Genomic DNA, 54467 nt, shown 5'->3' on the forward strand with positions numbered 1-54467 from the left:
ATATCTGCCCCAGCGCTGGATCCGCCTCGGCACCGCAGCGCTCACCGGCTGGGTAGGCGCGCGTCTGCTGCTGAATTTGTGAGAATAGTGGTCATCTGAATTAGCCGTCGCGTCAATTGGCGAGCGGCAATCGCACTTCAAAGGTGCTGCCTTCGCCAGGCAGGCTCTTCTGAAGCACGATCTCGCCGCCATGCAGCTCGACGAGCTGTTTCACCAGTGCGAGACCGATGCCCAGTCCTTCGCCCACGACGCCCAGCCCGTTGTCGGACTGTTCGAACATGTTGAATATCTGGGCCTGCTGTCCGGGCGGTATGCCGATGCCGTTGTCGGATATTTCGATGATCGCGAAGCCATCGGCTTTCGAAACCTTGACTCCGATGTCACCGCCTTCGGGCGTATAGCGCGCCGCATTACCGACTATGTTGCTGATGATCTGAATAAAACGCGCCGGATCCACCTCGAGAGTGATGGCATCGTCCGGTGTCTCGACGGTCAGGCGGTGATTGGCAGCGACGATGGCCGGCTCCGCAAGCTCCAGAGCGGCCGGCAGCACCTCGTCGAGGCCGACCTTTTGTTTTCTCAGCAATATCTTGCCGCGTTCGATCCGGTTTATGTCGAGCAGATCGTCCACGAGGCGGGTGACATGGTTGAGGTTCTGCCGCATCGAGAGGCGCACCTGGCTCAGGTCTCGCCCGCTATTCCCGCGATCCAGTATGTTGAGGCCGGATGAAAATACCGCCAGCGGATTGCGCAGTTCGTGGGCAAGCACGGCCAGAAACCGGTTCTTCTGCTGATTGGCGGCTTGCAGTGCGGCGCTCAGTTTCGCCAGTTCGTCACGCTGGGCGGTGATCTGGCGGCGCTGGTTGTACAGATCGAGAAAAACGTTCGCCTTGGAACGCAGGACGTCTGCTTCGATCGGCTTCTGGATGAAATCGACAGCGCCGGCTTCATATCCGCGGAAACGACGCGCCTCATCGCCCGATCCCGCTGTCACGAAGATAATGGGGATGTGCCGCGAACGCTCGTTGGCGCGCATGAATTCGGCCAGTTCGAAGCCGTCCATGCCCGGCATCTGGACGTCGAGCAACGCGAGCGCGTATTCGTTGGCGAGCATCAACTCGAGCGCTTCTTCGCCGCTTTGCGCCTTGTCCAGATCCAGGCCTTCGCTTGCGAGGAGCGCCTCGAGCGCCAGCAGGTTCTCTTCGAGATCGTCGACGAGCAGGAATTTGACGGGATCGGTCATTCTTCGAGCATCGCTTGCAGAGCATTGGGGATGTCGTCCAGCCTTATCGTAAGTGCTGCGGGGCATGCGGCGAGGGCCGCTTCGGGCATGGTGGCGACTTCCGCGGTCGCCGGGTTCTGTACGAACCCGCGGCCGCCGGCCTCACACACGGCCTTCAACCCTTTGGCGCCATCCTGGTTCGCGCCGGTTAGGACGATCGCCGCAAGCGCCGATCCAAATGCATCGGCCGCAGTCTCGAACAGGACGTCGATGGCGGGGCGCGAGTGATTGACGGCTTCGTCGGACGACAGCGCGAGTGTTTCCGCGGTTTCCACCAGAAGGTGATAGTCGGGTGGGGCGAAATAGATCATGCCGGGCGCAAGCGGCTCCTTGTCCTCTGCTTCCTTGACCTCGAGGCGGCATTTGCGCGCGAAGAGATCGACAAGGGCATTGTCCTTGCGCGGCGGAATGTGAACGACCACCAAGACCGGCGCTGGGAAATCCGCAGGCAGGTCCGGCAGCACATGCGAGAGCGCCTGAACGCCTCCGGCGGACGCCCCGATGACTACTGCTCGCAGGCTCATCGCGACGCCTTCCGGTAAATCTTCTCTTCGCGAACGAATTCGGAGAAGAGATGTGCATGTGCCGAAAAGCGCAGGCTTTCCTTCGAGCCGACGCCGAGAAACCCGCCACGGACCAGCGCGTCGCCAAACAGTCCGACGACGCGATCCTGCAGTTCGCGATCGAAATAGATCAGCACGTTGCGGCACGAGATCAGATGCATTTCGCCGAACGCGGCATCGGTCACGAGGCTATGGTCGGAAAAGACGGTGCGTTCGCGCAGGGACTTGTCGAACACGGCCCGGTCGTAATTCGCGGTATAGTAATCGGACAAAGACGTGTGTCCGCCCGACAGCCGGTGGTTTTCCGTGAAGAGCCTGATACTTTTGAGGGGGTATACGCCCGCTTGCGCTGCCTTGAGCGCGGTGGGGTTGATGTCGGTCGCGTAAAAGATCGTCCGTTCGGCCAGACCTTCCTCGGCGAAGAGGATCGCAAGCGAATAAAGTTCTTCACCATGGCTGCACCCTGCGACCCACACCTTGAGCGAGGGATAGGTGCGCAGGTGCGGCACCACCTTTTCTCGAAGGGCCCGGAAGTAGGACGGGTCGCGAAACATTTCGCTGACCTGGACAGTCAGAAAATTCAGCAATCGGGGCAGGATCGTCTCGTCATGAAGAACGGCGGACTGCATCTCCGATATGCTGTCATAGCCCCATTGCGTGCGCGCTTGCAGCAGGCGCCGCTTGATCGATGCGCGGGCGTAATGCCTGAAATCGTAATGATAATGGCGATATACAGCATCCAGCAAAAGCTGGATCTCGATATCTTCGATACTGTCCGCCATCAGCGAGGCATCCAGACGCGCACCAGCGAGAGCAGTTTGTCGACGTCGATCGGCTTGGCCATGTAGTCGTTTGCGCCGGCATCGATGCATTTCTGCTGGTCGTCCGGCATGGCCTTGGCCGTGAGCATCACGATCGGCAGTTTGGTCCATTGCGAATTGTCCCGGATCGCACGAGCGGCGGTCAGCCCGTCCATGACCGGCATCATTACGTCCATCAGGACAAGGTCGATCTGCTTGTCGGGATCGCCTTCACCCTCGGCAAGGGCGTCGAGAGCTTCCTGGCCGTTGCGCGCGATCCGCGTGAGGGCCCCGCGAGGTTCCAGAACACTTGTCAGCGAATAGACATTACGCACATCGTCTTCGACGATCAGAATTCGCTTTCCTTCCAGTGCGGCGTCGCGGTGACGGGCTTTCTCGATCATCTGGCGCTGTTCGGGCGGAAGTTCGGAGACGACCCGGTGGAGAAACAGCGAGACTTCATCGAGGAGACGTTCGGGAGATTTCGCTCCCTTGATGATGATCGAGCTTGAATAGCGGCGAAGGCGTTGCTCTTCCTCTGTCGACAGGTCGCGCCCGGTGTAGACGATCACTGGCGGTAGCGGCGCTTCGCCTTCTTCGCTCAGGGTTTCCAGCAAGGTAAAACCCGAGGCGTCGGGCAGCGAGAGATCGAGGACCATGCAGTCGTACTGACCATCCCGCAGTTCCTCCAGGCACTCGGCCGCCGTGCCGACCCCGACTGTCTCCACGTCCTGCGATCCAAGTAGCTCCCCGACCGCATCACGCTGAACCTCGTCGTCCTCCACGATCAGCACGCGCCGCATCCGGGACGCGAGCTTTTCCTGAAGACCGGCGAGCACTTCGGCGAGCTGTTCGCGCGGCGCAGGTTTCTCGAGAAAGCCGATCGCGCCTAATGCCAGCGCCGTCTGGCTCTGATCCGAACCGGAAATCACGTGAATGGGAATATGCCGCGTTTCTTCCTGATGCTTCAGGCGATCGAGCACGGTAAGACCGGACTGATCGGGCAGGCCGATATCCAACACGATCGCACTTGGACGGTAATCCCGGGCGAGATCGATCGCTTCCTGTGCCGTCCCGGCAACAATGCACTGGAACCCCAGTTCGCGCGACAGTTCGCAAACGATGCCGGCGAAGGTCGTGTCGTCCTCGATGACGAGCAGCAGCCGCTTGCCTTCCGCAAGGGCATCGCGATCGTCGTCGAGCATGGCGGGCTTGGCTGGCGCGGTTCGCGGCTTCGTTGGAGGTAACGCGGCCGGGGTGGGCGCGTCGTCACGGGTGACCGGCATCGGCTGACGCGACGCAACCTTGGCAGGATCGTAGGTTACCGGCACACTCACTACGAAAGTGCTGCCTTTGCCTTCTTCGCTTTCGAGCCTGATGGTGCCGCCCAGAAGGCGCACGAGTTCGCGCGAGATCGACAGGCCGAGCCCAGTGCCGCCGAATTTGCGGCTGATCGTACCGTCGGCCTGCTGGAATGCTTCGAAGATCGCCTCGCGCTGACCTTCGGCGATGCCGATGCCGGTGTCGGTGACGGCAAGCTCGACCATGTCTTCCGATCCGGAGGCGATCGACAGTCGGACGCTTCCCTTCTCGGTGAATTTGAGCGCGTTCGACAACAGGTTCTTGAGCACCTGCTCGAGCCGCAACCGGTCGGTCTCGATCGATCTTGGGGCGTCGGGCGCCACGGTAATATCGAGTTCCAGCCCGCGCTGCTGCGCAACCGGTTCAAACACCTTGCGCAGGTCCCCAGCAAGCCGTTCGATTGCAACCGGCGCTGCTTCGATCTCCACGTGGCCGGCCTCGATCTTGGAAAGGTCCAGGATGTCATTGATCAGCGTCAGGAGATCGTTGCCCGAAGACTCAATCGTGCGGGCGAATTTCACTTGTTCGTCCGACAGATTGCCGTTCGAATTGTCGGCCAGAAGCTTGGACAGGATCAGCAGCGAGTTGAGCGGGGTGCGCAATTCGTGGCTCATATTGGCCAGAAAATCGGATTTGTACTGGCTCGCCTGTTCCAGTTCACGCGCCTTCAGCTCAAGCGAGGCGGCAGCGCGACCCAATTCGTCGCGCTGGCCCTCAAGCGTCTGGGCCTGTTCTTCGAGCTGGCTGTTGGTCTGTTCAAGCTCGACCTGCTGCAGTTCGAGGCGCGCCTGCGATTCCTTGAGCGCATTGCCCTGTTCCTCGAGCTCCTCGTTGGAGACCCGCAATTCCTCGCTCTGGGCCTGAAGCTCGCCCGCCTGCCGCTGCGTTTCCTCCAATGCGTCCTGCAAACGCTCACGGAACCGCGCCGATCGCAAGGCGATGCCCACCGCGCCCGACACCGTTTCGAGCAATTCGAGCACGCGCTCGTCGACCTCTTCGAAGAAGCCGAGCTCCATGACGGCATTCACGCGCCCATCGGAAAAGGCAGGCGCTACGACCAGATGCCGCGGTGTTTCGCTGCCGAGCGCCGATCCGATCTTCAGGTACCCTTCGGGCAGGTTGGTCAGCGTCGTCGCTCGTGCATCCGCCGCGACCTTTCCAAGCAGCCCTTCGCCAGGCTCAAACGCTTCGGGCACTCCGGCCTCATCCGGCACGCCAAGCATGGCAACTCTATTGAAGGCGCCGCCTTCGCTCTTGAAGAGTGCACCAGCGACCGCGTCCGTGCGATCGGCGAGGAATGTCAGAATGGCTGCCGCTAGCTGAGGGACGGTCTTCTCACCCCGCATGGCCTCGCCAAGTTCGACCTGTGCGGTCTGCATCCAGCGCTGACGCTCGCGGTTACGATTGGTGCGGACCATCAGGACGAAGATCGCAATTGTCAGGGCGATGCCGATCAGGCTGGTGACAATGGCGCTGACGACAGCGGTGCGCGATGCTGCGGCAAGTTCCTCGACCCGTTGCTGGCGCTCGCGCACTTCCTCGCGTTTCATCTGCGCCAGTTGGTCGCGGATTGCGTCCATGGCGATCTTGCCGCGCTCACTAACGGTCAGATCGATGGCTTGCGCGATACCTTCATTGCGCCGCGTCTGGATGGCGCGTGCGGAAAAGCGGAACTTGTTCTCGATCGCAGAACGGAGCCGTTCGACATTGGCACTCTGAACACTGCTTGCCCGGGTCAACGATTCAAGCGTCGTCAGATTGTCGCGCGCGGTGCTGACCCCATCGTAATATGGCTCGAGAAAATTGCCCTCGCCGGTAAGGAGATAGCCGCGCTGCCCAGTCTCGGCGTCCAGACTTGCCGCCAGCAGTTCGTCGAGAGTGCTCAACACTTCGTGCGTATTGCGGATTCGCGCTTCGTTGGCGCGCATGTCGTTCACGTTGGAATAGGCGGCGAAAGCGCTGATCAGGAAAAACCCGACACCGATCAGCAGCCCGCCGATCGTCCATCCATTCGCGGAATTACGAAACAACCGCGCATATGCTGTATTTTTCAAAGAAACGGCGCCTTAAGGAAATTCGCGCCCGCCTTAGCGAGGCCCGTTGACGGTTATCAAACAAATTTCGCGATTTATCTGATGGCGACCCGGAGAAAAGGTGGCGCGGATCCCATGTGTATTTCGAATTTTGTTTAGCAAGCAGTGATCGAGAAAGTGTCGGCGAAGCAACCGCGCTGTGGCTTGGAAACGCCGACCATCCAGGAAGACAAATACGGAATCTTTGCGGTGGGCGATCGTTACCTCAGAGAATGAGCACCTTCGCAAGGAATCCGCTTCATCGCTGCAGCTCTATTTTTCTTTTTCAGACGATTGAGCGGCGCCTCGTGTCCAACCGGTCTTGTAGCGATCGAACCAGGCGAGGATCGCCGAGGCTTTTGCTGCGGATTGCGAGGGGCGGGCGGCGATGCCACCATGGCTGGCTCCGGGGACTTTGACCAGTGCCGTCGGAACGCCACGCAGGCTTAGCGCAGTGTAATACTGTTCGGATTCGCTGACGGGGGTGCGATAGTCCTCGCTTCCGACGACCACCAATGTGGGTGTCTCGACATCGCCAACGAGCGACAGCGGCGACAGGCGCCAGTAGGTTTGCGGATCTTCCCACGGCTGTGCGCCGATCCAGTATTTGCCAAAGAAGGAAGGGCCATCGGCAGTAAGCGCCTGGGTGGTCCAGTTGATGACCGGCTTTTGCGTTGCCGCTGCCTTGAATCGCCGCGTTTTGCCGACGATCCAGCTTGTCAGAACGCCCCCACCCGAACCGCCGGTGACGAACAGTTGGTCGGGATCGGCGATCCCGAGCGAGATTGCGCGATCGACGATAGACATGAGGTCGAAATAATCGTTGCCCGGATAGGCCTTGTCGATCTGATTGGCGAAATCTTCGCCATAACTGGTAGAGCCCCGCGGATTGGCGGACAGCACAGCGTAGCCTGCTGCCGCGTAGAGCTGATTGTCGGTCGAGAAATGCGGGCCGTAGGCCGCGAACGGACCGCCATGTATTTCGAGGATGAGTGGGACGCGCTGGCCTTCGACGTAATTCGGCGGCAAGGTCAACCAGCCTTCGATCTCGAGCCCGTCATGGCTTGATTGTGTCGCTATACGTCGAACTTCACCGAGAGATTTGACTGCTCTCAACGACCGGTTGAGATCCGTCAGAATGCGCGCTTCGCCGCGGGTACGAGCAAGCTGAACTTCGGCGGGGCGAATTGCGGTGCCCCCTGTGAAAGCGATCATATCATCGTCGGAAACCGAGAAGCTGCCGCCAGTATAGGGGCGGTCGAGGCCGCCGCCGGAAAGACCATCGACTACATCGCGCACCGAACCATCCAAGGCGATGCGAGCGACCCTCGTCTCACCGGAAATATCGTATTGCGCATAGATCCCGCGTCCATCGGCATCCCAGACGATACCCGCCGGGCTGAAATTCCAATCGGCTGTGAGGTTGCGGACATTCGATCCGTCGCGGTTCATGACATAGAGGTCGTTGTCCTCGTAGGCTCGCAATGCATCATCGAATCCGAGATAGGCAATCAGCTGCCCGTCAGGCGATACGACAGGATTGCCGTCCGGACCATCGCGATCGGTCAGCTGGCGAATTCCGCCGGACGCCACATCGAGCGCATAGACCTCACCTTCGACTGAATCGATTTCCCAATCGGCACGGCGGTTGGCACCGAAATATATCTTGGAGCCATCTGGCGACCAGCTAAGTGGGCCGCCATCATGGAAGCGGCCGAAGGTAAGCTGGCGCGGCGCGCCTCCCGTGCTCGGCACAACGAAGATCTTGTCGAAACCAGGTTCGAGATAGCCTTGGCCGTCAGCCCGGTAAGTCAGCAGATCGCGAATTTCGAGTGGCTCGGCCCAGTCTGCACCTTCCGGTTTGTCTGATGGCGCAGAGCCCAGCTTTGGGCCGTCATCCTTGACCAGCATCGTATAAGCAATCGACCGACCATCGGGCGACCAGGCCATACTCGAAGGGCTGGTAGGTAGTCCCGTCAACCGAACGGCATTGCCGCCCTCGATCCAGTGCACCCAAAGTTGCGGCCCGCCGCCTTCCGTGGACACATAGGCGATTCGGTCGCCGCTGGGCGACCACCGAGGGTTGAAAGCATCGCCATTGCGTCCGGCGAGCGGAGTTTCGCGACCGGTGCGCGTGTCGATCAACCAGATCGATCCAATCGCGCGATCGGACATGATGTCGTTCGACTGGCGCACATACGCAATGTAGCGCCCGTCGGGGCTGATTTGCGGATCGCTGGCGATGGCAAGATCGAACAGGTCGGCGCCGGTGAAGCGGCGCTCGGGCCCGCTGCGGGTGCTCCCCGTGGCAGCACGGGACATAGGAGTGGCCTGCTGGGACTGTGCATCGGGAGCAGCCGTTTGCTCAGGTTCGGGTTGCTGTGCGACGGCCATCTGCATCGGGAATGCGAGCAATGCCATGCTCATCACCAACTTGCCTGTGGCCATGCAGTATTCCTTTCCTTTGTTCGCCGATCTCGGGCGCTGGGTGTTTTGGAGCTTAGGCGAGTTTTCTTATCTGGTGCAATGATCAGCGTGCCCAACTCAGCATCGTGATGCGGAGCCGTTTCGCTCGTCCGGTATGAGAGCTCGTCGGAACATTCGGTGAGCCAGAGGTTAGAATTGGAGCCTTGTCCAAAACCAAGGCCATTCATCTGGGCGAAAATGCTTCGCCTCACTGTTTGAAGCAGTAGCTCACAAATGAGGTGGAAATTGATACGCTCAGTCTATGGTGCTTTAGCGGCTCTTACTTTGACATCCACAGGTTGCGGTGCGGCCCAGGATGCTAACAAAACGTCATCGCATGACACGGGTGAGACGGCGCCCGCAACGATGGGCCTGGACGCTTCCACCATGGAGCAGGTCCTCAACCGAGCCGAGAACCTTCCCAACATCCGCTCGCTCATCGTGATGCGGGGCGGTGAGGAACTTGTTGCGCGTCGGTTCCATGGCGGAGCCGCGCTAGACGATACTATTAACATCAAGTCTGCCTCGAAGTCGGTCATTGCGGCACTGGTAGGGATTGCGATCTACCGGGGCATTTTTGATGGCGTCGATCAGCCAATCCTAACCGAATTGTCGAGCCATGCCCCGCGAGAGGCCGATCCACGTCTCAGCCGTCTGACCATAGGCAATCTGCTTTCAATGCAGGCCGGATTGGAACGCACGTCGGGAGATAATTATGGCCGTTGGGTGTCGAGTCCGAACTGGGTTCGATATGCGCTCTCGCGGCCCTTCGTTGAAGAACCAGGCGGTGCGATGCTCTATTCGACCGGCAGCACCCATCTTCTGTCCGCCATGCTGACGGAGGCATCGGGTCGATCGACCTGGGCGCTGGCGCAGGCATGGCTGGCCGATCCGTTGAGTGTCGCCATCCCGCAGTGGGAACGCGATCCACAGGGAATTTACCTTGGCGGCAATCAAATGGCCATGAGCCCGCGCGGCATGGCGAAGTTCGGAGAACTCTACCGGCTCGGTGGGGCGATCGATGGGAAGCGCCTGCTGCCAGAGGAATGGGTCGAACTGAGTTGGAAGCCCCAGACGACTTCCCCCTGGAGCGGAGAGCAATATGGTTACGGATGGTTCATATCCGACGTCGGCGGACATGAGTTGTATTATGCGTGGGGATATGGAGGCCAAATGATCTATGTCGTGCCTGACCTCGAATTGACGGTGGTCATGACGTCCACAACGGATGTCGAGCGCGGAGGGCAACATATTGCCGCTCTGAGAAGCCTGCTTGCGGAGGGCATCGTCCCGGCCGCGAAAACCGGCGGAAGCTTTTAGTCCGTTACTATGTGCAGATGGCTTTAAAGCCCGCAGCCATGAAATCGGCCATACGTTGCTTCACCGCTTCGAAATCTTCGGATTGGCAAAGGCCATCGGACAATTTGTCGATGCGCCCCGTTCGCGCGAGCGTGAGTAGCAAGGCGCCGGACACGAAATGATAGCCCCAGAAAATATCGACCTTGTTGGCATCGGGCAGGGCGCGATTGATGATATCGACCAGCTTCAGGACAACCGGGTCGAAATTCTTGTCCATGAGTTTCGCGCCCCATTCGGGCGTATTGGCCACTTGCGATGCGAGCGCCCCATAATTGCGCCAGCCTTCGCCTCCTGTGCCATACAGGTTGAGGTCGGTGTCGAGAAAGGTGTGTAGCGCCCCTTCTACGGTAAGGTTGTCTTCGTTTGCCTTCTCGTATTCTTCCAGCGCTTTCATCCGCAATTCACGCGTCACTTCGGCGCGGCGCTCGAAAACGGCTTCGAAAAGGGTATCCTTGTCGTCAAAATAGTAATTCACCAGCGTATGGTGAACGCCTGCACGTTGGGCGACATCCTTCAGCGTCACCCCGTAAAGTCCATGTTTCGAGAAGAGATATTCGGCTTCGTCCAGGATCTGTTCGGTCGTCTCGGCACGCCGTTCCGCTTTGCTCAGCGGCTTTTTTCCGGGCTTCCTGGCTGCTGGCACGCTGTTACTCTTCCGCATGGACGCCGCATCTGCGGCCGCAAGGGTGATGGAACGCTCATGCATTGCAATATTCGTTGCGTAAGCGCAACTTGTCGATCTTCCCGGTTGGCGCCAAAGGCATCTGCGGCAATCGCACGACGTGATCGGGGATCCACCAACTAGCCACCCGACCGTCCAGCGCTGCCAGGAGTTCAGCGTCGGTAGGGGAATACCCATCGCGCAGTTCGACCAGCAACAGCGGACGCTCTCCCCACTTAGGGTCGCTGCGTCCGATGACCGCAGATTGCGATACGCAGGGAAGGGCGGAGATGACCGTTTCGATCTCGGTGGGATTGATCCATTCGCCACCTGACTTGATCAGGTCCTTAGAGCGCCCGGTGATGAGCACGGTGCCGTCCCGCTCGATCCTTGCGAGATCCCCGGTGTTGAACCAGCCGTCTGCGGTGGCCTGCCGTTCCTGCCCAAAATAACGATCGACCACCGCGGCGCCCCGGACCCAGAGGTGCCCTTCGACCTCCCGCTGCACGTCCAAAGGGTTGCCTTCGCTATCGGTAAGCCGCAAGTCGACACCGACGGCCGGGCGGCCGGAGGTGCGCGGATCGCGCGCCTCTGCACCTGGGGGCGTCGCCGTCCCTAGCGGCGATAATTCGGTCATGCCCCAAGTCGTCTGGACCTCGATCCCGCGCTGCTCGATCCGGTCCATCAACGCCTGCGACATGGGCGCGCCGCCGACCATGATGCGTTTAAGGCTCGGCAACTCAATTCCATTAGCATCGAGATGGTCCATCAGCCCGAGCCAGACCGTGGGCACGCCAACAGCGAATGTGACGCTTTCGTTCGCGATGAATCGCGCCAAGCTGGCACCATCTGCGTAGCGTCCTGGCAAAACCAGCTTTGCGCCAACGGCTGGGCAGGCAAAGGGCAACCCCCAGGCATTGGCGTGGAACATCGGCACGACCGGCATGACCACTTCGCGCGCGGTGATCGAGGTTACATCGGCTTGGAGCAGCTTCAGTGTATGGAGGTAATTGCCGCGGTGGGTGTAGGTGACGCCCTTCGGTGCGCCCGTCGTGCCGGAGGTGAAGCAGAGGCCGCTGGGCAAAGTTTCGTCGAAGCCGCCCCAGGCGATCTCTTGGGAGGGTTGTCCTAAAAGGTCATCCAGGCTGTCGTTGCCATCCTTCACTGGGCCCAGCGCAATGAGGCGGCAGGCGCCGTTGGTTGAAGAACCAATCACCTCGCGCGCAAGATCGAGCAGATCGGAGCTGGCCAACAGGATGGACGCTTCCGATTGCCCGATCATCCAACCGAGCTGTTCTGCGGTCAGGCGTGGGTTAAGCGTGTGGCAGACCGCGCCCATGCCCATGATGCCGTACCACGCTTCGACATGTTCCTGTGTGTTCCACGCGAGCGTGGCCACTCGGTCGCCAGTCTTAATGTTAAGCGTGTCCAGCGCGGCCGAGACGAGGCGAGCGCGGCAATGCAGTTCCGCGTAATTGATCCGTCCGACTGTTCCGTCATCCCGGGCGCTCACCACTTCGGCGTCGGGATGCCATTTTGCAGCGTGGTCCAGAAACCGGTCCAGCGTTAGCGGGAAATCCTGCATCGCCCCATCGATCATCGGCACTGGTCCACGGGGGGCGGAAGCACAGGTGAAGCGAGACCCGCATTCCAGTTCCATTGCTGATCGCCTGCGGCGCGGCGGCGGCAGACGACATGCTCGACCAGATCATAGCGATAGCTCATGACGTCCTCGATGACGTGTGGCCTCTCGTCGAACACCATCCAGTTTTCGCTTTGTCCGAACGCCGGCCATTCTGGATTGCCATCGGCCGACGGCTCGCCCGAGCGGGCAAACGATGCCCAGTACTCGACCATTGCATCGGACAGTGCCCGTTCCTTGCGATCGCGTGGAATGCGTGGCCAATTGGCGGCGGTCCTTCCGATTGTTCCGAACATGTAGGGCAGCTCGGCACCGTGAAATGCGTGAAGGCCTGCCTTGTCGGCGGCAGGATATCCATGATCGAAGAGATAGACGAAAGCCGGGGAACCAACCGCTTCCTGCTTTTCTGCAATACGCTGGGTAGTCCACCCATAGAGCGCATCACGCGTCGTCTCGAGCATGCTCTGCTCGATCCTGTCGGAGGGGTAGATCCGCAGAAAGATATCGGCCACATCGCCATAGGCATTGCGGATTTTGGCTTCGTATTCTTCTTTACCGGATGGGGCGGGGGGCAGCAGCATCCGCAGCGAGCGAATTTCCCCGCTATTAAAGCCGGCGAGGACTGGCACGCGAGCTTGCGCTCCCTGGTCGAACACATCGGTGATTTGCGCAGGGACGATTTTGCCGTCCACCGTGAAATAGGTCTGGAAGCCTGCGGCGGTCGACTTTCTCGTGATCTCGCCAGCGCTCATCTCGCGCAGTCGGGCGAGATTGCCTGCGCCAATCGCTTCGGCGATGCGCACTCCCTCGCTTTCGGCGGGAGGGTGGCCATTGAGCACTTGTCGAAGGCCCGGCTCGGAAACCATATATGCGCTCTGCATGACGGCACGGTGAAAGAGGCCCGTGGCAAGCGGAGATGCGAGGAGGTGCATGACGCTAAGGCCGCCCGCCGATTCCCCCGCTACAGTCACATTGCCGGGATCACCGCCGAATGCCGCGATGTTGCGTTCGACCCAGCGCAGCGCCTCTATCTGGTCGAGGAGGCCGTAATTACCGGACGCATTGTCCGGCGATTCCGCAGACAGTTCGGGATGGGCCATGAAGCCGAGTGCACCAAGCCTGTAGTTGATCGAGACAACCACGACCCCACGCTTTGCCAGTTCCGTCCCGTCATAGAGCGAGAAACGGCCTGCACCCGTCAAGAGCGATCCGCCATGAATCCAAACGAAGACCGGCGCATGATCCGCATTCTCGGGCTGCCAGACATTGAGCGAGAGGCAGTCCTCGCTCATCGGTGGGAGGTCCTCGTAATAAATGTTTGCAGGTACGTTCGGGAATTCGGGCTGGTTGCAGATTGGGCCGAACTCGCTCGCATCGACCGGTGCGGTCGCACGTGCTTTCGGTACGGGCGGGCGCCAGCGACGCTCGCCGGTTGGCGCTTCTGCATAGCTTATCCCGCGAAAGACATTCGCCGAGCCTTCGGTGACACCCTCGAATGTCCCGGCGGGTGCGGTGACGGACGGCCTCTCGGCAGACGATGCGGCTGCAGAAAGGCCGAGGGCCGTCATGCCAAATGCGATGTGGCGAAGCGCCCGATAATGCGACCGGATCATGGTCAGATCCCGTAACTGAAGCGGATGCCAAACGTCCGCGGACGCAGGGTGCCGAAACGGCTGATCAGGAAGGCTTCTGGATGGATGTAGGTAATGGAATGATCGTCGAAGACGTTCTCGACATAAAGCTGCGCGCCGAGCTTGCCCTTGGTTACCCCAAAGCTAGCGTTGACGTTGGTATAGGCGTCGGTCTGCCCAAAGGTCGCGAGGCGCACGTTCGGGTTGCCCGGCTGGTTGGGGAAACTGCTGTTATATTCGCCGATATACTGAGCGTTCGTGGCTAGGGTCGCCTCCATATCGTCGGCAAGATTGAAGGTGTAACTGACGAAAGCGGCCCCCTGAATACGTGGGGCGGAAAGCCGGTGACCAATTTCTGCGCCCGAGATCGCCGCTTCGGCGGCTGTCAGTTCTGTGATCTTTGCATCATTATAGGCACCATTGGCGCCGAGGAACCAACCAGTTGCCGGAACTACGCCAAGCTCGAATTCGATACCCTTGCTGGTCGCAGCACCGATGTTGGTGGCAAACTGAACTGAATCGCTGACCCGGTTGGCCTGAACCTGAATGTTGCTCCAATCGATGTAATAGGCTGCCAGATTTGCAGTTACTCGTCCGTCAAGCCAGACTGCCTTGGCGCCGATCTCATAGCTTTTTAGATCGTCCGAAGTGGCGCCGAACGGAACGATGATGTCGTTTTCGCCGCCAGGAGCCACGCTGGGCCGACCTGCGGCGGCATTGACGATCGGTGCGCGAAAGCCAGTGGCGAATGTGGCGTAGGTGGTAATATTCTGCGTGGGTTTGAACGAAGCAGCAAGCTTGTAGGATGGCTTGGATCCTTTCGCTTTGACACCTTCCACCGCTTCATAGGGCGTAAACGTATCGAAGTTCAGCGGAATGCCAAACAGGGCGGCGGTATAATAATTCGTCTGAGCGCCGGGAATGAAAGGCGTGGTGCCTGTAGCGAGGAAGCCCCCCGCTTCGGTAAAGCCCTGAGCACTGATCTCTCCGTACCGGAGGCCTCCTGTCAGCCAGAAGCGGTCGGAGAAGCGATAGGTAAGCTCGCCAAACGCCGCGATTTCTTCGCTTATGGAGTAGGTATACTGTTCCTGGAAATACTTGTCAGGAAGACCGGTAAGTCCACGTGCCTCGAGAAAAGCGGGGTTGGAACGATAGAGAAAGTCAACGTCCCGGCGACGGTTGAGGTAGAAGCCGCCTACGACGAATTCGAACGCACCACCCAGCGAGGAGGCGAGCCTGGTTTCCTGTACGAAAACGTTATCGAACGCATCGGCGTCGAGACCGAAGGCGATCGGGGCGCCAGGAAAGGATCCGGGGGCGAAGGTTCCAGCCAGATCGACATAGAAACGCTGCTTGAAGTCCGAATAGGTTGAGGAACTGGTGAGTGTCGCCCAGTCGAAATCGTATTCCAGTGTCGCATTGGCGATAAGCTGCTTGCCAGTGAAGCGATCAGGTTCATCGGAAATGCGCTTCTCCTCGCCAAGCGAGGGACTGGTTAGCGAGCTGTCTTTCGGGTCACTGTTCTCGTAGCTGCCGAGCAGCTTGATCGACAGACGGTCTGTCGGCTGGAACAGCAGGACGAGCCGACCGCCGTAGTCGATCAGCGTGTTGGAATTGTTCACTCCGGTGCCGAGGTTGTCGAGATAACCTTCCTCGTCACGGTAGAAGCCGACCGCGCGAACGGCGACCTTGTCGCCAATCGGGACGTTGACCATCGCATTGTAACGCTGGCGGAAGGAATCATCGTTTGTCAGGCCGAAATCCACCAAGGCGGCCGTGTCGAAATAGCCGAGTTCGGGGCTCTTGGTGATGATCCGCATGGCGCCCGACAACGAGCCCGATCCGAACAAGGTACCCTGCGGCCCTCGTAGAAATTCTACCCGCTCGACATCGAACAGATTTGGATCGACGACTGTGGTGTTGCCGATCGTCGAGACGGGCAGTTCGTCGATATAGACCGACACAGTACTAGATAGGTTGGCATTGTAGCCGTTGGTCGCGATGCCGCGGGCCGTGAAATTGTTGAAATTCTGGGTCGGGCGGTTGAGGATTACGCCCGGCGTTTCGCGACCGATGCCTTCGAAACCGACGATCCCTTTCTTGGTCAGTTCTTCCTGCCCGAAGGCGGTGATGGAGAGGGGAACATCCTGGATGCTTTCCTCGCGGCGGGTTGCGGTGACGATGATCGTGTTGCTGGAGCGCGCGGCCTCGGCGCTGGGCGAAACATCCTCGATGACCTCTTCGCCGGCGACGTCAGGTCCGGTGGGCGGTTGCGCGATGTCGTTCGCATCCTGCGCGTATGTCGGTATGGCATGTGCTGTGAAGGCGAGCGCCGAAGCTGTGGCAAAGTAACGTGCCGTCATCTGTTTTCTCCCAATCCCTACGACGAGTCGCGCCCGCCGCTTGCCATACAACTCGTTCACACGAACGATAATGTCAACATTCACTATCGCGCGCGTTAATAAAAGAGGGCGAGGGTGTATCGAGGTTTCCACATTGACCAACGGGCTGACAGATCCTACTCACTCACTCACTCACTCACTAACTAGTGAATGAAATCGCGCAGCACGACGCGAAGGGGAGAGTCGGGATGAACAACGGTAAACGGGCGGATTCCATCAAGCCTTGGTGCAACTCGTGATCGCGGCTGCCGCGGCGCCGGAGCGAGCCGTCCGCAAGCCGGACCGCAAAGCTTGGACGATGCTTTCCCTGCTGAGCTTCGTCTATGTGCTCAATTTTCTCGACCGCCAATTACTCGCAATTCTGGCGCTTCCGATCCAGGAATCGCTTGATATCACCGACGGTCAGCTCGGCCTGATCGGTGGGCTCTATTTCGCGATGTTCTATACTTTCATCGCGATACCGGTCGGTTGGCTTGCCGACCGCACCAACCGGGTGACCATTCTGGCGGTGGCCTGCGGTATCTGGAGCGCAGCCACTGTCGCCTGCGGGCTCGCGCGTACTTACCCCGAACTGGTGGTGGCCCGCATGGCAGTCGGTTTCGGCGAGGCGGGCGGGGTGCCGCCATCCTACGCTCTTATCACAGATACTTTCTCGCCCGGTTACAGGGCAACCGCGCTTGGCATCTTCAACCTGGGTCCGCCCATTGGAGCGGCAGTTGGTATCGCTTTTGGTGCTTCGATCGCAGCCGCGTTCGATTGGCGTGACGCCTTCATTGTTGTCGGCATCGTTGGAATCGTGACCGCAATCCTGCTCAAACTGGTCATGCGCGACCCCGAACGTGGGGCGACCGACATCACGCTGGACGAAACCGCTTCCATGCCGGCCCCATTCGTGGGCACGGTGAAGGATTTTTTCCGTAACCCGCTGCTCGTGCGCGCCTCGCTCGGGAGTGGAGCGACGCAGTTCGTGACCTACGGCCTCGGCAATTTTGCGGTGCTCTTCCTCATGCGTGAAAAGGGTATGACATTGGAGGAGGTTGCGCTCTGGTATGCCCTGGTGGTCGGCCTGGGTATGGGATCGGGAATGCTGGTTTCGGGACGCCTGCTCGACCGGTTTACACGGGGTACGCGGACGGCGTTCGCTCTCGCTCCTGCGGTGTCGCTGACGCTCGCTCTGCCATTCTATCTAGGCTTCGTATGGGCACCAACTTGGGAGTTAGCGCTCATTCTGCTGACGCCCGTGATGTTCTTGAACTACTTCTACCTCTCAGCTTCAATAGCACTGGTACAGGACGAGGTGCGCCCAAACCAGCGCGTGCTCGCAGGCGCTTTGCTACTGCTTGTGATGAATTTCATCGGGCTGGGTCTGGGACCGACCTATGTCGGCATCGCCAGCGACTATTTCGCCGCGCAAGGCATGACCAATTCGCTCCAAGTCGCGCTCTATACACTCACGCCCTTCTTCGTCATCGCCATCCTAATCTTTCTGTCGCTGGCTAGGCGATTGGGGAACGAAGTACGCAGCCTGGGTTGATGACCAGCCATCGATCAGCACAGTCCCACTAGGTCACGTCGTCCAGCACTTCGCGGATCGTATCGTATATACAGTCTAGTTGCTCACTGCTGATGCAGTAAGGCGGCATCACGTAGATCGTGTTGCCTAGCGGCCGAAGCAGGACGTTTCGTTCTCGAAAAAGTGCCAGCATTCGCGGCGCGAGGTCGGAGAGATATCCGCTCCCTTCGCCCACCTCGAACGCAGTAATGGTACCGTTTCGCCGAGGATTGTGAACCGCCCGATGCGTTGCCAGTGCGTTCAATTGCGCTGCCTGCCCTTCGCCCAAATTCGCGATCCGCTGCATGACCGGCTCGTTACGCCAGATTGCAAGGTTGGCGTTGGCGGCTGCGCAAGCGAGCGGATTGGCGGTATAGCTCGATGAATGGAAAAACATTTGCGCCCGATCTTCGCTGCGATGTGCGTCGAAGACAGGCTCGCTCGCCATTGTGACTGCCAATGGAATGGCACCGCCGGTCAGCCCTTTGGATAAGCACAGTATGTCTGGCTCGATTTCGGCCTGTTCGCAAGCGAGCAACGTGCCGGTCCTGCCCCAACCAGTCATGACCTCATCGGCGATGAAAAGGGTACCATATCGAGCGCAAATCCGGCGCATGTCCGCGAGCGTTTGCGAAGAATACATCAGCATCCCGCCTGCGCCGAGAATGAGCGGCTCCACAATGAACGCTGCCGCGCCTTTGCGACACGCTACTTCCAGGGCATCAAGCGCATGCTGTTCCGCACCATGCGAGGGAAAGGGGATGGACGTGACGTCGAACAACAGGGGTTCGTAAGCGCGGTTGAATGCGCCGCGCGCGCCGACCGACATGGCCCCGATGGTGTCGCCATGGTAGCCATTGTCCATCACGACCACGCTATGCCGCGTTTCGCCACGATGAAGCCAGTAACCCAAGGCCATTTTCAGGGCGACTTCAACGCTTGTCGATCCGGAATCGGAAAAGAACACGCGCGTCAGGCTTTCCGGCATCAGGGCGCGGAGACCATTCGCCAGCTCTTCGGCCGGACCATGGGTCCAGCCCGCGAAGATGATCTGGTCTAGCACCGCAGCTTGCGCGGCAATGGCTGCGGCTATTCGGGGGTGAGCATGACCATGCGTCGTCACCCACCAGGATGAAATCGCATCGATTATCTGTTGGCCATCACTCGTATGAAGGACTGCGCCTTTGGCCCACGCCACGGTCGGAATGGGTTCGCCCAAGCCGTGCTGGGTGAATGGATGCCAGATGGGCGATTCCCTCATTGAAAGTCGTCCATTGCGAAACAGCGCGCGAATGTGGCGGCAAGACTTTCACTATCAAGCGGATCAAGAAGAGGCAGGCGCCCCAGACTCCTGACCTTACCGATCGCGCAAATGGTCTCTTCGGTGTCCTCTTGCGGATTGCCGATAAAGGTGATCCCGAGAATTGGGACGTCACGAGTGCGCAATGCCTCGATAGTCAGCAGCGAATGGTTGATGGTGCCAAGCGCGGTGCTTGCCACGATTACAACCGGCGCCGCCCAGCGCGCGAACAGGTCCGCATAGAGTAATTCACGGGTGACCGGAACGAGCGCGCCGCCAGCGCCCTCTACCACTAACAGTCCCGTCACCTGCGGCAAAGCTAGAGAAGCCGGATCGATGATGACATTGTCCAATTCGGCCGAGCGATGCGGAGAGCACGGCGTCCTCAAACGGTAGGCTTCTTGGATCACCGATGATGCAGGGACGCCCAACTGCGCGACGCGTGTGCTGTCAGTGCCATCGTCGAGACCAGCCTGGACCGGCTTCCAGTACGAAGCGCCGAGCGCCTTCGTGAGACCGGCAGCAAACACCGTCTTCCCGATGTCCGTGTCCGTGCCAGTGACGACAATCGTCTTTCTCATAACAGGTCTTCCAATGCGGTGGCGAATTCGGAAATTTCCGCCTCTTCGATGTTAAGCGTGAGAGATATCCGCAGCCGTGCGGTGCCTGCTGGCACAGTCGGCGGGCGAATGCCGCGAATGTCGAAACCGCGAGCCTGAAGTGCCTCAGCGATGCGCATCGTGCGTGAATCTTCACCAATCGGCACGGGCTGGATATGCGTCCCGCTCGGAATTATGCCTAGTGGCGCCAGACGCTTGCCGGCATGTTCGATGATCAGGCGCAAACGTTGGCGTCGTTCATCTGCATTCGCGACAATCGAAAGGCTTTCGCGAACAATCGCGGCAATCAGCGGCGAAGGTGCAGTCGAGAAAATGAAGCTGCGCCCCCTGTTCACGAGAAAATCGCGAAAGACTGTTGGCGCCAGGATGAGCGCTCCTTCGCATCCCAGGGCCTTCCCGCACGTTATGAGAGTGACGACATTTTCGCATCCATGCAGATGTGCAGCGAGCCCGCGCCCCTCTGGTCCGCAAACCCCGACCGCATGCGCCTCATCGATGAGCAGCATGGCCCCGGTACGTTTCGCCAAGGAGGCAAAGTCGTCCAAGGGCGCTACATTGCCGTCCATGCTGTAAAGCGTTTCTAAGGCGATCCACGGTGTGCCGCATCCGCCCTTCGCCCGCCATCGTGCGATCGCGTCGGCTGCTGAATCCACGTCGTTATGCGCAAAGTTCTGGCAAGGTGCCCGTGCCATCCGCATGCCCTCGTGCACACTGGCATGGATCAGTTCATCGTGCAGGATGAGGTCGCTCGCTTGTGGCAAGGTGGCGACAACCAGGCTATTCGCGGCGAAACCCGAGCCGACGAACAACGCACTTTCACTGCCGAAGAAACGGGCAGCATCGGTTTCCAGACCCAAATGTTCAGCACAATTGCCGCGCAGCAAACGCGACCCACCGGACCCCGGAGAGACGCCTCTTGCCAAAGCGTCCATGGCTGCAGAGCGTAAGGCAGCTGACCCCGAAAGCGCGAGATAGTCGTTGGAAGAAAAATCGCAGCCGGAAGCCAGGGTCATCGCGCGTCGACGACCCACTTTCTCCAGTCGCATCAAATCGTCGTTATAGAAGCTCGTTACCGTCACGCGCGGCGGCGCATAGGCGAGGCCTGCCGCGTTGGAAAGACATCACCCATTTCCTGACGGACTGAGCGCCGAAAGCTGGTAATTTGGGCACCGGTCAAAAGCTCAAGCCTAGCAAGGCCTTCCCAAACGTCAGTCGTCGGGTCGTTTCATCTTGAAGAGGCGGTCCTGCGTAATCTCAAAATAATCTGCCGGGCCTCCGCCGCGCGTGATGGGGCGGGGACGAGCAGTCATGTATATGCCGTTCTCAAGCATTGAAGTGTCAATATGGATGCCAATGGCCTCGCCAATTACGAGCCATTGATCCAGCTCGCCACCCTCCTTGTTTTCGAGTTGAATGAGCTGCGTGAGGCGGCACTCGAACTGGACGGGGCTGCCCGCCACGCGGTCGGGCTTGACGCGTAGTGAAGGCAGCGCATCAAGCCCCGCAAGGTCGAACTCGTCGATATCGGCCGCCACACTTGCTGAGCTCATGTTCATCTGATCGGCCTGAGCCATGGTGGCGAGGTTCCAGACAAACTCGCCCGTCGCCTTCACATTAGCGACGGAATCCTTCCAACCGGAAGATGAGAAAGCAATGAGCGGCGGTCGATAATTTATGAGATTGAAAAAGCTGTAAGGCGCCAGATTGCGCGCGCCATTGGGCGCTACGGTTGAAATCCAGCCTATTGGCCGTGGTGCAATGATCGCGTTCAGCGGGTCATGCGGCAGGCGATGGCCGTCTGCCGGCTCGTAAAAGTGATACTCTGTCATGCTACACGTAATGAACTAGGGGCGATCTGGTTCAAAAGCGCACTTCGTAAGAGGCGGGCATGGCAAAAGCATCGGTCGCGGTTCGCTAGATCGGACATAGGCCGGACCAGGCGCAGTCTAACCGCTCGCCTGAATTCAACAATCGCGCGCCTTCAAGCCTCTATCCGGCCGGACAGAGCATAAGTTTCGCGATTTGAAAGGCTGATGCTCTCACTTCCTAAGAAGTGAATGGCTCCCCGAGTTGAATAGTCGTTCCATGGCTTCCCTCACTGTTTTCTGCGATTTTTAGGGGTAGGGGATAAGGTAAAGGCCCCCACGGTGGTCCCCGTGGAGGCCTGATTTTGATGCTATTCGACGGTTAGTGGCCGTTCGCTTTTCCACCGTTCGATGCTGGAGGCGCGCCAAGCGACCGCGCGCTTGCCTATGCGAATCGGGCGCGGAAACTCACCTTCGTCCATCATCCGGTATATGCTGGATCGGCTAAGGCCGGTTTCTGTTTCGACAGCCTTCCGGCGTAGCAGGGCGTCGCTCATGCATACTCCTTCTCGCACGGGGCGTAGTGTTTGCAGCCAAGGTCGCCTCGGGTAGCGCAACGGGGGCAGGGCTCGCGGCTTGGTGCAGGCGGGCGGTGATCGGCGGAGGTTGGCGGGGCAACAGTTAGGACTGGCGTCGGTCGCGCGATCGGTAGCGGCTTAAGCGCAGTGCATAGTGCGGCGCGCTTGCGACAATCGTCTATTTCAGTTCGCTGAGATTTGCCTGGCAGATCAGTTGTGCTTTCGCATCGATCGTTCTCGGCCATCGCCCGGCGAAGTAGCGCGTCGCTTATCTTCCGACCCCGCTCCGCATAACGCGCTGGATCTAGGGCCACGAACTGATTGGAAACGGTCGTTTGTGCCCCGGTAGCGATGATTGTGATGCGCCGCTCCCGGTTCGAGGTCTCGACCTTGAGCGCGCCACGCTTTTCCAAGCGCTTTAGAATGTTGGGCGGTTGGCTGACCGAATTCAGACCTGCTATGTCGGCTAAATCTCGATTGGTCGGGCACGAGATGCATTCCGTAGCGGCTCGTCGAACGGCGCGATAAATGATCCCGTCCGATGATGGGTCTCCCATCAGAGTATTGGCTACAGCCTTCGCATTGCTCATGCCGACACCTTTGCGATCTGCATCGCTTCGGCCGGGACGTCTTCGTCGTCCGGCCCTGGATCGGTGCGGCGCTGCTCATCTTCCTTTTCGCCATAATCGGCTGGATCAACGCCGAAGGTCAGTAGTGGGTGGATCCAGTCGGGCTGCTCTTCCAGAGCGGTGGAGGCCAAAGAGGCGATCGTCTTGTCGTCGCGCTTGTGCCAGGACTTGAAGGCTGTCCGGTCGGCATACGGCTGCGCCAGTTCAAGACGTTTCAGTTTCGGCAGCAGCCCCATGAATGTCGGCGTCGGCTTCCAGAACCTGCGAAGCTGCGCGTCGTCTGCGCCAGCCATCTCCGCCAGACGATCATGAACCGCGATCTCGAATCCGGGCGTCGCGGCCGAGCGAAGGAGCGAAAGTCCGGCGAGCAGTGCTGCGCATTGCCGCTTCTCGCTTTCGAGCTGGTCAACGAAAGCTGTGAACGCATCGGCAGCGTCTTCCAGCTTGAATGCTGGTAGGCCGCTGCAGGCGGCGATCAGTGCCTTCCACTGCCGTTCCCCTTCCTGCTCCTCGAGATAATTCCGGGTGACTTCGCGCGGCTCATCTTCGCGCACCTCCCATTCGCTTTTCATGCCGCGCGCGCCGACTTCGGCCAGAGCGGTCGTCTGCAGTTCCTGGCGCAGCTGCGACCAAACGAGATAGTCACGACCGAGCGTTCCGCCTGCCGCTGCATCGGTCATGAGTACGGAACGCAGGAGCATGCGGCGCGTCGAGCGGACCACCTGCAGCCCATCCGCGGTAAAGCCATATTCGTCCCGCACGGTTGCGCGTGCCTGCTGGGCAAGCGCCGAATCTTTCATCTGGATTGCGCCACCACCGCTCGGAACGGAACTGCAGCTATCGGTTAGCCGATTCTCGCCCTTAGCCTTCCGGTTTGCCCACCAGAAGCGCGGCTTCCATCGGCCCTCTCGATCGATATCAAGGGTGGCAACAATATCATCGCGCGATGCCTTGCGCGGGATGCGAAAGGCTTCCCAATCCTGTCCGCGCACCTCGAGCTCGAGCGCGGTATCGTCGCGACCGCCGAATTGCGGGGGGCTCGGTTGAAAGCGGAGTTCGCTTTCGCCAACCGCGGAGCGGATGCGTTGAATGACGCCCGAGCGCTTCTCGTTATAGAGCTCTCGCAGAAGTGTCTGATCGACCACGCGGCCGCGATCGCTGTCAGGTCCATCGGCGAAGAGATCCAGTTCGAACGTTCCGCCATGGCCGCGATAGATAGCTTCGCCGACAAAAAGGAGGAGCCGCTTCAATTCGGCGTCGCCCACTTTCATGTAGGCGCGGATGGCCCGGGGACTTTCTTCGCAACTTGCCAGCGGCCGGAAGTGCCTGAAGGCTTCGAGCTGGAGATCGTGATCGTCGGTGGCCGCATAAGCCTTCGCCTGGTCGACCGAGATCGTCTCTTCGATGTAGGCAGCGAACACTTCGGGATGAAGTTCGCCCAAACGCAGCTGCTGAGCAATCCATGCGGGACGCTGACCCGTCTGCGCGGCGATCTGTTCGACCTCTAGCCCTTCGGCATGTGCAGCGGCGATTGCGCGGTGGATCTCGTAGGCGCGCAGATCGCGGCGCTGCAGGTTCTCGTCCAGGGAGGCGAGAATGATCTCTCCGCGCGAGAGATTGCGTACCCGGGCGGCAATCGGGAAGTCGCGCGGCAGCTGCTCCCGCTCGATCGCGAGACGGATTGCGCGGTAACGCCGGCCGCCGGCGTAGATGCCATATTTCGCCGGCATGGTTTGGCCGAGCGCACGTTCCCGCTCACTTGGCTCTGCCCACTCCGCTCCTTCCGGAACAGGATGCAGCGACAGCGACTGGATGAGGCCCTGCTCTACGATCGACGCCGAAAGCGCTTCGACCGCCTGGCAATCCTCTTCATTGAATCGGACATTGAGCGGGCTCACCGCCAGTTCGTCGAAGGTAAAGGTCATCTGTTCCGGGGTGGACATGATCAAAACTCCAGCTGGAAAGGACGAAAGGCGCGATCGATGTTTGTCGGTTGGCCCGCGCAATGCGGCATGGGCGACATGGGCAGCCGAAGCTGACGCTCGCGATTGCGCGCTTGGTTCTCTTCCAAGAGCCGCTGCGCGTGCAGTTCCTCCTGCTCTTCGCGCCAGCGGTTCTCGATACAGGTCGAGCAACCGCAGGCGGGATCACGGGAATCGTGGGGGGCGACAGTCATCAGTCACGCTCCTTTTTCGGGTGGATGCGTTCGCTGCGACGGCGTTCGAGGTAGCGCTCCTCGTTCCGATCCATCGGCAAGATGCCTGTCCGGCGCCCGGCCGGGCGGAAGAATGGGAGGAAGCGTAGGAATCGCATCAGACGCGCGCTGCCTTCCAGCGCTCGAAGGGTGGCGCATGGTCGCGGCAGAGATCTTTGTGCTTCGCAGGCTCCGTCGAACAGTTGGCGCACAGAGGCCTGTCGCAAGTGCCCGAGCGCTTGTTCGTCACCTTCCAATCGCACAGTCGCGTGGCAGGTTGACCGCAAACGCTACGCTTTGGCTTAGTACGATCGCAGATGATGGCCCTATCGCCACCGGGAAGGGTGAGGTGATGGCAAGCCATCAGGCCATGCCCAAGGCGGCGCGGTAAGTGTCGAGGATCGTGTCCTGCTCGGAACGTTCGTCCGGCTTCATTTTGCGCAGTCTGACGATCTGCCGCATGATCTTGGTGTCGTAGCCAACAGCCTTCGCCTCGGCGTAGACGTTGCGAATATCGTCGCCGAGGCCTTTCTTTTCTTCCTCGAGACGCTCGATGCGTTCGATCAGCAGGCGCAGACGATCGTCGGTGGCTTCAGCCATGGGCCTGACCTCCCACCACCGCGTCGACTGTCTGGAGGCCACAGGCTTTGGTGGCGAACTTCATCGCCTCTTCCAGAATATCTAATTCTTTCTTGGCGAGCGCGACTGCAATGCTGAGCGCGTTCATCCGTCCGGCTGGTGTCGAGGACATTTCGCAAGTGGCTACGATCGTATCCAAAGCCTTACATGCGGCATGAGAAGCAATATCCGCGACCTCGGTAGCAATCTGGTCTGGAATGCCGTTCCGGCGCATTTCAGCAGCTATTTCCGCGCGGGGCATGCGTACATCGCGACTTTTCGAGATGTGGATTTGGGCCATCAGTTCTTTCCTTCCGGATCGAGGGGCAGGGCGCGGATGCTTTCCGCGAGGTCGAAGAGTTCCTGAGCCATGGCTTCCTCGCCATCGCGATCGCGGAGGATCGCGCGCTCTTCGACAAGCTGCGCGGCGCGCGCTCGGGTCGATCTGGCGAGGGCTTGGGACACGGAGCGCTCCTGAAAATTGGTAAAAGGGGAGCGCTGCCGGAAACGGGTCGCATTGATCCCGGCTGCGCTCCTAGTCTTCGGGTCGTTAGGACGGCGGGCCTGTGCAATCCGCCGCCCCGTGCAAACCCACCGCGCCACTTGGGACAGAGCGGTGGGAACTGGTTGCCTCAGGGAGGCTGTGCCTCGGCCGCGAGGCAGCGGACGGCCTCCATCAAAGGCTCACCGGCGAACGCATCGTCGGTCAGCAAGGGGAGGGTCTGGCGAAGGATCTCGAAAGCCTCGGTGCACTCCTTGAGTGCGCGAGCGCGATCATTCGGTGACGCCCCGGGCTGCGACGCAGTGACCAGTGCGCTACCGGCCTCTCCGCATTCGCGGATTACCTCGGCCGCGTGCTTGCCAAGCTGGATGCGTGCGGAATGATAGGCGAGTTCGGCCTGTTCGCGCTGATGCACGAAGGATTCGAGGAAGGGCGAGCCGTCGCCGCCGGCTTCCGCAAACATCATGTCGAAGTGAAGGGCCACATCGATCGGAATTGCTTCCGGGGTGTCGGGATCGCCCCAGTTACGAACCGTGCGCTCAGCGTAGGAGCGCGGTGCGCTTTTTGCGAGGGCAGCAAAGCCACCCGGCACCTGGCCGGCGACACGCGCGAGGGCAGCGTCGAATGTGAGCGGGGCGCGGTGTTTCGTCATGAGCGCACCTTGCTGGAGGGCTGGCCGGTGCCGGTCTGCCCGGCTTCGCCCGCGGCGGCGCGGCCACGCCGTGCGGCAGGCGCGCCCGCCGGCCGGGCGCCGTCCGAAGGGATTGTTAGGCGTGCGATCGCGACCGATTGCAAAACCATGTGGGTCGGCAAGATACGCAGCTTCACGCCTTCGTTATGATCGCAGACGATGATGGAACCGATCATGCCTGAAGCCCCTCGATGGCAGAGTTCGAGGAGGAAGAACCGCCGGGGGCGGGGGAAGGGTTGCCCACCGGCGGCTGCGCGGGCCCATCCTCGCGCGGATACAAATCGGGGCGAAGGTCGTGACGAGAGATGCCGGTTTCAGCTTCGACTTTCAGCACATGCTGTGCCGGGAGCACCTTTCCCTTCGACACCCACTTCCAAACAGATGGCTGGCTGATGCCGAGGAAGCGCGCGAGCGCACCTTGCGAGCCGATCTTGGCAATGGCTGCTTTGAGCGCAGCAACAGGTGACTCGGATGTCATAACCGCGATTAATAGCCGCAGGTATTGCCGAGTCAATACCCTAAAGTTCAATGCACCCTAATAGCTACGGTTATAGTATCGTGCGATGATCGATGGCAGCCGAGTTCTGAAGCGAATGACCGCTCTTGGCTTCACGCAGGCCGAGCTGGCACGTCGTGTCGGTGTGAAACAGCCTACGATCTTCAAGCTCATTCACGAAAACAAATCGGGGTCTCGTAACCTTCATTTGATCGCGCGTGAGCTGGAAACTACGCCTGCCTATCTCACGGGCGAGACGGACGATCCGGCGGGAGAGTGGGAGCCACAAAAGCTTACGGCCGAGGAGCGTGATTGGCTCGACTGGCTGCGCGCAGCGGCGCCTGCCGACCGCAAGGCGCTGGCGCAGCTGGCCAAGACGATCGCCGGCAGCGCATCGTCGTCTGCGGTGCATGATAAGCAGCACACATGCAGGGCGACTGGATAACGCCTGAAGGGGGGGCAGAATGAGTTTAAAAAATCTGGTAACGCGTGTGGTGGGATTGTCTTTCGCTTTCGCGCCTGTGTTGGCGCTAACCGCGCCAGATGCGGCCAGCGCCAAGCAGAAAAAATTGCCGAAGCAGGTTCGTGCTGTGCTTGCCATGACGCCTGAAGACCATCAGGCGAAGGTTACTCTAGAAGATGACGATATGGAGATGACCGCGAAGCTCCATACGCTCCAGTCGTATCAGGAGAAGCACGGCCTCTTAGGCATTGTTTGGAGTGACATTTTCCTGCGGGCGTTCGTCGATAAGAAGACGGGACACACCGATTATCAGGTCTATTTCACTTTTAGAGGGACATCGGAAACGTGGCCGCGGCTCAATCAGGTAAACTATGACAGTCCGTCTGGCCTTCAGAATTCCAACTTGGATCGCATCGCCAGCGACGTGGATTGCACGGCGTCTCGTTATACCGGTTGCACCTTCACAGAGGTTGTAGCGTTTGACGCGCCCGAGGACCTTCTGTGGGAGGTCGCCAAGAGATATCGTGCGGATCAGTCTCCTCCTGCAGCTTGGCGATTTCGCTTCAAGGGCCAGAGTGGCAAGAATGTCGATGAAGGATTGCTTGCCGCAGAAATCTCCGGGCTGTTGATGGCGGTAGCTCAATACAAAGCACAGCGAGGCATTGGCCCGGTCGCCAGCGATGAAAGCGAGCCAACATCGGAAGTGGGTGAGCCTGCTGAGAATACGACCGAAGGCGAAACCACGGAAGCAGAACTCTAGTGACCGGCATCCCAATGAAGGGCGAGGAGCGATGGGATCCCGTCGAGGGAGCCAAGACCCTGGACGCCCATCTGCCGCAGATGCTGCGCGATTCCTTACGACACCGTCACGAGAACGCCGAGACAAGCAAAATTGTAGCCGAATGGGATCGGCAGATCGCCAAGATCGAGAAGATGTGCCGGCAGAGGGGCATCGATCCTGCGCCAATCTTTGCTGAGTTTGAACAGAAGGGGGAATAATGATGACCGATGATACGAAGATCAGTTTTGGCGTACGGAGCGACTTAGGCGAATGCTTCAGCGCTCAACCACGAGCGATGCCAATAACGGCTGATCGAGACCACGAACGGCGATCCGATCGACCAATGCCCGCTCGGTCACCTCGCGATGGTGATGGCGCCAATACGCAACCGCGACCAGCACCCACACCGACATCCACACCCAAGCCGAACCAAGATGGCGGCTAGATTATTCGGATAGAAAGTTTTCGAATGCTGCTCGAAGGCACGTAAGTGAGCAGATTTCCCCATTCGCCCGCGAATGCCGCGGCAGTGTGGTCTAATTCTTTGCCGTCGGCATTTTTCGAGCTGTCGACGTACAACAGGACGTCCCCACTAGTCCCGAGGATAAACGGTCCGAAAGGATGTTTGCCAGCTCGCTCCGCATCGCTGCAGTACAAGTACCGGCCATCTTCAAGTTCCACGGTGAGCTGGGTGGCGCCCTTGTATCCTCCCTCTAGCAGACGGTCCCATGCGCTGGGCGTATTGTCAGCCGTTGAATAACCCGAGTTGCGAAACAGGTCCCGTAAACGCTGACGGATCATCCAGCGCCAAAGCACCGCGGCGATTACGGACGCTCCAAACGCAATTGCTCCAGTCAACAACCAGTGCACGGTGGCTGGGATCAGGCCGAGTAAAGCTAACGCAACCAAACCGAATGCAAGAGTTCCAAAAATCGTGTCAGCTGCTTTATGTGTGTGTTTCAGACCAACAAAGGCGACCAGGTACGCGCAATAACCTGACGCTAACACCAGCTGCAGTTGCCACGGTAGGGCAGCAATATCGGAAAGACTGGACGCATCGAGCATGAAAGCTCCTCCTGTACACATAGGGTAGGCGCGCGGATTGTGCCGGTCCACTATCGAAAGTGAGAGTGCGGTTTTAAATGCCAAGGGCTATGCGTACGTGATGGCCACCCGAAAATACTCTGTCGCCGTTAATGGCGAACGCAATTACCAGGACGCGATCGCGGCAATCGGCGAGGGCGAAGCTGTCGTGCTCTTCCACGAGGCCGACAATCCCTATGACGAGCGCGCTATAGCAGTCAGCTGCCACGGCGATACGATCGGGTATATCCCGCGGGACTGCTGGCTGACCGAAGTCTTGCTGGACGAGGGGAAGGGATGCAGCGCCCGCGTAAGCCGCCTGACCCGAGGCCCGAAGAACCTGACTGGTGTCACGCTGGAGGTGCAGCTGGGCGGTACGCCGATCAAGGAGCGCGCATTTGATCCAGACTAGACGGGAAGCTGCCGGGGGTACCGAACCGTGCATTCGGGGGTATCGGTCAAAAAAGGCCCACTGTGCGGCAGGATATGCGCGGCTTTGCCCCACCGGGGCGGAGGGTGTCTCCGCCTTGGTCGCGCGCTGATCGATACGTAAATGCTTCAGTTGCGATAAAGGTGATTCCCGGTATGTTCTGAACATTCCGCGGGGGGCCGGGGATCGCGATGACCGACATGCCGCTGAGATTGAGTGCTGAGATGGGAAGCTTTCGCCTTCTCGTGCTCAAGTTCATTCGTGACTACATCGAAAAATACAGCGTATCGCCGAGCCAAGGCGAGATCCGCAACGGGCTCGACACTACCCGGAGCCGGGTTCGAGACGCTTTGCGTAGTCTCGAACAGGACCGATTGATCCATCGCCGCGCCGGTGCTCGAGGAATATCGCTGCCATCGATGCGCGAGGAAGCCATCCGGCTGCTTCGTGACCTTGGTTATCGAGTAGACGAGGATCTCGGCACGGTATCCATGCCAGGCAGCCCGCAATCCACCCTGCTGCCAACAGCGGAGCTCGATTATCCCTGATCCCGGGGCTTCCGTTGTCGCAGAACGGAGTTTGGAATGGGATCGAAGGCGAAGCGTCAATTACTCGAGGAACGTGCCAAGCGGCACCAGAAGATCCACGACGGCTATTGCGCTCGGCACCCGGTGCGTGCCCGCGAAGAGCGCGGCTTCCGCAAGGAGCAGCGCCAGAGGCAGCGTGACCACCGCGGCCGCGATCTGCTCCGCGACACCGGCACACCGGAAACGAAGGCCAAGGCAGCCAAGGTGCGGCAAGGAAGCCTCGCACGTATGTACGAGGCTGGTCAGCTGACAATTGAGCAGCTGGCCAGCGCTCAGCAAATCCGGGGTGTCGCAGAGCGAATTGGCCGCGACGTAGGTTATGGCAGCTTCAGTTTGGAAACGCGGGTCGACCAGAGCAGGAGCGGTACCGGCGCATTCTTTGAAGCACTGGGCGCCGTCCGAGCCGAGGTTGCCTATCGCCGATGGTGTGACTGGCTGAAGCGCAGCGCGCATGCCGGCGCACCAGCAATCGCGATGATCATCGATGAGCTGCCGGTCACGCAGGCCGCAAAGCATTGGGGCATGCGAACGGCTTCGGCCCGAAAGCAGCTTTCAACCGCTTTGGATGAGTGGAGCGACATCATTGCTGAAGCAGTACGAGATATCGAAGAGGCCGACCTGTTGGCGATGCACGCCGGGCTGCTTTAACCGCCGTTGACCCGCCTTTGTGGCGGGCGCATTCACTGATCGCGTCTCGTGAGTAGTAGCCGCGCCTTTCGGTGGTTCGCCCCGAGGTGCGACGTGGGCCGGGTTTCCGACAGGGAATTCGGCCCATTTCGCGCATGAACCCGGAAAAATTGCCCTTCGCCCGCATTCCACCCTGCCGGTTGGTCATCATAACCGCCAAATCCGACCCCGCGACAATTGCGTCTTAACCCCCCGGACGCACCCTCAGAAGCCCGGCCCGCCTATGCGGACCGGGCTTTTTGCATGGAGCTTACCGTCATGGTCCACGATTCCGGTGTCGACATCTAAGCGGCCAAGCGTCGAATCGCTCTGCGTAGAGCAGAGTGGCGCGCTGGATAGCCTAATGGCCGAGCTCAGCCTCGGTATCCGCAACCAGCGCCACTTCGACGACCTCGAGGAACGTGCCGACGCGATCGGCAGGGGCCTGCGCGATGCTTTCCGGAGAGGATCACGATGATTGATCTCGACCAGCTCGAGCGGGCGGCCAGCCTGCCAGGCGAGAGCGCAGTGGTTACCCGTCGCTTCCTTGCCCAAGCAGCTCGCGAACTGCGCGAAGGCCGCGAATGCATTGAACGGCGCGGCAGCGTGTTCGGGCTACCGAAGGGCGAAAAGATTTGAGCGCGGTTCTGGATATTCTTGGCAGCAATGCCGCCTCATCTACGCGCGGCACGTTTCGGACAGCGGAGAAGCTGCGCGACCAGGTGCTCGCTTTGGCCGAGGGTCATGGCAGCGTTCTGTCCCATGTCGAACGTGCATGGGCGAGCATAACCTTCAGCGGTGCACGTCATTCGTTGATGCTTACGTTCGAAGGGGAAGCAGCGGTAGAGGCGGCGGAGCGTATGCTCGAAGCGCTTCCGGAACATGAATTTTCCATTCCTGACCAACTGGTTGCCGATGCCTCTGTAGTCGATGTCGAACATCGCCTGCTCCCCGCGGCGCGGTTACGTGCGACGGTCGAGCTGTTGCTCCTCGAGGAAGATTGAGATGGGCGGGATCCGCACACCTCGTTCGGTCAAAGGTGCGCAGCCATTGTGCGAGCGCTTCGCCGTGATCCAAGGCGAGATCGCCGCGATCGAGAACGATCGTAACGCCGCGATCGCAGCGGCGAACAAGACTGCCGATGCGGCGCTTGAGCCGCTGGTCGCCGAAAGCGAGCAGCTTCGCGAGAAGCTGGAGCCATGGTGGCGCGCCTCGGCCGAGCAGCTCACCGAAGGCAGGCGCAAGTCGATCGAGCTCGGAGGCGCTGTTATCGGCACCCGCTCCGGCCAACCCTCGCTCGCGGTGCCAAAGGATGGCGAGCCTGCGAAGGCTGCCCTGCGCAAGACGCGCTGGGGCAAAGATCTGCTGAAGGTGACCGTCACCTTCGACAAGCGCGCAATCACCAAGGCATTGACCGGCAGCAACGGGCCCAAGCTGAAGGCGTTGGGTTTCCATACCGTGGCCGGCAGCGAGGACTTCGTGCTCGAGCGTGCAGAGCAGGAAGGTACCAGGACGTGAGGCTTGCCGATCTGCCTGTAGTAACCGAGCTTGCTATCCGTCGTGCCTGGCTGATCGAACGCCTCGAAGATCTGAAGCGCGGCAATGTTGTCGTATCGCTCGGTGGCCAGACCATCGGTGGGCCCGGGCAAGCCTCGGTCAGCCGGACTATGGGTGCCGCGCTGCGCGTGGACATCGAGAACAACGCGCAGCAGCTGAAGCAGTTAGGCGTGGAGCTGGACGATGCCGAAGCGACCGCCGGTCTTCCGACCGTCAGGATGGAAGCCTCGCACCGCGTGGGCCCGGCCCGCTAGCTGGAGCGATCCGCGCAAGCGGGGACGAGCAGGCCAGCGCGATCGCGCGCAAGTACTGCTCGAGGAGCCTTTCTGCAGGCATTGCTTAGCGGTCGGCCGGCACGTCCAGGCGACTGTCGTCGATCACATACTGCCGCTGGAGTGGTCACGCTGTGACGAGCGGTGGAACAAGCAGGCGCTCTGCAGGGCGTGCCATGAAGAGAAGTCGAAGCGCGAGCGGGCCGAAGGCGAGCCGATCGATATCGCGGCGCAGCTGGCCCGACTGAAGGCCGAATGGCTCGGATCGACGACGTGAGGGAGGGGGAGGGTCAATCTCTCCCTACCTCGCCTCCGGACACCGACGCCCCACGCAAATTTTTACGCGGTCGATTTCAAAACATAAAAAGTTGGCCAGTCGGCCGGGAGGTCGATGGTGGCGAGCGGGGGATCGAGGCCGAACAGCGGCCGCAAACGCAAATCACTAGATCTGAAGAAGCTCGAAGGTACTTCGAGGAAGGATCGCGACGGCGGAGGTGATGCGCCGGCCGTAGCTGGCATCCTGATCTGCCCGCTTCACCTCACAGATCTGGAGCAGCTGTATTTCGCCTCGCTTGCTAGGGTGCTCGAGGAGCAAGGCAGAGCCAGTCCGCATTACTCGGAGCATGTTGCATTGCTCGCAGTCAGACTTGCGCAGATCGAGCGATACAAAGCGCGCCTCGATTGCGACGGCGATACGTTCGAAACGACGACGTCGACCGGGGCTTTGATGATCCGGAAGCATCCCGCGGTGCAGATGCTGAGCGATGCAATGCGCCACGCGCAGTCGCTGCTTGGCGAACTCATGCTCAACCCATCCGCTGCGATGCGGCTGTCGGAAGGCGAGAAGCCTGACGATGGAGGCTTGGCCGACTTCTTCAAGAGTTAGGAGGCGCCGGTGACGAAGGTCCGATGTCAACTCGCTGCGACCTTCAGTACGTGCTGGTGGTTGCGGCCAGCTCTCTACGGCGTAGCATTCCTTCACCATATCGGAATGATACGAAACACCGACCACGCCACCCGGTGGATCGCACGCAATGCGGTTTCGGTGGATGTCGAGGTCGTAGCTAACGACAATGGCGACACGTGACTTTGTCGCGATCGCCAGGGGTTATGCCCGGGACGTAGCGAAAGGAACGATACCCGCCTGTAAGTCGGTAAGGTTGCAGTGTGAGCGGTTCCTCTCGGAACTGAAGCTGCAGCAGCGAAAGGACTTCCCTTACAAACTGGATGCGAAGAAGGCCGCAAGGGTCTGTCAGTTCATCGAATTCCTGCCACACACCAAGGGCAAGTGGGCGCGAGAAAAGCGACTGCTCATACTTGAGCCGTGGCAGATCTGGATCCTCGTTTGCACGTTCGGGTGGATCCACAGGTCAGGCGAGCAGAAGGGCCTCAGGCGCTTTCGCGTCCTCTTCGTGGTCGTACCGCGCAAGAACGGTAAATCGGCGATCGCTGCGGGCGTCGGCAACTACATGTTCTGTGCCGACGGCGAGCATGGCGCGGAAGTTTATTCGGGCGCGACCAACGAAAAGCAGGCAAAGGAAGTCTTTACGCCGGCGCGCGTTATGATGTCGCGGTCGCCCTCGCTGAAACGGCATGCCGGCGTAACCGTGCTGGCCAACAGCATGGTCCGCTATGCGGATGGATCGAAGTTCGAGACTGTCATTGGAAATCCGGGCGACGGACAGAGCCCTAGCTGCTCGATCCACGACGAGTACCATGAACACCCTGACGATCGGCAAGTCGATACGATGATCACGGGCATGGGTGCCCGCGATCAACCTTTGCAGCTGATCATTACGACGGCAGGCGATAACCTAGCGGGCCCATGCTACGCCGCCGTCCAGGAACAGCGCGAGCGGATCGCAGGAATCGGGCACAATGGGGGCCCGCCGCTCGAAGATGAAACATTCTTCGTCGAATACACAATCGACGAGGATGACGACTGGAAGAGCGAAGCTTCGCTTCGCAAGGCCAATCCGAATATGGGTGTCTCGGTTTCGGCCGAGTTCCTTCTGTCTCGTTTGCGGGACGCCATCAGCACCCCGCGCAAAGCGGCAATTTTCAAGACAAAGCACCTCAATCTATGGGTCGCTGCGAAGTCCGCCTTCTTCGACATCGAGGCATGGAGGCGATGCGCGAGCGAGCAAGTCCCGGTCAGACCGTCCGAAGCACTGAAGCTGGAGGAATTGGCCGGCCGCCGATGCATTTTGTCTCTCGACCTCGCGTCGCGGATCGACATCGCGGCGCTGGAGTACCTGTTTCCGCCGATCGGCGGGAAGGCTACGGCCGACGATCCATACATCCGGATCGGAAGGTACTTTTTGCCAGGCGACCAGGTGGAGAAGGTTTCGGCCTATCAAGGCTGGGATGCACAGGGTCTGCTTGACGTCACCGAGGGAGCGGTGACCGACTTCGAAGAGATCGAGGAAGCGCTACGTGAAGCTGCGCGGCTCTTTGATGTCGAAGCTTGCGCCTTTGATCCGTGGCAGGCCGAACAGCTCGCGCAGCGTATGTTCGCCGAGGGCCTTCCGATGCTCGAATACCGAATGACGGTGCAGAACCTGTCCGGCCCGATGAAGGAGCTGGATGCCCTGATGCGTGCCGGCACGATCGCGCATGCCGGCTGCCCGGTTATGGAATGGCAGGTCAACAATGTCGTCGCTCAGATCGATGCGAAGGACAATGTCTTCCCGCGCAAGCCGCGTGATGAAGCGAAGATCGATAATCCTGTAGCGCTGATGATGGCCGTCGGCGTCGCGATGAAAGAGGAGGATGAGGTGGAAGAATTCTCACCTTGGGATGATCCCGAATTCAGCCTCGCTGGCACCGACGAGCGCGACGCAGCTTAATGGGTTTCTGGAACCGCGCGATGAGCGCGATGGGTATGTCGGCAGAGCAACGCTCGATCGAAAACCCGAGCATACCGATTAGCGACACCGAGGCGATGCTGGGCATGCTTGGCGTGCTCGATCGCAATGGCGCCCTTCCTGCCGTCTCGATAGAGGCCGCTTTGCAGGTGCCGACCGTGTTCGCCATTACGAACTTCCTCCCGCGAATGCTGGCCTCGCTCCCCCTCCACACCTTTGAGGCGGGCGAGAATGGCGAAAAGGTGAACGACAGCGTTTCGCAATTGCTGTCTTTTGCACCGAACGAGGAAGAGAGCACGTTCGAGTGGCGTCGATACCATTGGCACCAAGTCTTCACGGGTGGACGGGGATTAAGCTGGATCGAGCGCGCGGGCACGCGGGCTGTCGGCATCTGGAAGATGGATCCGGGCAAGACCGAGATCGTTCGCCACAATGGCCGCAAGATCTACAAGTTCGACGGCCGCGAATATTCTGCACGAGACGTCATCGACACGCCGTTCCTGCTCAAGCGTAACGGGCTTGCGAGCTACAGTCCGATCGCAAAGTGCAACAAAGCGATCAGCCTAGCGATCGCTATGGGTGATTTCGCGGGAGGTTTCTTCGCAGGTGGCGGTGTCCCGCCGCTGGCCCTGCAGGGCCCTCTGCCAGAAGGTCGCGATGCGTTCCAACGAGCGCAGACGCAGATCATGAAGGCCGTCGAACTCGCCCGGCGCGAAGGACGGCCGTTCTTCGGTTTGCCCCCGGGCCATGAACTCAAGCCGATCGGCACCGACCCCGACAAGGGCCAGATGACGGATGCCCGATTATTCCAAATTCAGGAGATCGCGCGCATATGGCAGATCCCGCCCGCCTTTGTCGGTGACCTTTCGAAGGGCACCTTCAGCAATACTGAGCAACAGGATCTCCAACTGGTCAAGCATCTAGTGCTTCACTGGTGCACGTCGCTGGAGCTCGAGCTCACGCTGAAGCTTCACGGTTGGCGCAATCCAGTAAAGCGTGTGAAGCACAATGTCGACGGGTTGCAGCGCGGGGCATTCAAGGATCGCATCGAAGCACTCGCCCGGGCGATCATGACTGGGCAGATGATGCCTGACGAAGCCCGAGCGCTGGAAGGGCGCGGCGCGGCTGAGGGCGGCAATCGTCTTTATATCCAGCAGGCAACGGTGCCGCTGGAGGACGCCGGCAAAGTGCCGGCCCCCACCACAAACCCGACGAACGAGGAGGATGGCGCGGATGACGACGCCGGCACCGAAGACAAATAGCGGCGCCAAGCGCCCGAACACCGATGGACGCGAGCTTCGTTCCTTCAGCACGAAGGGTCTTGAGCTACGGGCAGAGGGCGATGGGGAGACGGGGCAAACTACCAAGGGTTATGCCTGCCTCTATGACAACGACACCAGCATCGGTGGCTACTTTACCGAACGGTTCGCTGTCGGTGCTTTCACGAAGTCGTTGCAAGAGCGCGATGTCGTCGCCCTGCATAGCCACGACGATGGCAGGCCGATGGGCCGAAAGAGCCGTGATACGCTCCGCTTCAGCGACGATACGAAAGGCCTCGGTTTCGAAAACGATCTGCCGGATACACAGGACGGTCGCGATCTCGCCACGTCGATCGGGCGGGGCGACATCGAGGGAATGAGCTTCCGCTTCCGGGCGATCAAGGAAGAGTGGGACGAGAGCGGCGACATTCCGAAGCGGACCGTCATCGAGGCCGAGCTCTACGAAATCACTTACACCGCTTTCCCCGCCTATCCTGACACCGAAGTCGGCATGCGCAGTCTGGAGCATGCGCGACGCGAGCAGCGCAACCACAACAAATCCGCCGCTCTCGCTCGTATCGCGATGCGCCAGGCGCAGGCTGAGCGGAAACACAAATCCCGGTGAAACCGGAGGCGACGAAGGCAACCGCGCTTATCGTCCTATCGCCCGCCACTGGCGGGCTTTTTCGTACCTAGGAAAATCAGATGATCCTGACCCAGTATTACGAGCAGCGCGGCGAGCTGGTCGCCGAAGCTCGCCAGATCCTCGATGGCATCGAAGGCGAGACCGACGAAACCAAGATCACCGAAGCCGAACAGCGCCACGACACGGTGATGGCGAAGGTCGACGATCTCGACAAGAAGATCGCCCGAGAAGAACGCATGGCGAAATCCGAACGCACCGAAGAAGAGCGTCGTTCGCGTCAGCGCCCGAACAGCGACGGCGGTGCCTCCGGCATCGACGGGGGCGAGGCGCCGACTCCTGAACAGCGCAACTCCGAATACCGCTCGGCATTTGCCCGCTTTGTCACCGGCGCAGAACTGTCGGCCGAAGACCGCTCGGTCCTCCGCGAGATGGAACAGCGCGTCCAGACGGTGGGTACGCCGGCAGACGGTGGTTTCACTGTCCCGACCACGCTCATGAACGAAATCGTTCGTGCGATGGCAGACTGGGGCCCGATGTTCGACGAGGACGTCGCACGCAACTTCACTACCCCCAGCGGCAATGCGATGACCATCCCCACGATCGATGACACGGGGTCGAAGCCGGAGCCGCATGCCGAAGGCAGCGAAGGTACGGACGACGGCGGCAAGGACGTCTCCTTTGCCGAGAAGGTGCTCAACGCCTTCGCGTATGATACTGAATGGGTGAAGTGGTCGTTCGAACTCGACGAAGACTCGATCTTCGCAATGGAGCAGTTGCTCGGTTCACTTCTTGGCGAACGTCTCGGCCGCAATGGCAACCGCCTGCTGACCGTGGGCAGCGGTAACGACGCGCCCAACGGTATCGTGACCGCTTCGAGCCTCGGCGTTACCGCTGCGGCCACCGGCGCAATCGCTTCGGACGAGCTGATCACCTTCCAGCACTCAGTCAACGCCGCATATCGTCGCAGCCCGAAATGTCGCTGGCAGTTTGCCGACAGCACGCTGGCAGCTTTCCGCAAGCTGAAAGACGGCGACGGCAACTATCTCTGGCAGATGGGCGACGTCCGCACCGAAGCTCCCGACACCCTCCTGGGCAAGCCGTATTCGATCAACGACGACGTGCCGGCCATCGGCGCGGGCAATCGTGCGGTGATCTTCGGCGATCACAGCAAGTACTTCGTGCGAAAAGTCGGCTCCGTCCGGACGATCGTCGCGCGCGAACGCTTTGCGCCGAATCTCGGCATCCTGGGCGTGCACCGCTTCGACGGCGAACTGGTCGATACCGCCGCGGTCAAGCATCTCCGTCTGGCTGCCTAATCCAGTCGAACCGATTAACCGGGCGGGGCGCAAGCTCCGTCCGGCTTTTCGGTGAGCGCCGCGATCCCTCCGCGACGCTCTCCGAAGAGTTGGAGACATCCCCATGAAAAAGCTCAAGATGATCGTCGGCCTTTCCGGCCTCGAATACTGCCTGTCGCCCAAAGACGAGCGCGATTTTCCCGATGATGAGGCTGACCGTCTCGTTGCGGCGGGGTTTGCCGAGGAGCTAGTCGACGAAGCCGAGGCCGAACGGTTCGCCGCTGAGCAGGCCGCTGCCGAGAAGGCCGCTGCCGAGAAGGCCGCTGCCGAGAAGGCCGCTGCCGAGAAGGCCGCTGCCGAGAAGGCCGCTGCCGAGAAGGCCGCTGCCGAGAAGGATCAGCAGGGCGGAGCCGACCAAACTGACACCACGACGTCAACGGCGAAAAAGCCCGCCGCGAAGAAGGCTGCCAAGAAGTAACCGATGGCCTGGTCATCTGCCGTCACGGTCGCTGAGCCGACCGAGGAGCCGGTTTCGATCGAACGGGTGAAGGAATTCGTCTCGATCGAAGCCGATGTTGATGAATTCGACGCGCTCCTTGGTAGCTTCATTGAGGCGGCGCGTGGTCACGTCGAAGCAGTGACAGGCACACGTCTGGTCGAGCAGACCATAGATCTGCTAGCGGACGAATGGAGCGATCTTGCAACCTTGCCGATCGCACCGATCATGGACATCGTGTCGATCGGCTATGACGACGCGCAGGGTGTTGGTCAGACGCTCGATCCCGACGGGTACGAGTTGACTGGCGCAGGCTTCGAACGGGGCATCCGTACAAAGGTCGGCCATGGATGGCCCCTCGGCATACGGCGAGCGGCCGGCGCCATTCGCGTACGACTGACCGTTGGCTACAGATCGCTGCCGGCGCCCATCAAAGCAGCGTTGCTGTTGATGGTAAGCGACCAGTTCGCATTTCGTGAAAGCGGGGTGATGGGAACGGTGACGTCCGAGATGAAGTCGAGCATGCGAGTTGATGCTCTGCTCGGCAATTTCCGGATCTGGTTGTGAGCGGAAAGCTACGGGCGGGAGCGCTTGATCGGCAAATTACGCTCTTGAAGCCAGGCGAACTCATCGACGACGGATACACGACCAAACCCGGCGTGCCGGTAATCGCCGGTAAGCGTCGAGCTTCGGTGAAGGTCGAGAAGGGCGGCGAGCAATTTCAGTCCGAGCAGTTGCGCGGAAAGCGGGTCATGAGTGTTTGGCTACGATCGGACATTCTGACGCGATCGATCGCCGAGAATTGGCAAGTACAGTACGAAGGACGAACATTCGACCTGGTCGCTCCACCTATGGAAGTCGGCCGGCGCGAAGGGGTGGAGTTGATGATCGAGGCAGTGGATTAGAGCCTCAGGTGATTCGACTCTTGAGCTCGAACACGGGATGCAGCGACATTGTTGGGGAATGGTTATGCTGCAGATTATCGGTTGGCTGGGGTGCGCGATGCTGGCGGTGAAGCTTATGGAAATGTGCTTCGACAAGAGCTTGCTCAACGAAGACGGCACGCGTCCGGATCCGCTATTCTATACAATCATCGTTGGTTTCGCGGCTACATTCGGGTTTGCGTTCTGGATCTTGATACAAGGGTATTCGGCCGAAGGTCCTGTCGTCGACGAATTGTCCCAGTACGAACAATCCGCTGATGAGGCTGAACGCATAGCCCGCTGCATCGAAGACGCTCCGAACCTCGAAATTGCCATGAATTGCTACGAAGACTGATACTCAAGCGAGGTTCGCTACCGTAAGGTGCGCCTGTCAGGCGAGGCACCTGCATCTCGCTGAGCTATGACTTTTTTTCCTGAAGGGCGGTTCCGCGAGGAACCGCCCTATTCGTGTGGGAGACGATGATGAGCTCAACGTTCTCCTTCAAGGGTGGAAAAGAACTGGAGCGCCAGTTGGCGGCCCTGGCGGATCCGAAACGCATTAAGTCGGCTGCGCGCAGCGCGTTGCGGAAGGGGGCAGATGAAATCATTCCCACCGCAAAGGCGCTGGTCCCTATCGACAAAGGCGACCTCAAGCGTTCGATCAAGCAAGGAGCCGCGAAGAAGCGCCGCGGCGAAGATGATAGCGTTGTCCGGCAGATCATCGGCATTGATCGCGCAGAACAACTGCCTGCTGAGAAGCTGAAGAAAGACGGAACCGGAACCTACCGTGACCCAGGTGTGGCGGGCGTCGGACCGATCACGGAATTCGGCCGCCCGGAGCAAGGGGTGCCGGCTCACCCTTTCATGCGCCCTGCTTTCGATGCCAAACATGGCCGAGCAGCTTCAGCAATCAGAACTGAGCTCGGAAAGGCCATCGAACGCCAAGCAAGGATCATTGCCAAAAAGGGTGGCGCATGAGCTTCGAGAAGGCGCTGCGGACGCGATTGTTCGAAAGCGCGCCCATCGATGCATTGATCGGGAAGACTTCCGGCACGCCGTCAATCGATTGGACTGTCAGTCCTCAAGGTGCTGCGGATCCCCGGATCGTTCTAACCACAATCAGCGACCCCCGGCCACAAACACATGACGGACCGGACAGCATTCGCCCCACGCGGGTGCAGGTCGATGTCATCGACGCAGATCGCGCCACCGTCGTCGCGCTACGCGAAGCGGCAATTGCGACGCTTATGCCGGCAGGCACCTATTCAGGAATCTATTTCGATCGCGCGTTCGTCGACGTGGTCCAGGACCTGGGCGCGCAGGGCGAGACGTCTTTCGTCCACCGCGACCGCATCGACTTCATCATCTGGCACAAAGGTTAGGAGACCCAACCATGCCTCTATCTGACGTAACGACTGGCTTCGGCACGAAGCTGGAAATCGATATCGGCGCAGGCCTCGTGGTCGTTGCCGAAATCGATGACATTCCCGAGTTGCCAACCGGCAACGATCGCGAACTGTACGAGACCAGCAGCTTCGATACCGTCGAATACAAGGAGTGGAAGAAGCAGCCGCTCAAGGACGGTGTGCCGATCACGATCACGGGTAACTATGCGATCAACTCGACCAGCGATGCTACGCTTGAAGCGGCGGACGATGCCGATGGCGCACTCCCGTATCGCATCGTGCTGAAGCAGGACGATGACGAATACGAAGTCACCGGCACCGCTCTGTTCTACGGTCTGAAGCGGAAGAACCCGAAGGACAGCAAGCGCACCTTCGAAATCACGCTGAAGCCGGTGGACGCCGCATCGATCGACGAAATCGTTCCATAAGATGAGCGCGATCGACAGCCAGCGCTTCAAAGCGCTTGAACAGGAGTGGGAAATCCGCTTCGACTTCAATGCGATCTGCGAGATTGAAGAGCGCACTGGCGAGAAGTTCATGATCGTCGCGGCTCCGCTTCTCGCTCTGGTTGAAATCGGCGAGATCGGAAACGAGGCCTCAATGCTGTCGATCGCGCAACGCGTCGACTTCGCCAATATCCGCCAGTTGCTCTTCTGGGCTCTGGAGGGTGCGCATCCCGACGTCGAGATCCGTACGGCCGGAACGATCGTTCAAGCGATCGGACTGCCGCGCGCAGTCGAAGTCATCGCCAAAGCGATCGCGCGGGCTTTGCCGACCGGGGGAGGCGAGCCCGAAGGCACTCCAAACCCTCCGAAGAAGGCGCAGCGCAAGCCGCGCCGGAAGGCCGCAAAGGCTGGCTAGCTCTGATCTCGCTCTGGTCGGATGCCGGCCAGAGCGAGGACCGGTTCTGGAGACAGACGCCGGCAAGTTTTCGGGCCATCCTCGATGGCGTCCGAAAGCGTCTGGAACGCGAACGTGAATCGTCTTTGCGCCAAGCGTGGGAAACAGCCGCCTTCACCACTGCAGGTCAGTCCAAGGAAGGGCTGAAGCCGCTCGACCATTACCTTTCCCGCACCCGACCGGGAGGGAAGGCCACTCCGCAACAGATGCTTGATGTGCTGCGCGATGCGGCAGGTCGGGGCATGCCAATGACGATCCGAAAGGTGAGCTGATATGGCGACGATGCTTGGGTCTCTGCTGATCAGCCTCGGGCTCGACAGCGCCAAATTTTCGAAAGGCATGACCGATGCGCAGCGTGAATTGGTCACCTTTCAAAAGCAGGCGCTCCAGACCGCAGGGGCGATGAAAGATCTGGGCGCGAGAATGACAGTCGGAATTACCGCACCACTCGCGGCATTTGGCGGCTTTGCAGTCAAAGCAGCGAGCGACGCACAGGAATTGCAGAGTGCATTCGATGAAACGTTCGGCGCGCTATCGAAGGATCTTACAGAGTGGGCCGCTACCACGGGCGACGCCATGGGGCGATCGACACAGGAGATTCAAGAAGCAGCCAACACTTTCGGCATTTTCTTCAATCAGGCGGCGCCAACCAAACAAGCGGCGGCCGATCTGTCGAAACAGTTTGCTGTATTGGCGCAGGATCTATCCAGCTTCTTCAACACCGATCCGACCGAAGCGCTGCAGAAGCTACGGTCTGGTCTATCTGGCGAGAGCGAGCCGCTACGCGATTTCGGCGTCTTTCTGAATGAAGCATCGGTGCAAGCGAAAGCTTTCCAGATGGGAATCGCTGCAGTTGGCAGCGAACTTACCGAGCAGCAGAAGATCATGGCCCGGGCTGCGCTGATAATGGAAACAACGAGCAACGCCCAAGGTGACGTGATGCGCACGGCCGATGGGACGGCAAACCGCATTCGCGCCGCAAAGGCGGCTTTCGAGGAACTCCAAGTAGCGATCGGCGAGAAGCTAATTCCCGCAGTGACGCCCTTGATCGAAGGTTTAGCCGGGCTGCTCCAGTACTTCACCGAATTGCCCGGACCGCTGCAAACAACACTCGTCGCAGTAGGTGGCGTGGCCGCTTCGATGGGCCCACTGCTATATATAGTCGGTTCTCTGAAAACTTCCCTGATTTTGTTAGCTGGAGCCTTCTCAACCACTGGTGGAGCAGCAGCGGCCGCAACCCCAAGCGTTGTCGGCCTCAGAGGCGCGTTACTAAGTTTGCAAACTGCCTTGGGCCCGATCTTGATTGCAATAGCGGCGGTAGGCGGTGCCTATGCCGTGATGTCCGCAAACGCTTCGCAGGCCAAGCGCAGAACGGATGAGCTCCGAGCGTCGGCCGATGCAGCGGAAGCCACTGCTGCCCGATACAAAGAGAAGCTGGAGCAGGCGGGCCTCTCGATCGAAGGGCTAGGACAATACTCCAACGCGGCAGCTACCGAAATCGGCGGTCTGGCACGCTCCATGCGAGACGCGATGGGGGCTGCCGACAAGTTGATTGCCAAATTGAAGGAATTGGGCATTCAGAGGCTTCTCGATCGCAAGGCCGAACTCGAAGTCGAGAAGAAGAAAATTCAAAGTGCGGATCGCGCGCGCCGCAACGTTCCCGTCGCTTACATGCCCGGTGGTAGCGGCGCAGTCGGTATGGTGAAAGCCGACACGCGAACGAGCGAGCAACAAGCACAGATCCGTGAAATCGAGCGCGAGCAAAAAGCGCTCGATGATAAAATGGTTGCTATAGCCCGCTTGCATGAAGCCGGGATGGATGTCGGCGCTGGCGGCAATGAAGCTCTGGAAAACGCAGCACCTGCGGGCGGCTCAAAGAAGACGCCGAAACCGAAAGGTCGAACGACCCCAACTTCGGCCGAAATCGCCGCTCGTTTTGCGGATGAAAGCCTGCGGCTCGAGATGGAGGCGCTGCAAGCGCGCGAACGCCTGGCCATGTCCAGTGGGGAACGGGCTGATCTTCAGCTCGAAATGCTTCAGCTAGAACGAGAACAACGCATCGCCGAAATCGATGCGAGTGAATTCTCCGAAAAACAGAAGGATGCACTGCGTAAGCAGGTCGACGAGTTGTACGGCACAGCCCCGTTGCTGGCCGCACAGGGTGAGATCATTGTCCAGGCCAATGAAGGGCTGATTGCTCAGTCAATCAAGCGCGACGAACTGTACGAGCTCGAGCAACGCGCAGCCGAGGCGATGCGCGACCAGTACGATCTCAGGCGCGACCATCTTCAGCTCGATTACGAACTGGCAGAGACGCAGGAAGAACGGAAGCGCATCGCAGCCGACATCCTCGAGGCAGAGCAGGAATACCGGCGCAATCAATGGGAAATGGTTCTCGCATCGGATTTATCGACGAAGGCCGAGAAAGACCGCGCGCAGGCGATCCTCAACAGTCTCGCAGCGTTGGAGGGCAAGGAAGCCGCCGCGAACGAAAAGGCAAACCGCACCGAAGTCGAACGGTATCTTGATGACCTCGACATGTCGGTCGGCGAGATGAATGAAGCAATCGACGGCATCAGGATCGACGGCCTCGAGGCACTCAACGCAGGCTTGGTCGACGCCATGACGGGCGTGAAATCTCTCGGCGCTGTATTCAAGAATATCGCCAACCAGATCATCTCCGATTTGCTCCGCATCGCAATCCGCAAGGCGATTATTCAGCCCTTGGCCGGAGCGTTGTTCGGCGGCGGAGGTGGTTCGGTCGATAAATTGTTTGCGAACTTTGATGCATCGACCTTCGCCCTTGATGGCGCCAGGGCGATGGGTGGCCCGGTTTTGGCGGGTGGTAATTACCTGGTCGGCGAGAACGGTCCCGAGATCTTCAGTCCAGGATCGAGCGGGACGATTATTCCGAACCACGCTTTGGGCGGTGGGGGTCAGCTTCAAGTCGAGGTGATCGCAAACAACAACGGCTTCGGTGCTCTAGTTCGCAACCATGCCGGCCAAGTCGTGGCCGAGGCTGCTCCACAGATTATGGAGGGCAGCGCGCAGGTCACCAGCTCCAAGTTCGCGCATCGCCAGACCCGGAGCATCTACGGATGATCGAGTTGCCCCCGCGACCGGCGCCCCACAGCGCAGAACCAGCGCTGCTGGACTTCGGCATGAATTTAAAGCCGGTTCTCGGCGGCGCTATGCAGCGGGTCGATCGACCGGGATCGAGATTTCGCATTGCGGTGAGTTTTCCGCCGATGGTCGCTGAAACCGCTCGCATCTTCGTGAGCAGGTTGCTGCGGGCCAAATCGGAAGGGCTTCAAATCCCGTTTCCCTTGCCAGTGCCTCAGGGATCACCAGGAACACCCATAGTCGATGGAGCCATTCCCAGCGGCACCACGCTGCCGGTGCGGGGCGGTCAAGCTAACTATCGCTGGCGCGAAGGTTACTGGCTCTCGATCGAGGACGGTTCCGGCCAACATTATCTGCATAACATCGCTGCGGTCGGAGCGCTGGATGCCAATGGCGATGGCGACATTCCCATATGGCCGATGCTGCGCGCGCCGTTCAATGATGGGGCGAAGGTGCATCTTGCCCGGCCGATGATTCAGGGACTGCCGTTGGGAGACGAGACCAGCTGGGTGATGCCAGTCAGCCGACTTTTTGCCCTTGCTGTCACCATCGAGGAAACCGAGTGATGAAGCGCATAGCGGTGGTCGGCTTGCTGAAGATCGAGCTTCCCGGACACGATGTTCTGCTTTGCGATGGTGGGTTCTTCCCGGTTGATGGAGAGATTTACCGGAGCCGTGATGCAGTGTTCGGTACAATAGGCAGCGTTGAAGCCATGACCGAAGGACGCGGCGACGAAATCCCGGCCCTGAAAATCGAACTACTTCCACCGGGTGGAGCCGCGATCGCTTCGTTGTCGCAGCCCGGGTACCAGAAGAGCCGTGTGCGTAGCTGGATCGGCGAATACAACATCGCGACTGGACTGATCGAAGGCACGCCGGAGCCGATGTTCGACGGGCAGATCGATCAGACCACGCTTCGCATCGGGAGTTCGCGAAGCGTGGCCATGAGCTGTGTTCAGACAGCCGAACGGGTTTTCGAGATCGACATTGGCAATTCGCTCAGCTCGACCTTCCACACGTCGGTTTGGTCAGGGGAACTTGGGCACGACGAGGCGACCGGCTTAACTACGCAGGAAGCGTGGGGCGTGGAAAGTCCGCGCACTGCGTCGGGGGGCGCGGGCGGCGGCGGCGGCCGTGGCGGCGCCGTCGGACCTGGCTACAACAATCAAGTTCATAGCTACTGACATGGGTCAGCGATTACCGGAGCTCGAGCGCCGTCGCCGCGCAACGGAACGGACGCGCCAAAAATATATTGGTCGTGAATTTGACTGGAAGCGATGGCGGCATTGCATAGCCCTCGCGAGGTATCAGGCCGTGCAACTCGGCCATCGTCCGCCGCCGATACGACCCATTCGCGGGCCTGTTTCGGCCAAGCGCGAACTGGCTAAGCGAGGCTTCGGTAGCGCTATCGAGCTGCTCGACGGGGAGTTTCCGCGCATCGCACCTGCGCAGATGCTTTTGGGGGACCTGGCGGCGGTCAAAGGAGCGGACGGGCTCGACTGTATCATGGTGAACGTTGGCCCCGGTCGATTGATGGGCTGGCGCGAAGACGTTGCCGAACTGGTCGTTCTGGTAGTCGATTTTTCCGACATTGACGCGGCCTGGAGGCTCTGATGGCGAAGGCGCTGAGAGTGGTCGGCGTTGTAGCCGGGGCTGTTGCAATCGTGGCTTCGGGCGGCGCGGCCTTCGGGCTGGGACTTGCCATAGGTAATTCGGTGATTTCCGCGAGCACGATTGCGATGGTAGCGGGTGGTGTTGCGGGGGTGGCCAATCTGGGTGCATCAGCACTTGCCAAACCGCCAGCAGCCAGAGGAAGCGTAACCGAGAGCATTGTCGAGGTCGATCCGCCTTCGCCCTACGTGATGGGCGAAGGCTACTACGCTGGGGTCAAACGCTTCCATAAGGGTTACGGCCCCACCTTGAAAAAGGTGCCTAACCCCTATCTGGCAGAGGTCTATGCTTTTTCCGTTGGCGGGCCGATCGAAGGGCCCATGGTGCCGCAGTTTGATTTTGCGGCGGTCCCCGCCTGGTATTCCGGGTTCTTTGAATTCGATAGCCAGCTGGGAGCCAGCCCAGAATCGTCCGCACTTGTCGCACCGTATGGCGCACCGCCGGGATGGACTTCTGCACACAAGCTTTCCGGCATTGCAGCCGCGCTGTTCAATCACAAGTTCGATAAGGACGGCAAGCGTTATTTCAGCGGGCTACCGCAACGGGGCATGCACGCAAGATGGGCGCGCGTTTACGATCCCCGCAAGGACAGCACGTTCCCCGGTGGCCTGGGCGGCCATCGGCTCGGGAAGGAGAGCACCTACGAATGGAGCGCTAATCCCGCGCTCCATGCCGGCACATACGCTTACGGACGCTTCCAGAATGGCAAGCGCGTCATGGGGATGGATTTGCCGAAGGAAGCTATCGGCAACTCGTTCATCGAGATCGCGGCATGGGCGAACGATTGCGATGCCAATGGTTGGACGATGTTCGGGGTGGTTTATGAAGGCGGCGCAGCTGCAAAGCCTGGACAGCGGTGGGCGAACCTTCGCGATATCTGCATAGCTGGGGGCGGCGAGCCGATGCCGCTCAATACAGGGATCGGCTTTCATTGGGACCGGCCCCGTGTGGTGCTCGACACGATCACAGAGGCCGACATCCTCGGCGAGATCGATATCACCGCGATGCAGAGCTGGCGCGATCGCATCAACACAATCATTCCGCAATTTGTCAGTTCCGCACATAATTGGTCGCAGGTTCCAGCGAAGGCGATCCAGAACGCTGCCTATTTGGCTGAAGATGGCGAAGAGCGTCGCGAGACTTGGCCATTCAATTTTGTCACTGATCCCGACCAGGTCGGGCAGCTGGCGGCGTACAAGGTGGCCAATGCGCGTGAATTTTGGCCACTTACTCTTCCTTGTCTTCCGCGATTGCGCGCATATCGCCCGGGTGACTGCCTGCAGCTAAAGATCCGGCAAAATGGTGAACTCGTTATCGATACGCCGGCAGTTATCCTGCAGCGGCAGGTAGATCCATCGACCTACGCCGTCACACTTACATTTATCGGAGAAACTGCGGCCAAGCATGCCTGGGCTCTTGGACGTAGCGCGGTACCGCCGCCGAGCCCAAGCATCGGGATGAGCGCCCAGCAGAGAGATGAAACTGCGGCCGGTGCGATCGCGGCCGAGCTTGGCACGATCAAACTATCCAGCAGCTATACGCGCGGCCTTGCTGGCAATATTACACAGGTGCACGACGGGGCTGGAACCGGGACGGTCACGCTTACCATTCCGGATCACACACGCGTTTACGGCGACGGAACTGAAGCACCGGTCGACGGCGCCAGCATCACGCTGGATGAAAGCACGTCTTACCTGCTTTCCTATGATGACCCGAACTTCGCGGGTGGCGAGATCGGCACCGACTTCAACATCGTCGAGATCAATCGCACCGCAGGCGATCCTGCGGGCGATGCCTATTTCAGCCAGTCGCATCCGAGCCGCCATTACGTGGCATCGGTCGTAACTGTCGACGAGGCGGGCACAGGCGGCGGCACGGGCGGTTCTTCGCCTCCTGGCGGCGGTGGCTGGGGCGGTGGTGGCGGCACCGTGCCGGGCACAGAAATACCTTAACAAGGAAAACACATGGAAACCCAACACGGTGACTGGCTGCGGCGTCTTGCTGCAGACGGCAAGGGCGGCGTGCTGCTGCCGAGCATCACGCGCGGCGAGGCTTATCAGACAAGCTTTACTCTGCCGCTCAATGTTACAGCGGACACGTTCACGGCCGCGCTGGGGATTGCGCCGGATGCTGCACCGCTTGCCACGTTCACCGTTACAAAAAGCGCGTTCGATGGCGAGTTCACGACGATCACGCTGGCACTTCCGAAAGCCACAGTCGACGGGCTTCCCGCCGATGGCGACGCCAACGGTCTGACCGAACTTGTCTACTCGGTGCAGCGCACGCCTTCTGGTGGATCCGAAACGCGCCTCTTCGCAGGCAATGTCTTTATCAGCGGGGAGGTTTGAGCCGTGGCCGATTTTACCATTCGTCTTGCGGGTGAGCCGATCCGGGTGAATCTTGGTGAGAGCACTGTTGAGGCCGCACGACAGGCCAACCGTGCCGAGACAGCAGCCGATGAGGCTGTCGATGCTGCCTCGTTTTTGACAGAGGTTGTCACCGAGCAAATCCCTCTGAATATCGATGACCTCGCTTTTGCCGTGCGCGACCCTGAGACACTGCAATTCCCTTTCGGCGTTCGCAAGGACGCGCGCGGCACGATTATCAACGGCCACATTGAAGAAATCGAGGCCAAGGCATCGAAAGCGGAGCTCTCCCGGCAAGAGGTATCGCCCACCGAGGACGGCATTGCGTGGGGCGTCGCGCAAAGAAACGCTGATGGAGATCGCGCTCTGCTGTTGGGCGTTCGGGACCGTGACGGATTTATCATAAACCCATCGTTTCAAGCTGTGTGGGATGCTGTTTTCGGCGGTGGGGGAAACTCTAGCGGTGACCTGTCCGAAGCCGATAGTATCATCATGCACGGCCCGCATATGTTCGCCGTCGAAGGTCGGGCGATCGAATACTACGCGTCATCGCTTCTACCCAACCGAAACACCAACCCGCTGTCGCGCGTTCTCACCGTCCAAAGTGCTGAAGAAGGTCGCACGCCTGTCGGCGTTGTGTTCCGCGATTATGCCCGCATCGAGGGGCGCGACCTTGGATCAACGGCTCGCATCAAACTGCAAAACGCATCGTTGGCGCGAACCATCGAGGTTCAGAAAGATGTGACTGTAATAAAGTCGAGCGCGAGTAAGACGGGATCCCCGCGCGTCATGACGATTGGGGACAGCATCACCAGTCAGATAAGCGCGCTTCTCCCGGCTGCGTTAGCGCAGACCGACCTCACGCCTGCTTTTGTTGGGACGCTTTTAAGCACGGACGGCGTAACGCGCCACGAAGGCCGATCCGGTTGGGCCGCGCGAAATTATACATACGAAGATCCGGTTGCTCCATCGGGCACTGCCCTGCCACCGCTGGCTGCGGGCAATGAAGCTGCCTACCTCAACATGTCAGCGGGGACAGCCAACCTCCTCAACCCGTTCATTCGTGAGGCCACCGGGGGTGACGACCCGGCTAAGGTGTTCAACGGATACGTATTCGATTTCCGCTTCTACCTTGACCGCTTCGGTTATCCCGACCCCGATGTAATTGTCATCAATCTCGGCACCAACGATTGGATGACAGGGGAACTCGCCACAGTACCGGCGCGGATGATGACGGCATTTAATTCCGTTCAATTGATGGTGACCCAAATCAAGGCCGCTTGCCCCGGATGTAAGATCGGCTTGGCCATTCCTCAGACCGGCAGCAACTCGTTTTTCGATCCCCGCTATTTCCAAGGCTATGCTGAATTGTTCCTTCGGTATCACGAAGCATACGGGGCGGCAGCAGGTGACGGAATTTACCTGCTTAACACCCATGCGATGAGCGAGAGCCGCTTCATGCAAGTGACTGACGCGGTCAGCACAAATGCTCGCACTGGACAGACAAAACGCCAGTTCAACGGTGATGTTCACCCAGGCGATTTTCTCGGACGTCCGCAACTCACCGAGGGCTACTTGGCCTTCATCCACGCCATTTCATAAGAGGGCTCAACATGGCAATTATCATCGATGTCCCAGGTATTGCCGCCGCTGGGGTGGACTGGCCTGTATTGCCTTCGGTATCCGCCGACATGCCGCTTGAAGGGCTAATCAGCTATCTCGCGGTTCAAGGCGCGCAACCTGATGCGAACGGCCGAATTTCAGCATTGGCGCAATGGGTGGGCCCAGACAATCTAGTCGCCTCCGCTACCGCAAGTGCCCCTGCAATTGAAGATGTCGGCGGAATCGATTGGATACGAACGACGATCGCTCGCGGTGACCGGCTTATCGCTCCTCCCGCACCCGCTGGTAGTCCGTGGAGCTATGCAGGGTCCGCAGGTTTCTCGGTGGCTTTTCCCGTCGAGATAATGGACTTGGCTACGAATACACAGGGCCTCCTTACAATTGGAGGGTTTCGCCTGCGCTACCAAATCAATCAGTTCCAAGCGCAGAAACCTTATAGCGGCGGCACCCAGACCGCATTCCCCGCGTTCGACTGGAATGACCCGTGTGTTGTTGGCGTTACCTACGATGTCGACGACAAGCGCCTGCGCATCTATCGCAATGGGGTCCTGATCACTGAAACCACCTCGGTGAATTGGGGCGCAATAGACACAGCTACCCTGCCTGTGTTCGGTTCAACTTTTAACGCTGGCAATCCAAGCGCCGCACGGTTCGGCGACCTGGTCCGATACTCGCGCGAAATCACTGCCAGCGAAATGCTCGCCGTTAGCGATTTCCTTTCCGGCCGCTTCGGCATTGACTGATGTGCGCTCCCCACGGCACCGGCTTTGCCATATCCATCCCGCTTGGCCTCGCCTTCTGGGCGCTGGTTTGGTGGGCAGCATGAAGCTCATCCCCCCGCTCGTCTGCTACGCCGCTTTCAAAGGCTGGCAGATCAATCGCGCTCTGCACCGCGCATCCCCGGGATGGGTGTCTCGGCATATTCAGGATGAAAACGTCCGCTTTCGCGAATGATTACAATACTCGAGCAGGGCTGAGACCTTAACTTATCCCTGTTCCCTCATTTTACGCTCCCAACAATATACTGGCCCGAAAATCGGGCAGGAGGAACTCTCATGCTTGAACAAAGCGGAGGCGATTACGTCACTGCCGCAGCCAAATCGGCGCCCCCGGTAGCAGTACTTGCAGCCGACACCGCCGGGCTTTCGCTCGAGCAGTGGGTGTTCGTAGCAACGCTGGTGTATCTGGCTTTGCAGAGCATCTATTTGCTGTATAAATTCGTCCGGGATCTCCGCGATGATCGCCGGGATCGTAACCGTGTCTGACCGTCGCATCAAAACCGGCGCGCTTGGCATCGGCGGCGCGATCGCGCTCATTGTTGCGAGCGTTTTCGCGGTCGAGGGTGGCTACGTTAACGATCCGCGCGACCCGGGCGGCGAGACCAATCACGGCATCACGAAACGTACGGCCGAAGCTAACGGCTATCGCGGGGATATGCGCACGCTGACGAAGGATCGCGCCCGCGAGATCTATGTGAGTGAATATATCCAGCGTCCTGGCTATGTCCCTCTGGTCGAGCGGGACCTTCGGGTCGCTGAAGAGACGATCGACAGCGGGGTGAACGCTGGCACCGGCCGATCGTCCAAATGGTTTCAGGAATGTCTCAACGCCTTCAACAATGGCGGCCGGGATTATCAAGATGTCGCCATCGACGGCCAGATCGGGCCGGCTAGCCTGCGTGCGTTCGATGCGTTGCGCGCGCGGCGCGGTGCCGAACTGGCCGGCACGTTGATGGTCCGATGCCAGGATTCCCTGCAGGCTGGACATTACCTCGCACTCGCTAACGCCAACTCAAAATTTCAGGCTTTCACGGTCGGATGGTTTCGGACCCGCATCCGCAACGTCCAGTGAGGTGCAGACATGTTCCAACAGATTGACCGGCTGCTCAGTCCTGTTCGCCAGCTTTACGAAGTCTTGCGAGATCTGGCGCGATTAGCAGTGCCGATGATCGTCGCAGTAGCGATCACGATCGCATGCGTGCAAACGACCAGGCTATACGGTTTCCAGATCTGGTCGATTTCCATGCGAGGTTGGATCGAGACTGCCGAGCAGTTCGAGCGTGATCGCGACGCCGAGCGAGCCGCGCATCGCCAAACCAAGATTGATTACAGAAACGCGCAGATCGAAGCGGCGCGGCTCGAAAGCCAACGCCTTGATCGCGTGCGCACCGAGCAACAGGAGATTACCGATGCCGTGGAAGCGGACTATTCTGCTAGCCTTGCCGACGCTCGCACTCGCGCTGAGCGGCTGCGCGAAGACCTTCGAACACGAAGCACCGCTCGCAGTGCGGCCGACCCAATCTCAGTGCCCAGCCTATCCGCTGCCGGCGCAGGAACTTCTGCAGCGGCCGAGAATACTCGACTTCCTTCCGGCACCGAGCAGCTCGAGCGAGATCTGATTGCTACTGAACAAGCCATTCAACTCGACGCGCTGATCGACTGGGTGAAGCGGCAAGCGGCCGTACAGGTCAGCGGGCCCGAAGTCAGGCGCAGCGATTAATGTTCGCTTCCCTAATCGTTCTCGTCATGTTCTACGCGCGCCATGGGAAAGAACGCACCTCTTCGACCTGCCTGGACCGAGAACCTCGGCACGTTGATAGACGCAGGCGTGACCGTCCGGGCCTCTTGTGCCGGCCAGTGCAAGAAGTGGAAGGATATCGATCTCGAAGCGCTCGCCGCCATCAAAGGCCGCGATTACGACCTCTGGAACAGGCGATCGGTTTGCCGCCTGACCGAAGGATGTGAAGGGCCGGTCAGGTTTCGCTTCAGCGGGTTCGCAATGATGCGGCCGATGTGGGACTAGAGTGAGCAGTCAAACTGTGCCCGCAGT

64 protein-coding genes (1 of these 64 running past the window's edge) are annotated in these 54467 nt (G+C 59.8%); 40 read left to right on the top strand and 24 right to left on the bottom strand.

What is annotated here, in order from left to right; genetic code table 11:
- On the top strand, positions 1 to 82 hold the final stretch of the coding sequence (locus ACIGGE_RS11770; protein WP_397490468.1) for a sulfite exporter TauE/SafE family protein. The gene continues 659 nt to the left of window position 1, outside the view; 82 of the gene's 741 nt are visible here — the last part of the coding sequence; its start codon lies beyond the left edge, outside the window; the stop codon is at positions 80 to 82.
- Positions 83 to 112: 30 nt separating this feature from the next.
- Here ACIGGE_RS11770 and ACIGGE_RS11775 read toward each other — a convergent pair whose 3' ends face one another.
- The 5 genes from ACIGGE_RS11775 to ACIGGE_RS11795 form a co-directional block, all read right to left on the bottom strand.
- Positions 113 to 1243: an ATP-binding protein gene (locus ACIGGE_RS11775; RefSeq protein ID WP_397490469.1), complete on the bottom strand. Its 1131-nt coding sequence runs from the start codon at positions 1241 to 1243 to the stop codon at positions 113 to 115.
- A complete protein-coding gene (locus ACIGGE_RS11780) occupies positions 1240 to 1806 on the bottom strand; it encodes a chemotaxis protein CheB (RefSeq protein WP_397490470.1) in 567 nt (188 codons plus the stop codon). Before ACIGGE_RS11780 ends, ACIGGE_RS11775 begins: the two co-directional genes overlap by 4 nt.
- Positions 1803 to 2627: a CheR family methyltransferase gene (locus ACIGGE_RS11785; protein WP_397490471.1), complete on the bottom strand. Its 825-nt coding sequence runs from the start codon at positions 2625 to 2627 to the stop codon at positions 1803 to 1805. The genes ACIGGE_RS11780 and ACIGGE_RS11785 overlap by 4 nt, the downstream gene beginning before the upstream one ends.
- A complete protein-coding gene (locus ACIGGE_RS11790; protein WP_397490761.1) occupies positions 2627 to 5935 on the bottom strand; it encodes a response regulator in 3309 nt (1102 codons plus the stop codon). The genes ACIGGE_RS11785 and ACIGGE_RS11790 overlap by 1 nt, the downstream gene beginning before the upstream one ends.
- Before the next feature lie 417 nt (positions 5936 to 6352).
- Positions 6353 to 8401, bottom strand: a complete 2049-nt coding sequence (locus ACIGGE_RS11795) for a S9 family peptidase (protein WP_397490762.1) — start codon at positions 8399 to 8401, stop codon at positions 6353 to 6355.
- Between the two features lie 510 nt (positions 8402 to 8911).
- Here ACIGGE_RS11795 and ACIGGE_RS11800 point away from each other — a divergent pair.
- Positions 8912 to 9865: a serine hydrolase domain-containing protein gene (locus ACIGGE_RS11800; protein WP_397490472.1), complete on the top strand. Its 954-nt coding sequence runs from the start codon at positions 8912 to 8914 to the stop codon at positions 9863 to 9865.
- A 7-nt stretch (positions 9866 to 9872) separates the two neighbouring features.
- Here ACIGGE_RS11800 and ACIGGE_RS11805 read toward each other — a convergent pair whose 3' ends face one another.
- From ACIGGE_RS11805 to ACIGGE_RS11820, 4 genes are read right to left on the bottom strand one after another with little or no spacing between them, the layout of a single operon-like run.
- On the bottom strand, positions 9873 to 10547 hold the full coding sequence (locus ACIGGE_RS11805) for a TetR/AcrR family transcriptional regulator (RefSeq protein ID WP_397490473.1): 675 nt from the start codon (positions 10545 to 10547) through the stop codon (positions 9873 to 9875).
- A gap of 55 nt (positions 10548 to 10602) precedes the next feature.
- Positions 10603 to 12165, bottom strand: a complete 1563-nt coding sequence (locus ACIGGE_RS11810; RefSeq protein ID WP_397490474.1) for an AMP-binding protein — start codon at positions 12163 to 12165, stop codon at positions 10603 to 10605.
- A complete protein-coding gene (locus tag ACIGGE_RS11815) occupies positions 12162 to 13820 on the bottom strand; it encodes a carboxylesterase/lipase family protein (protein ID WP_397490475.1) in 1659 nt (552 codons plus the stop codon). Before ACIGGE_RS11815 ends, ACIGGE_RS11810 begins: the two co-directional genes overlap by 4 nt.
- Positions 13821 to 13822: 2 nt before the next feature.
- Positions 13823 to 16201 carry a TonB-dependent receptor gene (locus ACIGGE_RS11820; protein ID WP_397490476.1) on the bottom strand — a complete coding sequence of 793 codons (2379 nt, stop codon included), beginning with the start codon at positions 16199 to 16201 and terminating at the stop codon, positions 13823 to 13825.
- 274 nt (positions 16202 to 16475) lie between these two features.
- Between ACIGGE_RS11820 and ACIGGE_RS11825 the strand changes: the two genes are divergently transcribed.
- Positions 16476 to 17774, top strand: coding sequence for a spinster family MFS transporter (locus ACIGGE_RS11825; RefSeq protein WP_397490477.1), 1299 nt, complete (start codon positions 16476 to 16478; stop codon positions 17772 to 17774).
- A gap of 28 nt (positions 17775 to 17802) precedes the next feature.
- Here the strand turns inward: ACIGGE_RS11825 and ACIGGE_RS11830 are convergent, their stop codons facing one another.
- From ACIGGE_RS11830 to ACIGGE_RS11895, 14 genes are all read right to left on the bottom strand, one after another.
- On the bottom strand, positions 17803 to 19053 hold the full coding sequence (locus tag ACIGGE_RS11830; protein ID WP_397490478.1) for an adenosylmethionine--8-amino-7-oxononanoate transaminase: 1251 nt from the start codon (positions 19051 to 19053) through the stop codon (positions 17803 to 17805).
- Positions 19050 to 19673 (bottom strand): dethiobiotin synthase, encoded by a 624-nt coding sequence (gene bioD, locus ACIGGE_RS11835; RefSeq protein ID WP_397490479.1) that lies wholly within the window; start codon positions 19671 to 19673, stop codon positions 19050 to 19052. The genes ACIGGE_RS11830 and bioD overlap by 4 nt, the downstream gene beginning before the upstream one ends.
- Entirely contained in the window at positions 19670 to 20758 is a 1089-nt protein-coding gene (locus tag ACIGGE_RS11840) for an 8-amino-7-oxononanoate synthase (RefSeq protein ID WP_397490480.1), read from the bottom strand. Before ACIGGE_RS11840 ends, bioD begins: the two co-directional genes overlap by 4 nt.
- Before the next feature lie 162 nt (positions 20759 to 20920).
- Positions 20921 to 21541 carry a flavin reductase family protein gene (locus tag ACIGGE_RS11845; RefSeq protein WP_397490481.1) on the bottom strand — a complete coding sequence of 207 codons (621 nt, stop codon included), beginning with the start codon at positions 21539 to 21541 and terminating at the stop codon, positions 20921 to 20923.
- A gap of 347 nt (positions 21542 to 21888) precedes the next feature.
- A complete protein-coding gene (locus ACIGGE_RS11850) occupies positions 21889 to 22074 on the bottom strand; it encodes a helix-turn-helix transcriptional regulator (protein ID WP_397490482.1) in 186 nt (61 codons plus the stop codon).
- 607 nt (positions 22075 to 22681) lie between these two features.
- Positions 22682 to 24667, bottom strand: coding sequence for a ParB/RepB/Spo0J family partition protein (locus tag ACIGGE_RS11855; RefSeq protein ID WP_397490483.1), 1986 nt, complete (start codon positions 24665 to 24667; stop codon positions 22682 to 22684).
- A 2-nt stretch (positions 24668 to 24669) separates the two neighbouring features.
- Entirely contained in the window at positions 24670 to 24900 is a 231-nt protein-coding gene (locus tag ACIGGE_RS11860; RefSeq protein ID WP_397490484.1) for a hypothetical protein, read from the bottom strand.
- Entirely contained in the window at positions 24900 to 25037 is a 138-nt protein-coding gene (locus ACIGGE_RS11865) for a hypothetical protein (RefSeq protein ID WP_397490485.1), read from the bottom strand. The genes ACIGGE_RS11860 and ACIGGE_RS11865 overlap by 1 nt, the downstream gene beginning before the upstream one ends.
- A gap of 244 nt (positions 25038 to 25281) precedes the next feature.
- Entirely contained in the window at positions 25282 to 25518 is a 237-nt protein-coding gene (locus ACIGGE_RS11870) for a DUF2312 domain-containing protein (RefSeq protein ID WP_397490486.1), read from the bottom strand.
- The gene (locus tag ACIGGE_RS11875; protein WP_397490487.1) at positions 25511 to 25837 is read right to left on the bottom strand and encodes a hypothetical protein; all 327 of its coding nucleotides are present in this window, start codon (positions 25835 to 25837) and stop codon (positions 25511 to 25513) included. The genes ACIGGE_RS11870 and ACIGGE_RS11875 overlap by 8 nt, the downstream gene beginning before the upstream one ends.
- Entirely contained in the window at positions 25837 to 26001 is a 165-nt protein-coding gene (locus tag ACIGGE_RS11880) for a hypothetical protein (protein ID WP_397490488.1), read from the bottom strand. The genes ACIGGE_RS11875 and ACIGGE_RS11880 overlap by 1 nt, the downstream gene beginning before the upstream one ends.
- 167 nt (positions 26002 to 26168) lie before the next feature.
- Positions 26169 to 26690: a hypothetical protein gene (locus ACIGGE_RS11885; protein ID WP_397490489.1), complete on the bottom strand. Its 522-nt coding sequence runs from the start codon at positions 26688 to 26690 to the stop codon at positions 26169 to 26171.
- Entirely contained in the window at positions 26687 to 26905 is a 219-nt protein-coding gene (locus ACIGGE_RS11890; RefSeq protein WP_397490490.1) for a hypothetical protein, read from the bottom strand. Before ACIGGE_RS11890 ends, ACIGGE_RS11885 begins: the two co-directional genes overlap by 4 nt.
- Entirely contained in the window at positions 26902 to 27243 is a 342-nt protein-coding gene (locus ACIGGE_RS11895; protein WP_397490491.1) for a transcriptional regulator, read from the bottom strand. Before ACIGGE_RS11895 ends, ACIGGE_RS11890 begins: the two co-directional genes overlap by 4 nt.
- Positions 27244 to 27292: 49 nt before the next feature.
- On the opposite strand from ACIGGE_RS11895, the gene ACIGGE_RS11900 reads away from it, so the two are divergent.
- Genes ACIGGE_RS11900 through ACIGGE_RS11910 form a run of 3 tightly spaced genes read left to right on the top strand, consistent with a single transcriptional unit; the run spans position 27293 to position 28687 of the window.
- Entirely contained in the window at positions 27293 to 27670 is a 378-nt protein-coding gene (locus ACIGGE_RS11900) for a helix-turn-helix domain-containing protein (protein WP_397490492.1), read from the top strand.
- Positions 27671 to 27689: 19 nt separating this feature from the next.
- The gene (locus ACIGGE_RS11905) at positions 27690 to 28448 is read left to right on the top strand and encodes a hypothetical protein (RefSeq protein WP_397490493.1); all 759 of its coding nucleotides are present in this window, start codon (positions 27690 to 27692) and stop codon (positions 28446 to 28448) included.
- Entirely contained in the window at positions 28448 to 28687 is a 240-nt protein-coding gene (locus ACIGGE_RS11910) for a hypothetical protein (RefSeq protein WP_397490494.1), read from the top strand. Before ACIGGE_RS11905 ends, ACIGGE_RS11910 begins: the two co-directional genes overlap by 1 nt.
- Positions 28688 to 28910: 223 nt before the next feature.
- Here the strand turns inward: ACIGGE_RS11910 and ACIGGE_RS11915 are convergent, their stop codons facing one another.
- Positions 28911 to 29534 carry a hypothetical protein gene (locus ACIGGE_RS11915; RefSeq protein ID WP_397490495.1) on the bottom strand — a complete coding sequence of 208 codons (624 nt, stop codon included), beginning with the start codon at positions 29532 to 29534 and terminating at the stop codon, positions 28911 to 28913.
- 100 nt (positions 29535 to 29634) lie between these two features.
- Here ACIGGE_RS11915 and ACIGGE_RS11920 point away from each other — a divergent pair, with 100 nt between their 5' ends.
- The 34 genes from ACIGGE_RS11920 (at position 29635) to ACIGGE_RS12085 (ending at position 54440) form a co-directional block, all read left to right on the top strand.
- On the top strand, positions 29635 to 29964 hold the full coding sequence (locus ACIGGE_RS11920) for an HIRAN domain-containing protein (protein WP_397490763.1): 330 nt from the start codon (positions 29635 to 29637) through the stop codon (positions 29962 to 29964).
- 209 nt (positions 29965 to 30173) lie between these two features.
- Positions 30174 to 30530, top strand: coding sequence for a LexA family protein (locus ACIGGE_RS11925; protein WP_397490496.1), 357 nt, complete (start codon positions 30174 to 30176; stop codon positions 30528 to 30530).
- A gap of 36 nt (positions 30531 to 30566) precedes the next feature.
- Positions 30567 to 31217 (top strand): hypothetical protein, encoded by a 651-nt coding sequence (locus ACIGGE_RS11930; protein WP_397490497.1) that lies wholly within the window; start codon positions 30567 to 30569, stop codon positions 31215 to 31217.
- 492 nt (positions 31218 to 31709) lie between these two features.
- On the top strand, positions 31710 to 31874 hold the full coding sequence (locus ACIGGE_RS11935) for a hypothetical protein (RefSeq protein ID WP_397490498.1): 165 nt from the start codon (positions 31710 to 31712) through the stop codon (positions 31872 to 31874).
- Positions 31871 to 32239 (top strand): hypothetical protein, encoded by a 369-nt coding sequence (locus ACIGGE_RS11940; RefSeq protein ID WP_397490499.1) that lies wholly within the window; start codon positions 31871 to 31873, stop codon positions 32237 to 32239. The genes ACIGGE_RS11935 and ACIGGE_RS11940 overlap by 4 nt, the downstream gene beginning before the upstream one ends.
- 1 nt (position 32240) lies before the next feature.
- Positions 32241 to 32753 carry a host-nuclease inhibitor Gam family protein gene (locus ACIGGE_RS11945; protein WP_397490500.1) on the top strand — a complete coding sequence of 171 codons (513 nt, stop codon included), beginning with the start codon at positions 32241 to 32243 and terminating at the stop codon, positions 32751 to 32753.
- Positions 32750 to 33046: a hypothetical protein gene (locus ACIGGE_RS11950; RefSeq protein WP_397490501.1), complete on the top strand. Its 297-nt coding sequence runs from the start codon at positions 32750 to 32752 to the stop codon at positions 33044 to 33046. The genes ACIGGE_RS11945 and ACIGGE_RS11950 overlap by 4 nt, the downstream gene beginning before the upstream one ends.
- Positions 32976 to 33341, top strand: coding sequence for an HNH endonuclease signature motif containing protein (locus ACIGGE_RS11955; RefSeq protein WP_397490502.1), 366 nt, complete (start codon positions 32976 to 32978; stop codon positions 33339 to 33341). The genes ACIGGE_RS11950 and ACIGGE_RS11955 overlap by 71 nt, the downstream gene beginning before the upstream one ends.
- Positions 33342 to 33455: 114 nt before the next feature.
- On the top strand, positions 33456 to 33950 hold the full coding sequence (locus ACIGGE_RS11960; protein ID WP_397490503.1) for a P27 family phage terminase small subunit: 495 nt from the start codon (positions 33456 to 33458) through the stop codon (positions 33948 to 33950).
- Positions 33951 to 33959: 9 nt separating this feature from the next.
- On the top strand, positions 33960 to 34151 hold the full coding sequence (locus ACIGGE_RS11965) for a hypothetical protein (RefSeq protein ID WP_397490504.1): 192 nt from the start codon (positions 33960 to 33962) through the stop codon (positions 34149 to 34151).
- The gene (locus ACIGGE_RS11970; protein WP_397490505.1) at positions 34138 to 35913 is read left to right on the top strand and encodes a terminase large subunit; all 1776 of its coding nucleotides are present in this window, start codon (positions 34138 to 34140) and stop codon (positions 35911 to 35913) included. The genes ACIGGE_RS11965 and ACIGGE_RS11970 overlap by 14 nt, the downstream gene beginning before the upstream one ends.
- The gene (locus ACIGGE_RS11975; protein WP_397490506.1) at positions 35913 to 37193 is read left to right on the top strand and encodes a phage portal protein; all 1281 of its coding nucleotides are present in this window, start codon (positions 35913 to 35915) and stop codon (positions 37191 to 37193) included. The genes ACIGGE_RS11970 and ACIGGE_RS11975 overlap by 1 nt, the downstream gene beginning before the upstream one ends.
- Positions 37165 to 37815 (top strand): HK97 family phage prohead protease, encoded by a 651-nt coding sequence (locus tag ACIGGE_RS11980; protein WP_397490507.1) that lies wholly within the window; start codon positions 37165 to 37167, stop codon positions 37813 to 37815. The genes ACIGGE_RS11975 and ACIGGE_RS11980 overlap by 29 nt, the downstream gene beginning before the upstream one ends.
- A gap of 80 nt (positions 37816 to 37895) precedes the next feature.
- Positions 37896 to 39152 carry a phage major capsid protein gene (locus ACIGGE_RS11985; RefSeq protein ID WP_397490508.1) on the top strand — a complete coding sequence of 419 codons (1257 nt, stop codon included), beginning with the start codon at positions 37896 to 37898 and terminating at the stop codon, positions 39150 to 39152.
- Positions 39153 to 39255: 103 nt separating this feature from the next.
- Complete coding sequence (locus tag ACIGGE_RS11990) at positions 39256 to 39609, top strand: hypothetical protein (RefSeq protein WP_397490509.1); 354 nt, start codon at positions 39256 to 39258, stop codon at positions 39607 to 39609.
- 3 nt (positions 39610 to 39612) lie between these two features.
- Positions 39613 to 40194, top strand: a complete 582-nt coding sequence (locus ACIGGE_RS11995; protein ID WP_397490510.1) for a hypothetical protein — start codon at positions 39613 to 39615, stop codon at positions 40192 to 40194.
- Entirely contained in the window at positions 40191 to 40532 is a 342-nt protein-coding gene (locus ACIGGE_RS12000) for a head-tail adaptor protein (protein ID WP_397490511.1), read from the top strand. Before ACIGGE_RS11995 ends, ACIGGE_RS12000 begins: the two co-directional genes overlap by 4 nt.
- Before the next feature lie 64 nt (positions 40533 to 40596).
- Positions 40597 to 40905 carry a hypothetical protein gene (locus ACIGGE_RS12005; protein ID WP_397490512.1) on the top strand — a complete coding sequence of 103 codons (309 nt, stop codon included), beginning with the start codon at positions 40597 to 40599 and terminating at the stop codon, positions 40903 to 40905.
- A 113-nt stretch (positions 40906 to 41018) separates the two neighbouring features.
- Positions 41019 to 41528 carry an HK97-gp10 family putative phage morphogenesis protein gene (locus ACIGGE_RS12010; RefSeq protein WP_397490513.1) on the top strand — a complete coding sequence of 170 codons (510 nt, stop codon included), beginning with the start codon at positions 41019 to 41021 and terminating at the stop codon, positions 41526 to 41528.
- On the top strand, positions 41525 to 41932 hold the full coding sequence (locus ACIGGE_RS12015) for a hypothetical protein (RefSeq protein WP_397490514.1): 408 nt from the start codon (positions 41525 to 41527) through the stop codon (positions 41930 to 41932). Before ACIGGE_RS12010 ends, ACIGGE_RS12015 begins: the two co-directional genes overlap by 4 nt.
- An 11-nt stretch (positions 41933 to 41943) precedes the next feature.
- Positions 41944 to 42384: a hypothetical protein gene (locus ACIGGE_RS12020; protein ID WP_397490515.1), complete on the top strand. Its 441-nt coding sequence runs from the start codon at positions 41944 to 41946 to the stop codon at positions 42382 to 42384.
- Position 42385: 1 nt separating this feature from the next.
- Positions 42386 to 42817: a hypothetical protein gene (locus tag ACIGGE_RS12025; RefSeq protein WP_397490516.1), complete on the top strand. Its 432-nt coding sequence runs from the start codon at positions 42386 to 42388 to the stop codon at positions 42815 to 42817.
- A gap of 312 nt (positions 42818 to 43129) precedes the next feature.
- Entirely contained in the window at positions 43130 to 45958 is a 2829-nt protein-coding gene (locus ACIGGE_RS12030; protein WP_397490517.1) for a hypothetical protein, read from the top strand.
- Positions 45959 to 46017: 59 nt separating this feature from the next.
- A complete protein-coding gene (locus tag ACIGGE_RS12035; protein WP_397490518.1) occupies positions 46018 to 46545 on the top strand; it encodes a hypothetical protein in 528 nt (175 codons plus the stop codon).
- A complete protein-coding gene (locus tag ACIGGE_RS12040) occupies positions 46545 to 47162 on the top strand; it encodes a hypothetical protein (protein ID WP_397490519.1) in 618 nt (205 codons plus the stop codon). Before ACIGGE_RS12035 ends, ACIGGE_RS12040 begins: the two co-directional genes overlap by 1 nt.
- Position 47163: 1 nt before the next feature.
- The gene (locus ACIGGE_RS12045; RefSeq protein WP_397490520.1) at positions 47164 to 47592 is read left to right on the top strand and encodes a DUF6950 family protein; all 429 of its coding nucleotides are present in this window, start codon (positions 47164 to 47166) and stop codon (positions 47590 to 47592) included.
- Positions 47592 to 49601 carry a hypothetical protein gene (locus ACIGGE_RS12050; RefSeq protein WP_397490521.1) on the top strand — a complete coding sequence of 670 codons (2010 nt, stop codon included), beginning with the start codon at positions 47592 to 47594 and terminating at the stop codon, positions 49599 to 49601. Before ACIGGE_RS12045 ends, ACIGGE_RS12050 begins: the two co-directional genes overlap by 1 nt.
- 12 nt (positions 49602 to 49613) lie before the next feature.
- Positions 49614 to 49997 carry a hypothetical protein gene (locus ACIGGE_RS12055; RefSeq protein WP_397490522.1) on the top strand — a complete coding sequence of 128 codons (384 nt, stop codon included), beginning with the start codon at positions 49614 to 49616 and terminating at the stop codon, positions 49995 to 49997.
- A gap of 3 nt (positions 49998 to 50000) precedes the next feature.
- Entirely contained in the window at positions 50001 to 51617 is a 1617-nt protein-coding gene (locus ACIGGE_RS12060) for an SGNH/GDSL hydrolase family protein (RefSeq protein WP_397490523.1), read from the top strand.
- A gap of 11 nt (positions 51618 to 51628) precedes the next feature.
- Positions 51629 to 52381 carry a hypothetical protein gene (locus ACIGGE_RS12065; protein WP_397490524.1) on the top strand — a complete coding sequence of 251 codons (753 nt, stop codon included), beginning with the start codon at positions 51629 to 51631 and terminating at the stop codon, positions 52379 to 52381.
- A 312-nt stretch (positions 52382 to 52693) separates the two neighbouring features.
- Complete coding sequence (locus tag ACIGGE_RS12070; RefSeq protein ID WP_397490525.1) at positions 52694 to 52903, top strand: hypothetical protein; 210 nt, start codon at positions 52694 to 52696, stop codon at positions 52901 to 52903.
- Positions 52875 to 53489, top strand: a complete 615-nt coding sequence (locus tag ACIGGE_RS12075) for a glycoside hydrolase family 108 protein (RefSeq protein ID WP_397490526.1) — start codon at positions 52875 to 52877, stop codon at positions 53487 to 53489. Before ACIGGE_RS12070 ends, ACIGGE_RS12075 begins: the two co-directional genes overlap by 29 nt.
- A 9-nt stretch (positions 53490 to 53498) precedes the next feature.
- Positions 53499 to 54137 (top strand): hypothetical protein, encoded by a 639-nt coding sequence (locus ACIGGE_RS12080; RefSeq protein WP_397490527.1) that lies wholly within the window; start codon positions 53499 to 53501, stop codon positions 54135 to 54137.
- A gap of 42 nt (positions 54138 to 54179) precedes the next feature.
- Positions 54180 to 54440 (top strand): hypothetical protein, encoded by a 261-nt coding sequence (locus ACIGGE_RS12085; protein WP_397490528.1) that lies wholly within the window; start codon positions 54180 to 54182, stop codon positions 54438 to 54440.
- Positions 54441 to 54467: the final 27 nt, after the last annotated feature.

Source organism: Qipengyuania sp. NPDC077410, from assembly GCF_044543405.1.
Taxonomy (GTDB): Bacteria; Pseudomonadota; Alphaproteobacteria; order Sphingomonadales; family Sphingomonadaceae; genus Qipengyuania; species Qipengyuania pacifica.

Bases quoted from the DNA above. Each gene is read 5' to 3' on its own strand.
- ACIGGE_RS11775 (WP_397490469.1), bottom strand. From the start codon at position 1,243: ATGACCGATCCCGTCAAATTCCTGCTCGTCGACGATCTCGAAGAGAAC.
- ACIGGE_RS11780 (WP_397490470.1), bottom strand. From the start codon at position 1,806: ATGAGCCTGCGAGCAGTAGTCATCGGGGCGTCCGCCGGAGGCGTTCAG.
- ACIGGE_RS11785 (WP_397490471.1), bottom strand. From the start codon at position 2,627: ATGGCGGACAGTATCGAAGATATCGAGATCCAGCTTTTGCTGGATGCT.
- ACIGGE_RS11790 (WP_397490761.1), bottom strand. From the start codon at position 5,935: ATGCGCGCCAACGAAGCGCGAATCCGCAATACGCACGAAGTGTTGAGC.
- ACIGGE_RS11795 (WP_397490762.1), bottom strand. From the start codon at position 8,401: ATGTCCCGTGCTGCCACGGGGAGCACCCGCAGCGGGCCCGAGCGCCGC.
- ACIGGE_RS11800 (WP_397490472.1), top strand. From the start codon at position 8,912: ATGGGCCTGGACGCTTCCACCATGGAGCAGGTCCTCAACCGAGCCGAG.
- ACIGGE_RS11810 (WP_397490474.1), bottom strand. From the start codon at position 12,165: ATGATCGATGGGGCGATGCAGGATTTCCCGCTAACGCTGGACCGGTTT.
- ACIGGE_RS11815 (WP_397490475.1), bottom strand. From the start codon at position 13,820: ATGATCCGGTCGCATTATCGGGCGCTTCGCCACATCGCATTTGGCATG.
- ACIGGE_RS11820 (WP_397490476.1), bottom strand. From the start codon at position 16,201: ATGACGGCACGTTACTTTGCCACAGCTTCGGCGCTCGCCTTCACAGCA.
- ACIGGE_RS11830 (WP_397490478.1), bottom strand. From the start codon at position 19,053: ATGAGGGAATCGCCCATCTGGCATCCATTCACCCAGCACGGCTTGGGC.
- bioD (WP_397490479.1), bottom strand. From the start codon at position 19,673: ATGAGAAAGACGATTGTCGTCACTGGCACGGACACGGACATCGGGAAG.
- ACIGGE_RS11840 (WP_397490480.1), bottom strand. From the start codon at position 20,758: ATGCGACTGGAGAAAGTGGGTCGTCGACGCGCGATGACCCTGGCTTCC.
- ACIGGE_RS11845 (WP_397490481.1), bottom strand. From the start codon at position 21,541: ATGACAGAGTATCACTTTTACGAGCCGGCAGACGGCCATCGCCTGCCG.
- ACIGGE_RS11850 (WP_397490482.1), bottom strand. From the start codon at position 22,074: ATGAGCGACGCCCTGCTACGCCGGAAGGCTGTCGAAACAGAAACCGGC.
- ACIGGE_RS11855 (WP_397490483.1), bottom strand. From the start codon at position 24,667: ATGTCCACCCCGGAACAGATGACCTTTACCTTCGACGAACTGGCGGTG.
- ACIGGE_RS11860 (WP_397490484.1), bottom strand. From the start codon at position 24,900: ATGACTGTCGCCCCCCACGATTCCCGTGATCCCGCCTGCGGTTGCTCG.
- ACIGGE_RS11865 (WP_397490485.1), bottom strand. From the start codon at position 25,037: ATGCGATTCCTACGCTTCCTCCCATTCTTCCGCCCGGCCGGGCGCCGG.
- ACIGGE_RS11870 (WP_397490486.1), bottom strand. From the start codon at position 25,518: ATGGCTGAAGCCACCGACGATCGTCTGCGCCTGCTGATCGAACGCATC.
- ACIGGE_RS11875 (WP_397490487.1), bottom strand. From the start codon at position 25,837: ATGGCCCAAATCCACATCTCGAAAAGTCGCGATGTACGCATGCCCCGC.
- ACIGGE_RS11885 (WP_397490489.1), bottom strand. From the start codon at position 26,690: ATGACGAAACACCGCGCCCCGCTCACATTCGACGCTGCCCTCGCGCGT.
- ACIGGE_RS11890 (WP_397490490.1), bottom strand. From the start codon at position 26,905: ATGATCGGTTCCATCATCGTCTGCGATCATAACGAAGGCGTGAAGCTG.
- ACIGGE_RS11900 (WP_397490492.1), top strand. From the start codon at position 27,293: ATGATCGATGGCAGCCGAGTTCTGAAGCGAATGACCGCTCTTGGCTTC.
- ACIGGE_RS11905 (WP_397490493.1), top strand. From the start codon at position 27,690: ATGAGTTTAAAAAATCTGGTAACGCGTGTGGTGGGATTGTCTTTCGCT.
- ACIGGE_RS11915 (WP_397490495.1), bottom strand. From the start codon at position 29,534: ATGCTCGATGCGTCCAGTCTTTCCGATATTGCTGCCCTACCGTGGCAA.
- ACIGGE_RS11920 (WP_397490763.1), top strand. From the start codon at position 29,635: ATGGCCACCCGAAAATACTCTGTCGCCGTTAATGGCGAACGCAATTAC.
- ACIGGE_RS11925 (WP_397490496.1), top strand. From the start codon at position 30,174: ATGACCGACATGCCGCTGAGATTGAGTGCTGAGATGGGAAGCTTTCGC.
- ACIGGE_RS11930 (WP_397490497.1), top strand. From the start codon at position 30,567: ATGGGATCGAAGGCGAAGCGTCAATTACTCGAGGAACGTGCCAAGCGG.
- ACIGGE_RS11935 (WP_397490498.1), top strand. From the start codon at position 31,710: ATGATTGATCTCGACCAGCTCGAGCGGGCGGCCAGCCTGCCAGGCGAG.
- ACIGGE_RS11945 (WP_397490500.1), top strand. From the start codon at position 32,241: ATGGGCGGGATCCGCACACCTCGTTCGGTCAAAGGTGCGCAGCCATTG.
- ACIGGE_RS11955 (WP_397490502.1), top strand. From the start codon at position 32,976: ATGCCGAAGCGACCGCCGGTCTTCCGACCGTCAGGATGGAAGCCTCGC.
- ACIGGE_RS11960 (WP_397490503.1), top strand. From the start codon at position 33,456: ATGGTGGCGAGCGGGGGATCGAGGCCGAACAGCGGCCGCAAACGCAAA.
- ACIGGE_RS11970 (WP_397490505.1), top strand. From the start codon at position 34,138: ATGGCGACACGTGACTTTGTCGCGATCGCCAGGGGTTATGCCCGGGAC.
- ACIGGE_RS11975 (WP_397490506.1), top strand. From the start codon at position 35,913: ATGGGTTTCTGGAACCGCGCGATGAGCGCGATGGGTATGTCGGCAGAG.
- ACIGGE_RS11980 (WP_397490507.1), top strand. From the start codon at position 37,165: ATGACGACGCCGGCACCGAAGACAAATAGCGGCGCCAAGCGCCCGAAC.
- ACIGGE_RS11985 (WP_397490508.1), top strand. From the start codon at position 37,896: ATGATCCTGACCCAGTATTACGAGCAGCGCGGCGAGCTGGTCGCCGAA.
- ACIGGE_RS11990 (WP_397490509.1), top strand. From the start codon at position 39,256: ATGAAAAAGCTCAAGATGATCGTCGGCCTTTCCGGCCTCGAATACTGC.
- ACIGGE_RS11995 (WP_397490510.1), top strand. From the start codon at position 39,613: ATGGCCTGGTCATCTGCCGTCACGGTCGCTGAGCCGACCGAGGAGCCG.
- ACIGGE_RS12005 (WP_397490512.1), top strand. From the start codon at position 40,597: ATGCTGCAGATTATCGGTTGGCTGGGGTGCGCGATGCTGGCGGTGAAG.
- ACIGGE_RS12015 (WP_397490514.1), top strand. From the start codon at position 41,525: ATGAGCTTCGAGAAGGCGCTGCGGACGCGATTGTTCGAAAGCGCGCCC.
- ACIGGE_RS12020 (WP_397490515.1), top strand. From the start codon at position 41,944: ATGCCTCTATCTGACGTAACGACTGGCTTCGGCACGAAGCTGGAAATC.
- ACIGGE_RS12025 (WP_397490516.1), top strand. From the start codon at position 42,386: ATGAGCGCGATCGACAGCCAGCGCTTCAAAGCGCTTGAACAGGAGTGG.
- ACIGGE_RS12030 (WP_397490517.1), top strand. From the start codon at position 43,130: ATGGCGACGATGCTTGGGTCTCTGCTGATCAGCCTCGGGCTCGACAGC.
- ACIGGE_RS12035 (WP_397490518.1), top strand. From the start codon at position 46,018: ATGAATTTAAAGCCGGTTCTCGGCGGCGCTATGCAGCGGGTCGATCGA.
- ACIGGE_RS12040 (WP_397490519.1), top strand. From the start codon at position 46,545: ATGAAGCGCATAGCGGTGGTCGGCTTGCTGAAGATCGAGCTTCCCGGA.
- ACIGGE_RS12045 (WP_397490520.1), top strand. From the start codon at position 47,164: ATGGGTCAGCGATTACCGGAGCTCGAGCGCCGTCGCCGCGCAACGGAA.
- ACIGGE_RS12050 (WP_397490521.1), top strand. From the start codon at position 47,592: ATGGCGAAGGCGCTGAGAGTGGTCGGCGTTGTAGCCGGGGCTGTTGCA.
- ACIGGE_RS12055 (WP_397490522.1), top strand. From the start codon at position 49,614: ATGGAAACCCAACACGGTGACTGGCTGCGGCGTCTTGCTGCAGACGGC.
- ACIGGE_RS12065 (WP_397490524.1), top strand. From the start codon at position 51,629: ATGGCAATTATCATCGATGTCCCAGGTATTGCCGCCGCTGGGGTGGAC.
- ACIGGE_RS12070 (WP_397490525.1), top strand. From the start codon at position 52,694: ATGCTTGAACAAAGCGGAGGCGATTACGTCACTGCCGCAGCCAAATCG.
- ACIGGE_RS12075 (WP_397490526.1), top strand. From the start codon at position 52,875: ATGATCGCCGGGATCGTAACCGTGTCTGACCGTCGCATCAAAACCGGC.
- ACIGGE_RS12080 (WP_397490527.1), top strand. From the start codon at position 53,499: ATGTTCCAACAGATTGACCGGCTGCTCAGTCCTGTTCGCCAGCTTTAC.
- ACIGGE_RS12085 (WP_397490528.1), top strand. From the start codon at position 54,180: ATGGGAAAGAACGCACCTCTTCGACCTGCCTGGACCGAGAACCTCGGC.